The organism is Psychrobacter halodurans (assembly GCF_017498075.1).
In the GTDB taxonomy this organism is placed as follows: domain Bacteria; phylum Pseudomonadota; class Gammaproteobacteria; order Pseudomonadales; family Moraxellaceae; genus Psychrobacter; species Psychrobacter celer.
The window spans coordinates 57,672-115,342 of record NZ_JAGBKN010000003.1 but is presented as its reverse complement, the minus strand read 5'-3'; the positions used below and the strand labels follow the sequence as shown (position 1 = coordinate 115,342).

The window sequence follows — 57,671 nt, the reverse complement described above, 5'->3', positions numbered from 1 at the left end:
GCGATTGCTGAGTAAGCAAGGCGTATTTTGTGTGACTATACAACATATATCTTTCTGTCTACAAAAAAGTGAGATTATGACCATGTCCATCGTCGTTTCGCTATTTATCTGATTATCATTTATAATAGCGCGCTCAGGTTCCCTCTACCCTGCTGTAAAAAAAGGCCGCTTTATGACTATTAGTACTGTTTTGACAGCCCCGATCGAACCCATTCGCTATCGCCGCGCGCTATTTTGGCTGGTCAGCCTGCATATCTTTATCATCGCCAGTAGTAACTACTTAGTGCAGATACCTGTCGAGCTGTTTGGCTTTATCACTACATGGGGCGCTGTTACCTTTCCCTTTATATTCTTGATTACCGACTTGACCGTACGTATCTTTGGTCAGCATTTAGCCAGACGTATTATCTTTTTTGCTATGATGCCTGCGCTGGTGATTTCTTATTATTTTTCTGTGGTGTTTTCAAATGGTCAATTTATTGGTCATGAGCATCTGCTGGATTTTAATTTATTTGTCTTTCGCATTGTGTTGGCCAGTTTTAGCGCTTATGTGGTCGGACAGCTGCTAGATATCCAAGTATTCAATAAACTGCGCCGCTTGAGTATCTGGTGGGTTGCACCGCTCGCATCGACGTTTATTGGCAATTTGGTCGATAGCTTTTGCTTTTTTGCCATCGCTTTTTATAAAAGCCCAGACCCTTTTATGGCGTCGCACTGGATTGAGATTGGTGCGATGGACTATCTGTTTAAGATAGTGATGGGCGTGTGTATTTTTTTACCGCTCTATGGCGTGGTGTTGGCAAAACTTCAGAAGATGCTGGCAGGGAAGTAAACATCATCAGAGATCGTGAGCACCTTAATGCCAGTAGGACGGTACTGGTTTTAAAATAGATTAACGATATAGTCGATTCTCAACAAAACAGATACATTATATGTCAACGTGGAACTGGTATAAATTTTCCTTGCGTGCTGTGCCTGCGCCGACAGAGGCTGCGTAAAAATTATTCCAGTCCCACTGTATCGTTTTTATACTGAACTCACTATATAAGGTTGGATATCACGCTAGATAATGAGCGAAGTCTACAATCGCACATAAAAAAACAGGTTATACCAATTGCTTGATATAACCTGTCATTTGATCACTTAATGAAATCGAATGCTGACACTAAACACGGCTGCGTTATTCAAGTGCTTGGCGTTTACGGTAGTTAAGTGATGCCACAAACGCCCAACCAATAAAGGCGATACCGATAAGACCAGTGATCAGCTCTGGCACGTGGAATTTCACCGACAATAGCATGATGATGGCCAAAGCACCGATGGCATAATGCGCGCCGTGCTCTAGATAGACAAACTCATCGAGCGTGCCTTTATCGACTAAGAAGATAGTCATCGAACGGACAAACATCGCACCGATGGCAAGACCAAGCATAATCACAATCACGTCATTGGTAATGGCAAAGGCACCAATCACACCATCAAAACTAAACGACGCATCAAGGACTTCTAGGTATAAGAAACCGATGATACCGCCTTTCATGATGGCGCTGGTGGCCTCAGATCCTGAGGTGCCGCCTTCGTGCTCTAGCTCTTCTTCCAAATCGCCCTCGAGCATACCTGATACCACTTGGACACCAAGATAGACAAGAATACCCCAGACGCCTGCGATTAATACCGCCGCTGATTGCTCAGCGCTGGCCCACGATACCGCAACCATCAAAACGATCAGCGCCACAAACACGCTCATGGCATCGACTTTGCCCAGCTTTACCAAACGGCTCTCTAACCACTCAAACCAATGCACTTCTTTATCATCAAAGATAAAGTTTAAGAACACCAGCAATAAGAAAATACCACCAAAGGCAGAGATCTCTGCATGGTGTGCCATGAGTCTGGCAGAGTATTCTTCTGGGTTATACAACGCCAGATTGATCACTTCCATCATACCAAGGTCAGCAGTGACGGCGACGATGACGATTGGGAATACCAAACGCATACCAAATACGGCGATTAAAATACCAACGGTTAAAAAGATTTTTTTCCAAAATTCGTCCCAGCCTTTGAGGACTGAAGCGTTGACCACCGCATTATCAAACGATAATGAAATCTCCATGACGGCCAAAATAGCAGTAATAGATAGGGTGGTTATCATACCGCCCATACCGCCGTGTGAATATCCCCACCATGCCGCGATTGCAAGGGCAATAATGGTAAAGATAAAGTCTAAATAAAAATGTCTCATGACACATCCTGTCTGGTTGCGTAAAGCTAAGGTCGGCCTATTATAGGCACAAACTGCAAAAAAGTGGTTATCGCTAACCACTTTTTATGGATAATTTTAAACGAAACCTAAAGTATTGCTAGTCGTTTGCCGATGAAAAATTGTGACTGTTTTGCAACCAAAATTTGTGCGTATCATCGTGTCTGACAGTGCGCTATGACTGTCTGATCGCTAGGGTAGAGGGTTATACTCAAAATTAGATATCGACGCCATATTGATGACACATCGCCTGCAAGCCGCCTGAGTAGCCCTGACCGACAGCGCGGAATTTCCATTCGCCATTATGGCGATATACTTCGCCAAACACCATGGCGGTCTCGACCGAGTAGTCTTCTGCTAAGTCAAAACGCACCACTTCTGTGCCAGTTTCTTCATTAACGACGCGGATAAAGGCGTTGGCCACTTGACCAAAGTTTTGATTGCGCGCTGCCGCATCATGAATGGTGACCGTGACCACGACTTTGTCGATATCGGCTGGGACTTGGGTGAGGTTTACTTTGATGACTTCATCATCACCGTCGCCTTCGCCTGTACGGTTGTCGCCAGTATGCTCCACTGCGCCATTATCAGATCTGAGCTGATTGTAGAAAATAAAATCATGATCGCCGCGTACTTTGCCCGCGGTATTTAATAAAAACACACTGGCGTCCAGATCAAACTCAGCGCCAGAGGTAGCGCGCTCGTCCCAGCCAAGACCGATGAGCAGTTTGGTTAGGTTTGGGTCGGTTTTGGTGAGCGATAAGTTACCGCCTTTGTTCAGTGATAAAGCCATGGGATTGTCCTTATTATTAGGGGAGGGAGGCGCAGGATAAAAGCGCGGGCCATGTCATGGCACATCTGAGTAGATTAAGCCGAGCAAAACCTATGATGGGATTGGTGTCTGGACAGCCTGCGCTTTTTCGCCGCGTAGTAGTGCTCTATCATAACAACAAAAAATGGCCCAATCAAAGCCGATTGGGCCATTGTGATATTTGCTACAAAACACTACGAAAGCTGGGCAAGCAAGGCGGGTATAGGTCTTTTTTATGCCTTAACGATGACGAATCTCAAAGCTTTGGTGGATGGGTTTTTTGATATTAAAATCAAAGCCGATGGTCTTTGGCGTGATATTGACAATATCGTAGCGCTCGCTTAGCTGCTCGTCCAACTCAAAACGGGTGAAGTTATTAGAAAAATACAACACGCCGTCCGAGGTTAAGCGGTTCATGGCGCGATTGATAAGGGCGGCATGGTCGCGCTGCACATCAAAGGTGCCTTGGAATTTTTTTGAGTTGGAAAAAGTCGGCGGATCGATAAAGATAATATCAAACTGCTCAGTATTGTCCTTGATCCACTCAAAAATATCGGCGGCGATAAACTGATACTTGCTCCTACTGACATCCAGACCATTTAAGGCAAAGTTTTGCTTGCCCCAGTCGAGATAGTTTTGTGACAGATCCACACTAGTGACTTTTTTGGCGCCAGCGAGTGCTGCGTGTATACTGGCCGTACAGGTATAAGCAAATAAGTTAAGTACTGACTTGTCGCGACTGTTGGCTTTGATACGGGCGCGCATGTTGCGATGGTCGATAAACAGGCCGGTATCGAGATAGTCGGTAAAGTTGACATAAAAGTAAGCGCCATCTTCGCGTGCGATATAAAACTTACCGCGCTTTTCGCTACTGCCTTGCTTGCTGTATTGCTCATTACCTGATTGACGGGCGCGGGTTTTGATAAAGACCTGCTCGCGGTTGATATCAAACACCTCACGGATACCCATCAAGGCGAGGTTAAAGCGTTTTTTTGCGGTCTCAGGCGGGATGGTTTTGGGCGGTGCGTATTCTTGCACGTGCGCATAATCACCATATAGGTCGATGGCCACTTTAAAGTCGGGCAAATCAGCGTCATAGACACGAATATTACTGACATTGTCTTTTTTGGCGAGCTTTTTGAGCTTGGCGAGGTTTTTTTGTAGACGGTTGATAAAGTCTTGCCCGCCCTCTACCGTGATGTCGCGCTTCTCAAAACGACTGACCAGATGGCCTATTTGTCCAGAGATAAGGGTCCCATAACGAAAATAAACCGTAATGGCACCGTTGTGACAGCGTAGGGTTTTTGGTTCTTTGATTGGTAAGATATCGACCTGCTCGACATTGGCGGCCAAGATGCCAAGCATTGGATTAATGCCACTGCCTGCAAAGCTGTCTTGCAAAATAAGCCCGATTGACTGGTATAAAGGTTTGATAATGTCTTCATCGCCCAAACGCTCGCCATAAGGTGGGTTGGTAATGACAAGCGGATTGCTCAAGCGGCCATCGTCGACCAGCGGCTTTAGCACACCGCCTAGCTGGTTGAGCGCGCGCGTCTCGATATCAAGCAGCGGCAACAGTTCTTGCAGCCCTGCAGCGATTAGGTTTTTTTCTGTGGCGAGTATCGCACCGCTATCAGCATCAAAACCCAAAATCAGCGGCAAGGTGTCTGGCTGCTCTTGAGCAATGGCGAGCGCCTCGCGAAAACGGTTTTGGGCATCCTCAATCATCTGCTGCCAGAGCGCATCATCATGATGTTGCCATTCATAAAATCCGAATTGATTGGCCGCTTTATCGATACCGACAGCATAATCACAATGCATCAAGAGCGCTTCGATAATAAATGTACCAGAGCCGCACATAGGATCGATAAGAGCGTTATAAAAAGGCGCGTTGCCTGCGTCGTTTTTCTTATGCCAACCTGCGCTATAGAGTAGTGCTGCCGCTAGGTTTTCTTTTAAAGGCGCGTCGGTCATGGCCACACGATAGCCACGGCGATGCAAGCTGGTACCAGATAGGTCTAGATACAGCTCGGCTTGCTTGTCATTGACAGTAGCAAACACAGAAAAATCTGGGTTTTTGCTGTCGACGTTGGGGCGGCTGTCATATACTTCATTGAAGGTATCGGCGATGGCATCTTTGATACGCAGCATTGCAAACTGCTGACTGACCGCCACGCGCTTATCGACAGACAGACGGATGGCAAAGGTTTGCTCTAAGTCAAACTGCTCAGTCCAGTTGACAGATTTTGCCAAACCATAGAGCTGCTCGGCCACATCATATTCGGTATTGATGTTTTTGCGTTTGATTGGCAGCAGTACCCGTGAGGCCACGCGTGACCAAAGACAGATGGTATACAGATCACGCAAGCCGCCAGTGACGGTCAGACGACCGGTGCTTTTGATATCGCTTTGAATACCAAAGCTGGTCAGCTCAGTCTGTAGCGGCGCTTCGAGCCCATCGGCACAGGTAACGATAAGCTCAAGCGACAACGCTGGCGAAGATGCTGTGGAAGATGCTGGCGAAGTGGTTTCGGTCATACGGATACCTGTGGTCTAAAAGGGTAAATGAGGCACATCAACAATGGCGATGTTTAACCCGTGATTTTATCATATTTCCAGGTAGGATGGTTTAAAGTGATGGGTATTGAGCAAGATAGTCGCGTCTTTACTGCTCATTTTTTGTCAGGGGTAGCGGCTCTGATGACTGTGATACTACCTGCGTGGTGGTGGCAAAGGGCTTGGTGGCGATAGGATAGTCGACGTCCTTTGGCATCAGCAAACGCATATGCGGATAAGGGGTAGAGATGTTGGCAGCATCGAACGCGCGTTTGATGTCCTCTTTGAGACCTTCTTTGATTTTTGGCATACGGGCGACGGCAGCAGGTTTTACCCAAAAACGCACGATAAAGAAAACCCCGTATTCACCAATTTCATCGACTGTGGCTGAGGGCTCTGGACGACTGAGCACCACATCGGTGTCACTGAGGACTTGTAGGATCTCTTTGCGAGCGGTATCGATATCGTCTTCAAAGGCGATACGCACACGAATATCAAACCGTATGAAGTTTTTGGAGGTTAAATTGGTCACCTCAGAGGAGGCAACATTGGAGTTTGGGATAATGACGGTGATGTTGTCCCGCGTCAAGATATGCGTGGTACGCAGGGCGATGAGTACCACCCGGCCTTCATTTTCATTGATATGAATCCAGTCACCCACTTGAAACGATTGCTCAAGCAAGATGGTAATGCCAGCGATGAAGTTGGCAAGGGTGGACTGAGCGGCAAAGCCTACCGCCAGACCGACGATACCGAGACCGGCGACCAGTGAGACGATATCAAAGCCAAACTGCGCCATGACACTGGCCAGACCTAGCACCAGTAGCAGCACAGACAAGATGTTTTTTAGTAGCTGCTCTATCGAGGCATTCAGACCATAATGCTGCAAGACTTTGTGAATGATCTGTCCAGATGAGGTCCAAAGCACATAATAAATACCTGCCCATGTGCTGGCCTTGGCAGTGGCCTTGATGGTTTCAGGCTCAAAGTATATCTGACTCATAATGGCAATCAAACTTGCCACAATCCAGATATAGCGCAGTACCGAACGGACAATCTTGGTGCGCCGCTCATTCAAGTGCAGCTTTGTTTTGCTCTGCTTGAGAATATAAATCGCCAACCAATAAAAAGCCCCAAGTACCGCAAGCAAGATCAAGATTTTGATGGCAGTACTGGCCAAATCGACCACCTGTGAGGACCAGTCGATTGACTCTTCATCAGCAGAGCCGCCAAGCGCCAGATAAAGACTAGTATGCAGATCACGAATGATCTCTTGAAAAAAATCGGTAATACTAGCGATTGGCATTTTTTGGTCCATGCAGTGATGAGTACATGTAAAGGTATTAAGTTACCTGAAATTAGGGAGGCAAGCAAACACAAGATACGCCCTGATCGCCTGCAATGCTACCTTTTTTATCAGGTTTTTTATGAGGGCGTGTCCTTCCTGTAAAACAGTCCAAATCCTTAAAAACTGTCTTCTTGCGTATCGTGGTACTGATAAGGGATTTCCATCTTGTGCTGTACATCGCGCAACGCTGTCCGTAGTCCTTCTAATATTGTAGGGTGATAAAATGGCGTGTCGAGCATGTCTTTGATGTTTAAGTCATTGGTAATGGCTGTCGCCAAAATGTGACCGATATACTCAGCATCAGGGCCAATCATGCTGGCGCCCAGTATTCTGTCGGTTTTTTTGCAGCCGTAGATATGGAGCAAGCCACAGTTGACTCCCATCACTCGACTACGACCTTGATTGTCAAAACTGACGCGGCCGATGACGTACTCTAACTCTGGGTCTTGTTGGATTTCAGGAAGCGACATGCCAACGTTGACGATCTGCGGTGAGCAAAACACGATAGAAAAAGGCAGGGCAGGCGGACGTATATAGGCGTCTTTTTCATTGCCGCAGATCATGTTGCCTGCGCTGTAGCCTTCATCACTAGCAACGTGTAACAAAGGTATGTGTGCATTGGCATCACCCACGATATAGACGTTTAAGTCGCCAATTTGGCCGGTTTTTATACTGAGGTTTTTTGGTCGGTTTTTATCATCAAGCTCGACGCCCAAGTTTTCAATGCCCAGTTGTTTGATGGTATTGCGTCGACCGGTGGCGACCAGCACGTATTCGCCTTGCCACTGGCGCGCTTCGCCGGCACTGTCTTCATAGTTGATAAATGCGGTTTGTTCTGGATGGTCTTGCGTATCGGTATGTCGTGTACCGACGTCTTTGATATCGCTACCTAGGTGCATGGTCAGCTCATGACTCAAGCAATCAATGGCTTTATTATTGATGTCGTCGTCTTTGAGACCGGCCACGCGCTTGACACGATTAAATAGTGTGACCTCGACGCCCAGTCGAGTAAAGGCTTGCGCAAGCTCAAGACCGATGGCACCTGCACCGACGACGGCCAATGATTTGGGTAAGTCATTGAGCTCAAAGACGGTATCAGAGGTGAGCAAGGTCGCACCCAGCTTATCTGCCCAGCCGTCTGGGATAAACGTCGAGCTGCCAGTGGCGACGATGATTTTTTTGGCGTCGATTAGCTCGTTATTGACTTCGATCAGGCCTTGTTGGTTGATATAAGCGCGACCATCGATTTTTTTGTCCTCAGGCCAGCTCTCGACTTGCTTTTTGATATAGCTGGCAAAGTGGCTACGCTCCTCACGGACGCGCTCCATGACCCGTTTGCCATCGATTTGAGTGGTGGCATGCACCCCAAAGTCTGCAGAGTGATTGGCCTCATGGGCGCGGTCTGCAGCAGCAATCAATAGCTTGCTTGGCATACAGCCGACTTGGATACAGGTGGTGGTCCAAAACCCTTCATTGATAATGACGATGTCATCACGGGTTTTGCTGGCTTGCCGAAAGGCATTTTGACCAGCTGTGCCCGCGCCAATCACGGCCACTGATACGGTGCGGGTGATTTTTTGCTCGGCACTATCAGTATTAGACGGTTTATTCATAGTATTCTCAAGTGTTAAGAAATGATTATTTAACCTAGGTATCACAGATGATGTTAGTGATTATTATCTTGTCAGCTGGTTAAGGCGTTAATGTTGCTAGCAGACGATCGGTATAGCCTTTAGCACGCAGGTTGCGCTGTGCATGGGTAAGGGTGCCGTTTTTGTCAAACACAAAGGCAGAGCGTACCAGCCCCAAGGTGATTTTGCCGTACATGTTTTTTTCTTTGATTACATCAAAATATTGGCAAAGCCTTTCGTCAGTATCGCTAATGAGCGGGATGTGTAAGTCATGCTTGGTGATGAATTTTTGATGAGAGTCGATGCTATCGCGTGAGACGCCAACGATATCATAGCCCAAGTCATCAAACTCGTGGAGGCGCGCGGTAAATTCGGTCGCTTGTGTGGTGCAGCCAGGCGTATTGTCTTTTGGATAAAAGTATAATATTAGGCCTTTGTCGGTATGGGCGACCATTTCTTTTAGGCTAATGTCATCATGGATGAAGTGGCCGTCTAGCGCTCTGACGATGGTAACAGGAAAATCAGGTAACTTGATGCTTTCTGTGGTGGGCTTTGCCATGTTAATGTCCTTATGGTGTTATAGATGGTTTGTATAGTATGTATGTCGCAAGTATAGCGAGCTTTATCAGCGTTATCGTATTCTTATTATAAGCAGATTAGCAAAAATGAATAATCAGTTTTACACTTTGTCTGTTTATCCTCAACAAAAAAGACTGGCAATAGCCAGTCTTTTGTACATCGTGCACCCGTTATCTTAAGCAGGTTTTTGTGGCTGCTTAAGGTCTAGACCAACTGTGCATTGCTGTAAGTCTTTTTGCATTTTTTTGACATATGGCAGATTGGAGGGGTCTTTTTTGTTTTGTGCGTAGCTTTCGATTTCCCACATTTGACCGATGGTCATGTTGCTACGGACGCCGATGGTGCAATTGCATAGCTTGGTGGCGGTACTTTTGTCAGCGACTTTATATTTGACCGCGCCATTGACACAGGTATTGATATTGTCTTGCTTGATATCAGCCGCGTTTGCTTGGGGCAACGCAAAGATGGCAGCTAGGGCTAGGGGTAATACTGGCAACAACTTCATAAATATCCTCTTACAGATGGCGTCTGTTTTATAAATTTGGTGTGCGTCGCTGCTATCAAGGTACAGCGATACGCAGATGATATCGTCACTTAGGTTTTGTAACTAATGTCTTGCAATCAATGCAATCGCACATACCATAGCAAGGATAGGGCGCAAAATACAATGATGACATGCTGTGTTAATGCAAGCGAATGTTTCGCAAATGTTGATTGTTGGGCTGCGCGCCTACAAAAACTGCGCTATCTGCGCTTAGGCCTGATAGCGGGTAGGGTCGACGACGCCTGCTTGGGCAAACCCTTGGCGGCGCAGCGCGCAGCTATCACACGTACCGCAAGCCAAGCCATTGGCATCTGCGCGGTAGCAAGAAATCGTCTGAGCATAATCGACACCCAATGATAGACCAAGCTCGATGGTTTTGGCTTTAGACAGCTGCTGCAGCGGTGTCTGAATCGACAAATGATGACCGGTCACGCCCGCTTTGGTCGCGAGGTTGGCCATGTGTTCAAAGGCCGCGATATACTCAGGGCGACAATCTGGATACCCAGAGTAATCGACGGAGCTGACGCCAATGACGATATGATTGGCATCGGTCACCTCGGCCACGGCCAGCGCATAGGACAAAAAAATCGTATTGCGTGCGGGCACATAAGTATTGGGAATGGCGTCATTATCGACCTCAGCGTGCTGCTGATTGGGAAATGTGTCGGTAGCGCCATCAGGGATCGTCATACTGTGATCAGTCAAAGACGAGCCACCCAACTGCGCGATATCGATATCAATGATACGGTGGCTGACCTTGGCGGTTTTGGCGATGGCTTTTGCAGCGACAAGCTCACTGTTGTGGCGTTGTCCGTAGTTAAAGCTGACCGCTGTCACCGAGGCGTAGCGCGCCTTGGCCCAATACAAGCAGGTTACCGAATCAAGTCCGCCTGATAGTAGTACGACGGCGTTTTGCTGATGCACATCTGTGACCGGCTCGTCAGCAGCTTGAGAAGAGGAGGCGGGCGGCAAGGTAGCGTGAGTCATAGTGGCGTCTGTTATTGGTTGAGAAATAGTGAGTAGCTTAATAGTGATGGAGGCTATCTGGCTATTTTAGCAAAAACACCTGCCTGACAGAACCTTATGGCGTCTTTTTAATGGTGCGTGCCTAAAGCTAGCCACCGCTCGTGCCTGTGACAAGTTGCGCGGATAAATTAACGTCATCTTTTCAATCTGTTAGCAAACTTTGATATAATCGCAGCCGTCAGGGCACCTAGGGCATCCAAAATATCCAAAGTTTCCAAGATATCTATGTCAGCGCAGGCTTTAACGGATTGCCGATGAATAGGTTGCCCTTCATGATAGCCATATAATTTTAGTAAAGATATTGAGTAACTTATGACCGCAGCGACCATATTCACGCCAAACGCCATGCCAGAGCTTGTTGATACAGCGGCCAATGCAGGCTTGGGCAATGATAATTTGTACCCTGAGCACGATAGCATAGAAGATGCTGCTGACAATAGCGCGGATGATGACGGTAGCACGTTGGAGCCTACGCAAACAGCGGCGTTTCGCAAACTACAAAAAAAGCTGCGCCGCCAAGTGTCGTGGGCGATTCGTGACTTTAATATGATCGAAGATGGCGATGTGGTGATGGTATGTGTCTCAGGCGGTAAAGACAGCTACACCCTGCTAGACATCTTGCTGCTACTTAAGCGTATCGCGCCGATTCACTTTGACATCGTGGCGGTCAATCTGGACCAAAAGCAGCCAGGCTATCCTGAGGATATTTTGCCCGCTTATCTGAACGAGCAGGGCATCGCTCATTATATCTTAGAAAAAGATACCTATAGTATCGTCAAAAGCGTGGTACCAGAAGGCAAGACTTATTGTTCGGCCTGTTCGCGTTTACGTCGCGGCTCGCTATATGGTTTTGCCAAGCAAATAGGCGCGACCAAAATCGCATTAGGCCATCATCGCGATGATATGCTTGCGACGTTCTTTTTAAACCTCTTTCATGGCGGCGCGCTCAAATCAATGCCGCCAAAACTGCTCAGTGATGACAAGCAAAACTTGCTCATTCGTCCGCTGGCCTATGTCGAAGAAAAAGACATCATTGAGTATGCCAAACTCAAAGCGTTTCCGATCATTCCTTGCAACTTATGCGGCAGTCAAACCAATCTACAGCGTGCCATCATCAATGACATGCTACGTGAGTGGGACGATGCCCATCCGCAGCGTTTGGCGTCTATCTTTAAGGCCATACAAAACGTCGCACCATCACAACTCGCCGACCGTGAGTTGTTTGACTTTGAGACCTTGAGCCTCGATCGTGATAATGAGGAGCGTCTGTTTGAGGGAGATAATATTCAAGCAGGGCAGACTCAGAGCTTGGCCGATATTGGTCTGCCTATCGCGCCTGAGACCCAAACGTTTAATCCTAAGTTTGCCAGCAAACCGCCAGCAGAGAAACCCACAGACAGTCGCTCTACCGCACAGAAGATTCCAACGATTAATCCTGTGATTTAAAGAGAGCCGATTCACTCACACCCGTGTCAGAAAAAAACCAGCGCATTATTGATTAATGGCTGGTTTTTTTGGTTTTGGCGTAAGTTAAGAGCCAACCCTGTGGTTAGCTTTCTGAAAAGACGGGTAGCGGCTCAAAGCTTACCTCGGAGCGCGGTAGCCGTGCCACATCTTGCATACGCCAGTCATCCTTACCATCATTACTCACTTGTAGATAGTATTTGGCTTTTACAGGATCGATATCGACATGAGCACGGTATTTATTGCCTTCTTCGTGCTGGAGCACCACATCGCGATCTTTTTTGATATCGGTGGCATGAGAGATAGACAGCGCCAGCGTCTCAGGATAGGTGAGAGGTGTGCCGTTTAGGAGCTTGCCCGTCTGTAAGCTTTGTTCAGGATAGTTTAAATAAAACACAATATCGCCATTATCAGCAAACTGCATTTTGCCATGCAAGTCCAAATCATGCGTGAGCTTATCACGAGAGATATCATGATAGAGGGTCTTGCCATCCATATACCAGTCGTCACGTACCACACTGTCACGGATTTGGTAGGAGTAATACACAAACCAGATGCATGCGATCACGACCAGCGCTGGCATGCCAATCACAAAGATGACGACCATGTAGTTTTTATACCATGGCTGCGTATCTTGATGCTTAAAGTTTGGTGCTGGAGTAGACATAAAATACCTATTAATCAGATAACGGTTTAGCAGATATCATATCACTAGATACCGTAAACGCTATCACTGGATAATCTAATGGCACACTGCTGCCAAGTGATAAATGAGTCATCCGCCAATCGCTAACCAAACCAATTGTGAGCGACTAACGGATGAGCGTTATAAAAATAGCCGGACCAAACACGGCATCTTGGTACTTTTGAGCACCGAGCCTTGACTCTCAGTGCTTTGCAACATAAAAGCTTTTAAACCTAAACACTTTTAAATGTAAGTGCTTTTAAGCGTCAGCGCTTTCAAATATAAGTGCTTTGAAAAACCAAAGCCTTTAAAGCCAGTATTTACTGACCTTGAGTGGTAAAGATGTTTTGTTTGCTTACCTGATATTTGCCATCTTCGCTGGTCACGGTCAACGTCACTGGTGTTTGACCAAATTCGATCACATCTGGATCGCCATAGATGCTCAGTGGCATATCAAAGCTTTCGCCTGCTTCTAAAGGCACATCGTTAAATCGTAGCGCTAAGCTCAGTCCTTCTTGTGGCACCAAGGCGATCTTATAAGTGTGCGGCTCTTGGGTCTTATTGGTCAGTTTGATGATATAGCTGTTTTCGATCATACCCTGACTATTGATAGAGGACAGCTGGTTGCGGTCACGGCGAATATCAAGCTCTAATGGCACGCGGCCTGTGAGCGCATATAGCACACCGCCGCACAGTATCGTCAGCAATGCCAGATAAGCAAATAGGCGCGGGCGCAGTACACGGCTTGGCTCTTTTTCGGCCAATTGACGCTCGGTCGTATAGCGAATCAAGCCACGTGGGTAGCCCACTTTGTCCATGATCTCATTACAGGCATCGACACAAGCGGCGCACTGAATACAAGCGACTTGCAAACCATCACGAATATCGATACCGGTTGGGCACACCTGCACACACATTTGACACTCAATACAGTCGCCCAAGTCATCAGGGTTGGTGCCTTTTTTGCGAGGGCCACGCGGCTCACCGCGCTCATAATCGTAGGAAACAATGAGCGTGTCTTTATCAAACATCACACTTTGAAAGCGGCCGTAAGGGCATATCTGGATACACATCTGCTCACGCATATAACCGGCATTGGCATAAGTGGCAAAGGTAAAGATAAACATCGAAATCCATACCCACGTTGGCCAATCAGGCACAGGGACAATCCCTATCATCTGCCAGCTTTGATATAGATAATCAGTACCCGCGACATAACTGACAAAGGTCGCCGCTGTAATCACAGAAAACACAAACCAAATAAAATAAACCAACGCTCGCTTAAATGCTTTTTTTGCGCTCATCGGTTCTTTATCAAACTTGATGCGTTTATTACGATCGCCGATCACCCATTTCTCGACATACTGATAAAGGTGTGTCCAAATCGTTTGCGGGCAGGCATAACCACACCAGACGCGGCCCGCATAGACGGTCACCATAAAGAGGGTAAAGGCGGCGATGATGGCGAATGCTGCCACAAAATAAAAATCTTGGGTCAAAAACGTCATGCCAAAGATATAATAGTGCTGTGAGGGGACATCAAACCATATCGCCTGCCTACCGTTGTATCGCAGCCATGGCAATAACAAAAACGCCGCCAGTAGTGCATACATCGTGATGACACGAATATTTTGGTAAAAACCTGTGACAAACCTAGGATGGACGCGATGCTTGGTGGCGTCGAGGTCTACTTGTTGTACAGGGATCTTATTGGGTTGTTGTGCTGACATAAACGTGCCTCTTTAAAAAAAGAATCAGTCTGCTGGCATGATGAACAAACACCTTGGATAATAAGATGTATGAGTGTGCGATGTTATCAATGTCAGTGGGTAGAGGGCAAGACAATCACCTAATCGATGCCAAGCCAACTACCAAATGATCGATGGTCAATAGCTAAGAGTCGATAGGCAATACGGCATTCGGGCAAGTCATCAATATCTCTGCCTATCAAATATATATTTTAGCATTCTCCCTACTATAAATGGGGTGATAATCCTAAAAAGCAATCTACTGATACCTAATATAGGTGTCTATATATAAAATATATATAAAAAAGGGAGAACTGCAATGACAGTCCTCCCTTTCTGGTAAATCCATTAAACAGTCTCAGCAATTGGCTGATTCATAACGATTAAAATCAGTTAGCAGTAGCTTCTGCTGGCGCTTCAGTCGTCGCAGTTGCTGTAGCAGCTTTGGCTGAATTAACAGGCTTGTCTGATAAAGAGTAGACATACGCGGCAAGCAGCATGATACGCTCATTACCCAATTTTGTCTGCCACTCAGGCATCACACCAGCACGGCCATAACGTAAGGTCTCGCGGATGCTTTCACGATCGCCGCCATAGAGCCAAATATCGTCTGTCAGGTTTGGCGCACCAGTAGAAATCATACCTTTAGCGTCGTCACCATGACAAAGCACACAGTTAGTCGGCTCGTTAAAGATAACCTCACCTTGTGCCACTTTAGTCTGATCTAGATCATAACCTTGTTGGTTACCAGAGATCGATAGGACATACTCAGAGACTGCACGTACGCCATCTTCACCGATCTGATCACGCCATGCTGCCATGCCACCAACCCGACCATTATGCAGGGTCGTTAGGATGTTTTCAGGCGCACCACCATATAACCAATCGTTATCGGTGAGGTTTGGATAGCCCAAAGCGCCCTTGGCATTAGAGCCGTGACAAACCGCACAGTTTTGTAAAAACAAACGGCTACCCACTTTCAATGCATTTGGGTTTTCAGACAGCTTTTCGACATATGGCGCCAGCTCTGCAACTTTTTGATCGATCTGAGTTTGCAGGTCAGCTGGCGGGTTGTCGCTACGACGCATGGTCGCTTGCATATCAGCCAATGTCGCTAGCGTCGCTGTTGCACCGCTGGCATCTGCTTTTGCCAAGATGTTTTTTTCAAAGTTGTCTGTAAATACTTTGTTGTTGCTCTCAAGCTCACTATATAGCTCGTTTTTAGAGGTCCAAGGCACAGTTTCGCCATCGACTTCTACCGTAGCAAGACCATCCCATTTCGATGGGAAAATCGCTGGAAAAAATATCCAATAAGCAATTGCCCATACGATTGAACCAAAGAATATGACCAACCACCATTTAGGTAAGGGCTTGTCGTATTCTTTAATACCGTCATATGCGTGGCCTGTCGTACCATCGTCTTCTAGTTCTGGCTTGTACTTCAATACCATTAGCAAGACACCGAGGATAGCAGCCCAACACATGATACTTAGTATGGTAATCCAAGAACTCCAAAAAAATGTCATCGTTTATCCTTATTGCGCTGCTCTTCAGACAGAGACTTTACATCCTCGTCATCAAGCGCAAGTTGTGCATCTTCTTCGAAGCGTTTTTTGTTTTTTGGCGAATACGCCCACCATGCAACACCTACGAAGGCAACAAAGGCAGAAACGGTCGCAATTGTTTGTAATTCACCAATACCCATTAGCGCTGTCCTTCCATCGCGGTGCCTAGTTGTTGTAAGTAGGCAACCAAAGCATCAAGCTCAGTGGCACCAAGAACAGCATCTGGCGCGCCTTCGATGTCTTCTTCAGTGTAAGGCACACCGAAGCGATCGCGGAATAAACGCATTTTAGCTTGAACATTTGCACCGTTTACTTCATTGGTTGCAAGCCATGGGAAACCAGGCATGACTGACTCTGGTACCAATGAGCGCGGTGCGATTAAGTGCTGTTTTTGCCAGTCTTCAGAGTAGCGTCCACCAACACGTGCCAAATCAGGTCCAGTACGTTTTGAACCCCATAAGAATGGATGGTCCCACGTTGACTCAGCAGCGCGTGAATACGGTCCATAACGCTCAACCTCGGCACGTAGTGGGCGCACCATTTGGGTATGACAGACGTGACAGCCTTCACGGATATAGATATCGCGACCTTCAAACTCTAGTGCCGTCCACGGCTCCATAGCGGGAAGGGGAGCGTTAACCCCACCTTCCTCAGGACCCTTGTTATCATAAATCAGTGGTACGATTTCAACTAGCGTTGCAAAGCTAATAGCAATAACGATACCGATGACCAACAAGCCTGTATTTTTTTCGATAATTTCATGCGGTGTACCAGCCATGATCGCTCCTTATACGTTAGCTGTCGATGGTTTTTCGACACTAGGTTCATGATCCGTTGGATCCGCGACATCTACAGGCTTACCTTCTGGCATCTTGAGTGTTTTATAGCAGTTATATGCCATAACAAACATACCCGATACATATAAGAAGCCACCAAAAGCACGACCGATATACGGGAAGTGTGAGAACTCAACCGTATCAACGAAACTATATACCAAAGTACCGTCAGGGTTGGTCGCCAGCCACATCATGCCTTGGCCAATACCTGAGATCCACATAGATACGATGTAGAAGATTGTTCCAGCAGTTGCCAGCCAAAAGTGCGTGGTAATTAAGCTGATAGAGTACATTTTTGGTTTGTTATAGATACGTGGTAACAGTACATATAGCGAACCAATGGTAATCATACCAACCCAGCCAAGCGCGCCTGAGTGTACGTGGCCGACTGTCCAGTCAGTGTTGTGTGATAGTGCGTTCACCGTCTTAATAGACATCATTGGGCCTTCGAACGTCGACATCGCGTAGAACGACAATGCCACAATCATAAAGCGAATGATCGGGTCGGTACGCAGCTTATCCCAACTACCTGATAGCGTGAGTACACCGTTAATCATACCACCCCAAGATGGCGCAAATAGGATGATAGAGAACACCATAGCAAGAGACTGCGTCCAATCAGGAAGCGCTGAATAATGCAAATGGTGACCACCAGCCCACATGTATGACGCAATCAATGCCCAAAAGTGAACGATAGACAAACGGTAAGAATAAATAGGACGACCAATCTGTACCGGAACGAAATAATACATCATCCCAAGGAACGCTGCCGTTAGGTAAAACCCTACCGCGTTGTGTCCGTACCACCACTGCACCATGGCATCGGTTGCACCGCCAAATAGCGAGTAAGACTTAAACGCACTAACAGGAATCGCCATACTGTTTACGAGATGCAGTAAAGCAATCGTAATAATGAAAGCACCGAAAAACCAGTTAGCCACATAGATATGTGAGGTTTTGCGTTTGATTAGCGTACCAAAGAACACAATGGCATAAGATATCCATACCAAAGCGATCAAAATATCGATAGGCCACTCAAGTTCTGCGTACTCTTTAGTAGAGGTCAAACCTAATGGTAGGGTAATAACCGCTGAGACGATAACCGCTTGCCAACCCCAAAAGGTAAACCACGCTAAATAAGGCGCAAATAGTCTCGTCTTACAGGTACGCTGCACCACATAATAAGAAGTTGCGAACAGGGCAGAGCCACCGAACGCAAAAATGACCGCGTTAGTATGTAGCGGTCTTAAACGACTAAACGTCAGCCATGGAATGTCAAAGTTGAGTGCTGGCCATGCTAACTGTGAAGCAATGAACACACCAATACTCATGCCGACGATGCCCCATATCACGGCCATTATCGTAAAGAATCTTACGATAGTAATTTCGTACTCACGGTCCACTGGGGCGACTGCTGTGTTTTGTAAACTCATTGGATGATTCCTTTACAGCCCGAATTATCAACAGAATTAACTAACGCTCCGCACCATCTAGAGCTATCTCTTAGATGATCTTAGCGGTACATGCTGTTTTTGGTCTGCCTATTATCCTTAGATTATCACCTATCTGTCTAAGCTTGCGCTTAATAGCAGCGGGTGTTAAAGACCAAAGCGTATTGACGCCAAAGGTATGTAGCTGCTCGATAGTAGGATTGTCAACAATCTGTCAAAATGAATAAGCAGATGCGCCGTTTTGAGCATCAAACATCTAATGAGGCAAAGTATTTATCTTAATTATTACTAAAAACGCTGTACCAATGAAGATAGATACCAATATCCATAAGGTCCTAAAACCTACTGACCGTAGATGTATGCTAGCGGCGGCTGACAAAAAAACATGTTTAGGTAATGTTTAGTTAAAACTCCCGACTCTGTTTAAGGGTATTGTAACGCAATCCTAATCAAATATCATCACACTCATGCGCCAAAATACAAACTCTTTGGTAAAAATCTGAGCAAACAGCGGAAAATCACTGTGTCATTTGTGCATTTTATACCCAGTTTTACGACGATTCTAGAGAGCGTCTGCGACAAAAAATGCGGTGAATGACAGGAAAAAAACATCAACGATATCGCCGCAATTATCTTGTATCAAACCCACGATAGTTGCGACCATGCGATTTGAAGTGGGCAATATTTTTGTAACAATCTCGTCATATGCTGTCTAAATAGGTTTTACTTATCCGCCGCTCGGCCCTTATAATGTGGCTGAACACAATCGATAACCGCGCACCTTTGGTCGCCTAATCTAAGGTGTGCCCTCGTTATTGGTACGAGGCGCGTCTTAATAACAATTAAGGATAATAATATGGCAGTTTTTTTGACAGATAAATGGTTTGAGCAAGTAGAGCAAATGAGCAACGACGCGGGTGAGTTAAATCTGCCGCCTGCCTTGGCAAATATGGTGGTCAATCTAAAAGTGTCTGATGCTGAGCAAGATATCGAGGCCAATTTTGCCAATGGCCTACTGCACCGCGGCCTAAATGAGTCGGCGACAACGACCTTGCTGTTGGATCGTGATATTTTACAATCTATCATCACCGATTTTAATACCAATGAAATCATGGGGGCGTTTATGGCAGGCAAGATTCGTGTCGAAGGCGATATGTCACAGCTGATGGCTGTGCAGACCGCGCGTCCAAGTGCTGAGCAAAAAGAGCTGTATAATCGTATCAAGTCTATGACGACGATGGCGTAGATCTTATATTGAGTGGTTTGTACTCAAGCCATTGATATACAATTCACTCAGATATACAAAAGCCCCTAATTATAGGGGCTTTTTATTTGCTCAAACATTCAACTGTCATAACAGCGGGACAATCATCTGTTTATCGGACTACTGTCTTGTTTCATTAGGTTGTATCAATTTTATCAGCTGGCTTTAGACTGCGCCGACGCTTGCTGGTTTTCTTTATAGATGGCGGCTTGGAGCCAAACGTTTGCTTGCACATAGTCGTGAACAGCGATCGTGGCAGTCTCAGGGGTGTTGAGGGCAGCGATACGCACGACGAATGGGTCGGCATCTTGCTCACGCAGTATCACTACATCAAACAACAAAATGGATTTATCATTAAAAGTCGTTTCTTGCTTGCCGAGCACTTGACCTTGGCACCATGCCTCGTCCTCTTGGCCTAAGGTATCGCCAAATAAATACGCGCACATATGACCGAGGTTGATTTCGACAGGCGCCATCTGCTCTTTGGTCTCAGGTTGCCAGTTGCTGATTTGCTCTTGTAGGTCATCTGGGATTTGGCCGTCATTGGCAGCGACAATGTCATTAAAAGCACGGTGATAACGAATCGATTCTTGATCCTCTACCATCACCACTTCGTTTTGTTCGCTTAGCTGGATTTCGTGCGCCCATGCGCTAAAATTGACAAAATAACTGGTGTCTTGCTGATATAAATGGCGATTGGTGGTATAAAGTTGGTCAAAGGCATAAATGATACTGCCATCAGCCGTGCGTAAGCGCAAAACGGCGTCGTGCGAGTGATCGTTGGCAATGATACGCTCGATTTTACAATGCAGCCCGTATGGGCTATCGACGCAGGGGTAGGCGTTGATAAAGCATTCAGGCTTGCCATCTTTCATGGCCAGTACTTGATTGATGTGGCAAGGCTGGTCTTCTGAGAGCAGCAGACAGCTGTCTTTGGCGCTGATGTTGTTGTTTAGGCCTTTGGGCATCGCCGCATGTTCGATCATCTTCTGTAGCCACTCTGGGACGTCGTTGCTCATATCGTCTGTCAGAATACGCCAATGATCGGCATGGCCGGCTGATTGCTCGTCGCTCAAAGCGACTTTGGTGGGGGACTGGATGTTTTTATATTGGTAGTTGATGGTCATGAGATACTCAAAATTAAGTCAGCGTGGGGTTTGGACCTAAAGTGACGGGCTTATATACCAATGTATCATATCAAAATTGGGTGATGATAAGCTGCGACGTTTTAGCGAGAGGTCAACAAACCGCAATGAATGAGGGGTTAATGACAATTGTCTTTGGCATATAATATATAGGTATTGCCGCAAGCAATAGCAAGCCCCTCATAAAAAATAATAACAAAAGTGAGTTTTTTCGCAAAAAAAATGGGCAGTTTGTGCGAATGACTGGCACATATAAGACAAATTGTGTCAAACTAGCTCCCTTTTGACGGCTGCGTTTGGCTCGTCTGAAACCCTATTTTTGTGTTTGATTTATATGTGGGTATGGTCAGTGTTCTTAGAGAATAGAGCGCTGCGCCGCCACTTGTTTTTATAACATATATAGAGTCGCACGTAGATAAGATAAAGAGTTTGAATATGTTTCGTCCTTTAGCGTTATTTATCGGCTTACGTTACACCCGCGCAGAGCGTAGTAATCGCTTCATCTCCTTTATATCGCTGATATCCATGATTGGTTTGACGCTTGGCGTTGCGGTATTGATCACAGTGCTTTCGGTGATGAATGGCTTTGATCGTGAGCTCAAGACCCGTATTTTGGGTATGGTGCCGCAAGCCACGGTGGTGTCATCAGAGATTATTAGTGACTGGCAGGATCTGGCTTCTCAGATCAAAGAAGACCCTGAGGTCGCAGCAGTTGCGCCATTTATCCAGCTACAGGGGATGCTGACCTCAAACGGCCAAGTCGCGGGTATCATGGTTACAGGTGTCGAGCCTGAATACGAAAAAGACGTCTCTATCATCAATGAGCATATGGTTGAAGGCAGTATTGACACCTTACAAAGCGGCGAGTTTAATATCGTGTTGGGTGAGGAGATGGTGCAATCGCTCGGGCTGCAGCTGGGTGATAAAGTCACGCTGGTCTTGCCAGAAGCCTCTCCGTCGCCTGCTGGCGTGATTCCGCGGTTTAAGCGCTTTACCTTGACGGGGATATTTACCATCAGTCCAGAGGTCGACAGTCTGATGGCGTTTATCCCAATGGGCGATGGCGCCAAGCTGCTGCGTCTGCCAGAGGGCGCGCAGGGCGTGCGCATGAAGCTCGATGACATCTTTGCTGCCCCAATGGTAGCAGAAAAAGCGGCGGCTATCGCTCCTGAAAGGCTCTATCCCAGTGACTGGACACAGACGCATGGCAATTTGTTTGGTGCCATCCAGATGGAAAAAGCCATGGTCGGTTTGCTGCTGTTTTTGATCATCTTGGTCGCCGCGTTTAATATCGTCTCAAGCCTTGTGATGCTCGTCACTGACAAAAAAGCCGACATCGCGATTTTAAAGACTTTTGGCGCGTCACCACGTCTGATTACGCAGGTCTTTATGGTACAAGGTGTGGTGATCGGCTTTATCGGCACCATTGCTGGGACGGTATTGGGTATTATATTTGCCTTGACGGTCAGTGATATCTTGGGCTTTATCAATCAAAGCTTTGGGCTAAATCTATTTGATGCCTACTTTATCAATTATTTACCATCGCAGCTGCGTTTGACGGATGTGCTATTGATTACTACGGCCTCGTTTGTACTGAGCTTTTTGGCCACTATTTATCCAGCACGCCGTGCCGCTAAGATACAACCAGCGCAAACGCTGCGTTATGAGTGATAAACTTACCCAACTGTGCACGATATAAAATCAATAGCGATAGCAATAAAATAAAGGAAATACCATGTCTGCCATCTTAGAGGCAAAAAACATCAATAAAATATATGATGAAGGGGCGGTCAGTACCCAGGTATTGACAGGTCTGGATTTGACCGTCAATGCAGGCGAGCGTATCGCCATCGTTGGCACCAGTGGCTCAGGAAAAAGCACGTTGCTTCACTTACTGGGCGGTCTTGATACACCAACCAGTGGTGAGGTTTGGCTACATGGTAAGTTGCTCAATAGCATGAATGAGACTGAGCGCGGGGCGATGCGTAATGAGTACTTGGGATTTATTTACCAGTTTCATCACTTGTTAGCAGAGTTTACCGCGGTCGAAAACGTCGCTATGCCGCTGCTAATGCGCCCAAAAGTATCGACGACTGATGCTCGAGATCAAGCCATTGCGATACTAAAGAGTGTCGGTTTGGAGCACCGTTTGACGCACAGACCAGGTGAGCTATCAGGCGGTGAGCGTCAGCGAGTGGCGATTGCGCGTGCGCTGGTCACCAAGCCCTCACTGATCTTAGCCGATGAGCCAACGGGTAACTTGGACTATGACAACGCTCAGAGTATATTTGGGTTGTTATCAGAGTTACAAAACACCATGCAAACGGCACTACTAATGGTGACTCATGATCGCAGCCTAGCGGCACTGGCAGATCGTCAACTGCTACTACGTAACGGTCATTGGGAAGCCTACTAACGCCCTAGACAAGCTGATACAAAACCCCAATCACAAGCTGATCACTGACAGCGTTGCTTATAGTTAAAAAGGTGACTATGATGAATAAAGATGACGACCCAATCGCCGCGTTTGGTAGTGCCGAAGAAGGCAATGAGCCGTTGCAGCCGTATATTGATCCGGCGCTGTTTGATACCTTAGACAGACGAGCGCAAATAGAGATACTCACACCAATATTTGATGCGATTACCATCGCAGGCGTGGACTACGACCTAAAGGTACAAGACAGCGCCACAGGCAAGCGCTATGTACTGCTCAATGATGACAAAGTGATTGAGGTCTTTGTCATGGACAGTAATCTGACCGACAAGGTCAAAAACGCCATCGATGCGCACAAAGCGCGTGAAGGCGAGCTATAGCGCGACGGGCTTGCGAATGGGCTTGTTTTCGCGGTATTAGTAATAATAGAAGGACGGCATGACAGAGGCCGTATTAGGGTTTGTCATAAGGCGATTGGTCTGAGGCGTCTTGTTGCCGCTTTTGCCAACTAACGACGGTTTTGTAGCGCCAAATAGCCTTGAACGCCAGACCGCAAATAAGACTACTAACCACGGCCAATATCGTCAGGCCAAGACAAAAAGCGGTCAGTGATACCGTGCCTTTATAAGTGATAAAGGGGTTGGCACCGTCTGATAATGCCCATAAACTAAAATCAGCAATCATCCGACCGATCAGTCGCAGGCTGATCATGGGCACATCGATGATTTTGGCACCGATATAGTAGCCTGCATAAAATATCGGTAGGCTGGTCACAGGGTTGGTAATCCAAGTCAGGCCAAGCGCCATAGGGACGTTGGCACGAAAAATAAGCGAGCCGAGCAAGGCCAGCAGCATTTGCCCTGGCAAGGGAAAAAATGCACTGAGTACACCGATATAGACCGCCTTGTTTAAGCTATGGCGGTTAAAATGCCATAGACGTGCGTCAGCCAGCTGCGGGGCAAACAGTTTTAAGGTACGGCTTTCTAGAATTTTTTCTGGTGTAGGGAGCAGGTCTTTGAGACGTTTTTGGGGCACAGGATCGCCTTTCATCGTTAACGACAGTCCGCTCAAGCGCATTGATGGACTGAGATAAAGTAGTATTAATAATAAAAATCAGGCTAAAAGTTTTATTAGAATATAAAGGCTAACAATGTGAGATCATCCTTAGCGCAATATAGTCAATTAGTATAGGGTAATAGTCGTATAAATGCTATTGCATGACGTGTCAGTCGTGATGGGTTTATGATCAAATCCTCGAGCAAGGAGTGCTGGTGTATTGGTTGGTAGGTGGTTTGATTATCGTCGTGATGATGGGGGTGCTGGCTGTTGCAGATAGTATGCCAAGCGTCTCATCACTGGTTGATGCCATTAATCCTTCAGTATTAGCCCTCATACTAGTGGTAATGAGCCTTACGCTTATTATGCTCTCTCGCCTTTATACACCTGCCACTCCAGCCGCGCAATCAACGCCATTTTCTTCTCAGACCTCCTTGCAGTCACCTGTTATTGAGTTATCCATTACCAAACGCCTTTTGCTCATTGCCCGTCATATAGCGGTCGTGATACTGGCAGCGGGGCTAATAGGGGGCAGCGCGTTACAAGCACTAGTCAGTCATCAGCAAGCGGAGTCGAGCAAAATCACTGAGCCACTACGCGTGCAAGCATTGGTGACAATCGAAGGTATCAGCGATAGTGTTTTGGATGCAGCTGCAGACACTGGCTATCGGCAGATGGCAATCATCATCCACCTCTCGCCTTTGGTCTCTGAGCTGACACCGCAAGATTTGGATAATATCACCGCCAGCCAATTAGCAGGTATACAATCACATAACAATGAAAATAGCCTAAGTATTAACAGCAATTCAATCAATCTTGATACGCTGCACACTGATAGGCATCGCATATTGCTCAGTGCTTATCCTCGATCTTCGCGTCAGCCTGAGGCGGCCAAGCAGTTTGCCAATCTCTCTCAGCTAAAACCAGGGGAGACGCGGTGGATGAGCTTGGCGCTGTCTCCATTGGCGACAGCCGAGCAGGCAACCAGTAGTCCCTCTGGCTTTGACAGCTATCGCTGGTTGCGCGGTCGTCATATCGATGGAGTGGCGCGTGTCTTGGCGACAGCGACGCAGCCTGTCAGTACTGCTGATGATACAGAGCGGCTTGTAGCATCATCTTCTCTCTCTCATCTGTCGCGCGTGCGTACGTATATCGATCGCGGGCGTTGGCAGCTGCGCCAGCATTTTTATCAAGGCTGGCATGTGCTTACTGGCGATGAGCAACAAGCAAAGGCGGTTACGCTCAGCTTGCTGACAGGGGATAGGAGTCTTATCAATCGCGAGACCAAAGAGCTATACCAGCTGGCGGGCATCTCGCATTTACTGGCGATATCAGGCACCCACGTTTTGTTTTTGGCCATTGTGTTGGCAGGTGCAGCGGTGATGATGGTCAATCAGTTATATCCCGCCTTGTATCGTTACGTACCGCGCTGGCAAGTGCGCTGGTGGGTAATGATTGGCGCGGCTTTTGTTTATGCGCTATTTACTGGGTTTGATGTGCCTGCTGGTCGTACCGCCTGGATGCTATTTGCTATAGGGCTGATGCGCCTGAGCTTATTGCCTGTTAGTACCATGCGGGTATTACTGGCGCTGGCTGTTCTTATGGCGTGGTGCGATCCTTATGTATTATGGCAGGCAGGCTATTGGTTATCCTTTGTCGCAGTCGCGCTATTACTTAAGTATGAAGACAGATCACATCACCATCATACATTGGCCAGCACGCAGACAAACATACCATCGTCGCATCAGGATAAGGCTGGCGGCAGGCTATGGCTGCGGCAAGGATGGGGCGTAGCCAAACGCGTCTTTAAGTTACAGTTTTGGTTGTTTATTGCTTTATTGCCCATCACATTGCTACTCTTTGGCAAGGCCTCATTATGGGGTCTTATCATCAATATATTTGCCATCGGTTTATTCGGCTGGGTTATTGTACCGCTGAATTTGTTGGCAGGCTCGATTTATCTGCTATCACCGACGCTGGCAGATGGTCTATGGACGTTTGTCACCGCCATTATCCTGAGCTTGCATCAGCTAATCGGTTGGTTGACGACATTGCCTGCATTGTCTGCCGCGTGGTTGTACACACCCATCAACATGGCTATCGTGCTAATGATGGTATTGGTGATATTGCCTTGGCTGTTGCCACGAGGGTTCATCAGTCGCGGGTTAGCATTGCCGCCTTTGGTGCTGCTCATGATGACGGTTTATGCCAATCAGCAATCATTAATGGCTGTGCCGACTCTTTACTTATTGCCGACTGGCGATCAGTATATAAGCGCCAGCGTGCTGCAATACCCCATGACGGATGACAGTGGGGAGAGTGGTGAAGATGAAGTCAGTTGGTTGTTTTTGGCAGATCACAGACCAAGTGATGCACCGACCATGCCAAGTAGGCTTACCGCAGAAGCATTGTCTGCCACTGTGGCGCAGCAGCTGGGTAGCTTATCAATAAAGCACTTGCACGGTGTCGTGGTACAAAGTAGCAGCGCCGCTTTGGGTCAAAGACAAATCAATGATGATCCGCCAAAGGCCTTGCAGGCTTCTGCCTCTGAGTTGTTGCCTCTGACAGTGCTGCAGCTATCGCAGCATTTACCGACTTATCAGTACTGGCAAGCAGGGCGCATCGATCGATGGCCAGCCTTGCAAGCCGCTTATCAAGTCACTCATCCCACCGCGGCAAAGTCTTCTATCAGTGCGCAGCGCTGTGAGGAGGGCAAAACATGGCAATCGGCCAACAAGGAGCTGTCCATCACCGCGATGACAGGTTGGCGTCAGATAGAGGACGCTAGCGTGTGGGACTGTACGATAGCGATAGATCTTAGCGGTATAAAGAGTAGCCGTATGCCAATACAAGTGCTTAGGTATAACGCGGCTGCACCGCTCAAATCTTCTGCCGCTAGCGTGCAAGCATTTCTTGATCGATTAGCGGCTCAGCCATCTGACTCATCACCGCCGCAGCGCCATACACCGCCTGAACGCATCATCTTAAATGCCGATAGCCATGCACGAGTCTGGCAGTTATGGTCGCTGATGTGTACAGATGAGCGCGCAATGTCGGCACAGAGTAGGTGGCTCGGTCACAGCACGTCGTCTGTCACCGCCGATGTACTAGAGCGCCAGCGTGTCGGGGTAGTTATCACGCATGATGATAAAATATTGCCAGCCGCACTGCCCTTAGAGACAAGAGATACAAGTATGGCGTCACCCTAATAAAGATACCGCCATAAAAACAAGGTTTGGCTGATCAGTGTTACAATATGGTGATATTTCACCGTTATACTATATTTCACCGTTATACTATATTTCACAGTTATGCTATTGAACCATGCTAAAAATAGCACCATACTTAGCAGCACTATTCACAGCTAATATCAATGGATGACATCATGGGCAAAGTATCGCGGCCCATGTGTGCTTATATGCTGTTTTTTATCGTTTTAGATTGTTTCTGACTTAGGAAGTTATATGCCCAATTGGCCACCAGACCCTAACAAACGTCCTGATAATACCCCAAATCAGCCAACGCCAATACAGCAGCCAAGCCAACCAAGCGGGCAAGAATGGCGACTACTAGAAAATACTTTGTTGGCCAGTGTGGTCGAGCAGCGCCGCGCCCGTCGTTGGGGGATTTTCTTCAAGCTATTAACCTTTGGCTATATTTTACTGATATTTTTGACCTTGGGTCGTGGTTGCAGCAGCAAAACGCCAACGGGGCTCGAAGGTGTCGATACCAGTAAGCCGCATCTGGCTGTGGTCGAGCTACAAGGGGTCATTAGTAGTGGCGATGTGGCCAACGCGTATGACGTCAATGAAGCCCTGACCCGCGCCTTTGAAAACAGCAATGCCAAGGCGGTCGCCTTAGACATCAACTCGCCTGGTGGATCGCCCGTACAGTCTGATGAGATTTGGCAGACGATGATGAACTTGCGTCAAGAATATCCAGACAAAAAACTCTATGCCGTCATCGGTGATGTCGGTGCCTCAGGCGCTTATTATATCGCGTCTGCTGCTGATGAGATTTATGTCAATCCGTCAAGCCTCGTCGGCTCTATCGGGGTGATTATGCCAAGCTATAATATCGAAGGCTTGATGGATAAGTTTGGTGTCGAAGACCGTACCATCACCGCAGGCGAGTACAAAGATATTTTAAGCTTGTCACGCCCACTGACCGACTATGAAGAAAATCATGTCGAAAAAGTACTGGCCAACACTCATAAGCACTTTATCAACGCTGTAAAAGAAGGCCGCGGTGACCGTCTAAAAAACCCTGAACAAAACAAGCTGTTTTCAGGTCTTTTTTGGACAGGTGAGCAGTCCATTGAGTTGGGTTTGGCAGATAAAAAAGGCAGCATCGCCAGCTTAGAGAAGCAGTTAGAGCTAGATAATGTCGTCAACTATAGCCCAACCGATCCGTTCCAGCTATTTATGGACCGCTTTGCTGTTAAGTTGGGCGCTGGCGTGGGTTCGAGCATCGGCCTTGATGTGTTGCCACAATCAGAGGGTAACGCGCAGATGCGCTAAGTACTGTATGTTTCCATACGATTGTGTATGATGGGTGAGGCTGGGCGTATGCTCAGCCTCATTGGTATGTCACATTCATTATCTGTTGTACCAATGATAAGTCACATAAACCATATAAATAATATAAACCACATTGTCACATTTGATCAGGATCTGATGAGAGCTTGTTATGAATGATGAAATCAAATTGCAGACCTTTAGCGCCGCATTGCCCATCTCAAAAATAACTCAGAAGCCAGTGCTGCATTTTGCCCATGCCAATGGTATGCCAAGCGCGGTTTATCAGCCGTTTTTTGAGCATTTATCTGAGTTTTTTACCATTGAGTATATCGCCAGACTGGGCGATACTCCTGGCTATCCGGTGGATAATCATTGGCGCAGCCTGACGCAGCAGGTTATTGATAGCGTAAAAAATGCATGTGACAAGCATGGCGTAACTCAAGTGGTGGCAGTGGGTCACTCGCTTGGCGCGATGTGTACCTTGCAGGCGCTGTACCGTGCCCCTGAGTACTTCGCCCAAGCGGTGCTGATGGATCCGCCATGGATTTATGGCAAAACCAGTCTACTTTGGCATATGGCCAAAACAATAGACAGACTGCCGCTTATGAATAACCGCCTAATGGACGCATTGTCGCCTTCTGGAATATCGAAACGTCGCCGTGATGTTTGGGACAGCCGAGAGGAAGCCTACGAAAAAATGCGTCATAAAGGTTTTTTTAAGAATTTTGATGAGCGCAGCTTTCAGGGCTATATCGAGCATGGTTTGCACGAGCGCGCCGATGGCAAGGTGACACTGGCCATCCCCAAAGCCAGTGAGGTGGCGGTGTTTCGCACCAATCCTTCTTGGTATTGGCTGACGCCCAATCGTGGCCCTAAGGTACCTGTGACGTTGATTATCGGCGAGGATAGCTTGTTTTTAAAGCGCCGCTTTCCGCAGCAGGTTCAATCGCGGCTAGGCATTGCGTACCAGACCCATGCAGGCGGCCATATGTTCCCACTTGAGTACCCAGAGGCGGTCGCGCAGCACGTACTATCATTAATTGAGCAGCAATTAAAACCTAGCGGCGAAAATTAACCACCTACACCGCCCACGGCGGCAGATACAGGCTATAGTCGGTTCTCAATAAAACAGATACATTGTATGTCAACGTGGCACTGGTCTAAATTTTCCTTGGGAGCTGTGCCTGCGCTGCTCGATACTGCATAAAATTTATCTCAGTCCCACTGTATCGTTTTTATACTGAACTCACTATAGAAGCTCTAAATAGTTAGGCAGCTTGCTACTTTAAGTGACGATTTATGCAAAAAAACACGACCAGCGCCCATCAAACCTCTATCACAAAACACCCGCCGCTGTTTTCGCGTTTGGGCGCGTTTGTGCTGACGATAGGGATGGTGATGGCATTTTTTATCAGTCAGCTGTTAGGGGTTTATATCGCTGGTAAGTTGGTATTGCCTACTGGTAAAAGCGCCAGCATAGCCGATATTTTTTATTTTGGCAGTAATGATGGCACGGTCGTCAGCCTCTCTATCCTCATAGGCTGTGTCTTGCTAGTCGCTATGAGCGGTTTGCTGATTGGTATCAGGGGCGGCAACGTACGTCAGTATCTGGCACTAACACCGTTTTCACTCGCAGTCGGCATGGGTATGCTTGGGGTGTTATTGCTGTTTATGGTTGGCAGTCAGGCCTTGACGTATGTGTTGGGTGAGACGCCGCTGGTGTTTGTCGATCCGCTGTATCAGTCTGTCAGCTCGGTGTGGCTATTGGTGTTTGCGATGGTGATCGTCGCGCCTTTTTATGAGGAGCTGATATTTCGCGGGCTCCTGTGGTCGGCAATCGTTGAGCAGTTTACAGATACAGATAATTTATCACATTCATCGCCGCGCGGTGCAGTCGTTGCAAGCATCGTGACCAGTTTGATATTTGCGGTCATTCATGTGCAGTACGGCGTCTATGAGATCAGTACCATTGTGGTATTGGCATTGATATTTTGTTATGCGCGTTTTAAGTCAGGCTCGCTGCTGCTGCCGATACTACTACATATCATCAATAATGGCGCTGCTATGTGGCAGTATCTGGCGCAAGTGGCTTAAGTAGTAAATTATTAATTGCTAATTACTGCGCGAAACACCACATTACTTAAGTTCATGTGGTGTCAATCCATGTGGTCTTAATCAGTACGGCTATACATCAGGGTTGAGCACCAACACCTCATCAGCTGCCCGCTTGACATCGTCGAGCGTTAGCTGCGGCTTGCCGCTTAAGGCTTGTCGCCATTTACGCGCGCCCATTAGCCCTTGAAATAAACCCAGATAATGCCGCGTCATCGTAGGCAGGGCTTCGCCTTTAGCGATTTGTGTTTCTAGATAGGGGAGGAGCTGCGCCAAAATCTCTGAGCGCTTGGGCGTAGGCGCACCCCACAGACGATTGGCCTCTGCCAGCAGATAAGGGCTGTGATAAAACGCCCGCCCAATCATCACCCCATCGACGTGCTGCAAATGCGCCTCGATATCTTTGATGGTGTTGATACCACCATTGATCTCGATATCGAGCGTAGGGAAGTCTTGTTTGAGGCGGTACACATCGTCATAGCGCAGGGGCGGTATTTCACGGTTTTGTTTGGGGCTCAAGCCTTGTAGCCAAGCGGTACGTGCATGGACAATAAAGCGCGTACAACCAGCCGCTGCTACTGTCTCGACAAAGTTTACCATAAACTCATAACTGTCAAAATCATCAATACCGATACGGTGCTTGACGGTCACAGGAATATCAACCGCAGCCTGCATATGCTTGACCAAGTCAGCAACCGTCTTAGGCTCCGCCATCAGACAAGCGCCTATTTTATTGTGCTGCACACGATCGGATGGGCAGCCCACATTGATATTGACCTCATCATAGCCATACTGCTGGGCAAACTCAGCACACTGCGTCATCTCGCTATTGTCGGCGCCGCCCAGTTGCAACACCAACGGATGCTCAAGCGCATCAAAGCGCAGATGCCGATCGCGATTGCCATGGATTAATGCACCCGTGCTGATCATCTCAGTATAAAGATAAACATGCGGATTAAACAACCGCGCAAAGTAACGATAATCTGTCGTTGTCCAATCAATCATAGGGGCAACAGAGAGTCGTTTATTGCTCATATCAACCATAGGGGTGGGGCCTTAATAAAGAGTCGTTAAATGTGTAGGAGTGGCTAAATGTCTAAGCGTGGCTTGGTTTATGGGGGCTTAAGCACATAAAAAAAGTGTCATGCAGCTACCATGACACCGTATGTATCATCCATCATCTATAAAGCTAAGATATGACCGAGGCTGCGACCCATTAGGTCGAGATTAGATTACATGCTCAATCTTTTTAAACTCGGGCAAGTTGTAAAAATAAAGGCCCATGATGATACCGATAAAACCGATAAATGCAACGTAGAGAGCCGGAGAGAAACTCACTAGAGTCGTGGCATAGCCGAGCCCAAAAGGAATCGAGATACCGACGATGCCGTACGTGACATTATAACAAAGTGCCATACCAGTTAGGCGTACATTGGTCGGAAACAGCTGTACCAAGATAGCTGGCATCATGCCAATAATGCCTGAGCAAAAGCCTAAGAGGGCGTACATGATCAAGATATAATCGCCACCAGCGTCTAAATGATAAAAGAAAGCAAGAATCACGGCGATAAGTAGCGCGGAGCCTGCGGCAAGAATTTTACCAAAGTTTTGGTAGTTCGATAAAATCCCATAAAAAACACAGCCAAAAATCATAAACACAATGCCCAGACTGTGTGAAAACCCAAACAAATCCGCATCTAGGTTAAAGCGCAGCTTGATCAAGTCGGGCAGCAAAATGACAACGACGGTGGTGATGCTGGAGATGATTAAGGTCAAAATCATCCCAATAAAGACAGAGTGCTTGCAGTGCTTAGACAGCAGCGTCAAGGGTTTGGCGACATAGTTTGGTGGTTTTGATGCTAGCATGGCCGTAAAAAACGGCGTTTCACTGACCAAACGCCAGGCCAATAGCGGCAAAAAGCTCAGTATGGCTGCCACAAAAAACGGCAGTCGCCAGCCATAGTCGACCAATTGCTCAGTGGTCATAACGTTCGACAACCACATAAAAAACGCATTTGAAAACAACACACCCACAAAAAAACTGGCCGTGACATAACTACAAGCAACCGACAAATACTGACGGGGCACGTGCTCGGCCACAAATACCCAAGCCAAGGGCACATATAGGCCAAAAGCCATTCCTTGTATGAGCCGCAGCAGGATAAACAAAGCAGGTGATATCAGTCCCCACTGTGCATAGGTCGGCAAACAAGCCATGACTAGCAAACTGATGGCACTGACGAGCATACTGACGAGCAAAGTAAACTTACGCCCTTTGATATCTCCATAGCGTCCCAGCAAAACACCGCCGAATGGACGAGCAAGATAACCGACGGCAAACAGTCCTAACCCTTGTAGCCGAGCAACATTGGGATTGCTATTGACGGGGAACAGCGCCGACGCCACGATATCTGAGATATATAAATAAATCAAAAAATCAAAAAACGCGACGGCGCTACTAAAGCAAATAAACAATACCATGTTTCTATCTTTAGTAGACATCAGGGCATATTGAGAACGAGTAGGCATAGTAAATCACGCATCCACACCACAAGCTAATGTGGTCGTTAAGCCGATTATCCTCTAGATAATCCGCATGATAAAAACTGACACTTCCCGATAAAAAAGGGAAACGTCAAGACAGTCATATTCAGAGTGTTTCGCTTAAGTGTTTCGCTATTTTTGGCCCATTGAAATAATTATCGAGTGTATAAAAGCCCCGCCCGAGTACTACAATAACCAATCAATCGGCAACCAAGACATGATGGTCAGCCAGATATGGTCGCTCATGTCGACTCGCGGCTCTGAGTCGTACACTACCTTTTCGCCGTTTTCCATGGTGTGCCACTGCAGGCGACCGTTATCTAACAGCTTTACCTCATAAGCTTGATTGAGCAGGTCATCACTGAGCGCGCCATGCAGCTGTCTTGCCAGCTCGTCGTCGTTGATGATCACGCCCATCTCGGTATTGATATTGGCAGAGCGTGGGTCGACGTTATATGAGCCGATAAACACTTGATAGTCATCAACGGCAAAGGTTTTGGCATGGAGGCTGGTTGAGGATTGACTGCGGGCTTTCCATAGCTTGTTTTCACGCTTTTCTTCACCAGCGGTGGATTTGAGCTCATAGATTTTTACGCCTGAGCGCAGCAGCGCTGGCCGCCACTGGCTGTAGCCTGAGTGCACAGCGGTGACATCCGTTGCATCAAAAGAGTTGGTCAAGATTTTGATATCGATACCAGCATTGGCCAGCTGTACTAAGGTGTTGACGCCGTCTTTGGTCGGGACAAAATAAGATGAGATGATGGTCAGCTTTTTGGTCGGGCTGCCGAGCAGGGTACGCAGTTGATGCACCAAATTGGTATCGGCAGGGACGGCCTTGCTCAGCTTGCCGACATCATCACTCAAAAACTGCATGTCTGTCCAACGAAACGGCACCCGCTTGCTCACTAAGTCCTCATCTATGGTCGACTCTTCAATCGCTGCTTTATAGACGGTCAAGCTGCTATTGGCATGGTCTTTTTCATCTTGACCAATCTTGTCCAGCGCTGCCAAAAAATCAGTGGCTGCGCCATCGCCAAGGGTCGCGAGCGTTTCGATGTCAAACGACAGCGGCGACGACCAATAGCTGGCAAAACTATTATCAATATCGGCCACGACTTTGCCGATGAGCAAGACATCCAGATCAGCAAACTGGCTATTTTGATCGTTACTTAGGTATTCATTGCCGATATTACGTCCACCGATGATGGTAATCTGCTTATCAAAGGTCATACTCTTATTGTGCATGCGCCGATTGATTCTAGGCAGGCCTGTGACGTAGTTTAGGGTTTGAAACTTACGGTGCATCAAGGGGTTGATGATGCGTACCGCGATATTTGGATGACTGGCAAAGCGCAATAAATGCTGATCAAATTCAGCATCGTTATTAAAATCATCAAGTAGCAAGCGCACGATTACCCCGCGCTCAGCCGCTTCCCACAAGTCTTTGAGCATTAGCTGGCCGGCTTGGTCATTGTGCCAGATATAATACTGGGCATCGATGTTGCGGGTGGCCATACCCGTCAAGATGCTGCGAGAGGCAAAGGCATTGGCTCCAGTGACAATCGGGTGATAGCCTGATAAGTCTGGGTGGATATCGTTTTGTTCGCTGATGGCGGCGACCAAATCTGTTTGCTTGGCATTAGATGATAGTGTTTGCTCGGAGGGTTTGCTGTTTTTTGCTTGATACAGTGCATGGATGCGTGCAGACAGCGCTTGGCTTTCGGGCAGGTGCGGCTGCTTGGGTAGGCTCTGACAGGCGCTCAGTCCCAATGTCAGTCCGAGGGTTAGGCTCAGTGAGAAGTTGGCTGGATCTATACTAAACATCGACATGACGGATTTACCTTAATGAGCCTGTATTTACGGATTAAGTCGTTTGCTGGGTGTGGTCGGACAGCGACCTTATCGTTACGCTGTCTATGACCACAAAAAATAGAGGTTTTGAAATAATAGCATTGATTAGCAAATCGATAATAGTACTGCGTCAGGTAAAATCTGAGCTTAACTCGAAATCGACGCTAAGCTTAGCAGTTGTTGCTATATCTGCCTATTATAAATACGTTATTTTTGTTAAATGGCTCAGCGTGTTGTAGCGTCTCTCCAAGGTGATAGTGGGTCTGCTACGCGCTCGTATGCCGCTGGACTGAGTATGCAAAAATACGATTTAGCTGACCTTTGAAACCAGATGTTTGGAATAAGTTGACATGCTATGATAAGGCGGATAGGTAAGTTCGACAAAGATATGCCGTCACTTTACCAATCACCCCTTATTAATTTAAGGCGTGCCCTCATCAGCCCGTGCAGATGATAATCGACTGAGTGGAGGACACGCCCCAGTACTCACCAAGGCAATGGAAGATATATGAGTCAGTCGCACACGCAGGATGATAAAAAATTAAATACACTGGATCCAAACTGGCGCAGCGATGCGCTCGATTTAGGCCTTGATTATGGTATGCAAACCATCGCAGTACGAGCTGGGCACCATCGTACCGATGAAGGCGAGCATTCAGAGGCTATTTTTACCACCAGCTCCTATGTTTATGCGTCGGCCGTCGATGCTGCTGCGCACTTTAACGGTAGCAAAACAGGTAACGTGTACTCACGTCATACCAATCCCAGCGTGCGTACGTTTGAGCGGCGTTTGGCTGCGCTTGAGAATGGCGAGCGCGCGGTAGCCACCGCTTCAGGCATGGGCGCGATTTTGACCATGTGTTTGGCCTACCTAAAAGCAGGCGACCATCTGCTGGCGGCCAATCAGCTATTTGGCTCATCGATTGGATTGTTTAATAATTACATGACAAAGTTTGGGATCGAGGTCAGCTATGTCGATTGCTTCGATAATGACGCGTGGGCAAAAGCGGTGCAGCCAAACACCAAAGTGATATATTGCGAAAGCCCAAGTAATCCACTCGCGCAAATTTGTGATATTGGCTATTTAAGCGAGCTGTGTAAAGCCAATGGTATATTACTTGTCGTTGATAATTGCTTTGCGACGCCGGCGCTGCAGCGGCCATTAGATTTGGGCGCGGATGTAGTGATTCACTCGGCGACCAAGTATCTAGACGGTCAGGGCCGAGTGTTGGGCGGCGCGCTGGTCGGTAGTGATAAGCTGATGCAAGATGCCTTTACCGTGGTGCGCTCAGGCGGTATCAGTATGAGCCCGTTCAACGCGTGGGTCTTTACCAAAGGGCTTGAGACACTAAAGCTGCGTATGCAGGCGCACTGCCAAAACGCCAATCAAGTGGCAGAGTTTTTGGCCAATCATCCCAATGTTAGCACCGTGCATTTTTCAGGCTTAAGCGATCATCCCGCTCATGCGCTTGCCACGCAGCAACATCATATGCAAGGTGGCTACGGCGCTATTATGGGGTTTGAGGTGCAGCCGCAAGCCCGCTCTGATGCGGGTATCAGGGATGCAAAAGCAGCTGCTTGGCATGTGATAGACGCCACTCAAATGCTCTCTATCACCAATAATCTGGGCGATGCCAAAACCACCATCACTCATCCTGCCACCACCACCCATTTTCGCCTGAGCGCTGAGGCGCGCGCAGAAGCGGGTGTCAAAGACAGTCTCATTCGTTTGTCGGTTGGGCTGGAGGACGTGGCAGATATCATCAAAGATTTGGCGCGCGGCTTAGACAGTTTGTAAAGATAACGGTATAATCACCGTCAACGCATAAACGTGACGTGATGAAAACCGACGCATTACGTTACGTATTTCCATAAAATACCAAGAGGCGATTATGAATATTCAAGCATTGATGCAACAAGCACAAACGATGCAAAAGAAAGTCGAAGCAAACGTTGAAAACGCCAAAAAAGAGCTGGCTAACAAAGAAGTACAAGCAGAAGCGGGCAGTGGTCTGGTCAAAGTCACCATGACTGGTCGTCACGTGGTCAAGCGTTTGACCATCGATCCTAGCTTATTAGAAGACGAGCCAGATATGATCGAAGACCTCATCGCTGCTGCGATCAATGATGCAGTACGTCAAGCCGACGAGCTATATGAGCAAACCATGGCGAGCGCGACCTCAGGCATGGGTCTACCACCAGGTATGCAAGGCTTGTTTTAAACAGCTCAAGGGCAGGCTAAGCAAAGCAAGTATCTGGCATGGTTTTAAAAAAACATGTGAAATATAAAGCCTTTAGCCGCCAAAAACAGCACGCTGAACACAAAAATGGGGTTGTTATCGACACGATACGACCCCATTTTTATAGCTACGATTTATACATGAAGTTAAAAAAGGAAGACACTTTGCTGACAGCCAAATTCGATCAGCTGGTCAAACAGCTGCGTATCTTGCCAGGCGTGGGACAAAAAAGCGCCCAACGTATGGCGCTCCATTTGCTGACCAAAAAACGCCCGCAAGGCATGGCGCTCGCGCAAGCCCTGGATGAAGCAATGCGAGATATCGTTGAGTGCCAGCGCTGCCATAGCTTCAGTGATGAGGCGATTTGTCCATTATGCCAAGATCCGAGGCGTGATGATGGGCTGTTATGCGTGGTCGAAACCGCCGCCGATGTGATGGCGATAGAGCAAACGGCAGGTTACCGTGGTCGTTATTTTGTCTTAGGTGGCCATCTGTCACCACTAGACGGCATCAGTGCTGATGATTTAAACATCGATCAGCTGGTGTGGCGGGTCAAGCAGGAGCCAGTGGCAGAGCTGATACTGGCGACGGGTACCACGGTCGAAGGCCAGACCACCGCGCACTTTATCAGTGAGGCGGTCAACCGTCATGTCAGTAAAATCACCCGTTTGGCGCAAGGCGTACCGATGGGCGGCGAGCTTGAGTACCTCGATAGTATGACCCTCGGGCAAGCCATGCAAAACCGCTCGTTTTTATAGTTTTTTTGTCACTGCGGTGCCATTCAGGCTTTTTTTGTGAGACAGAACGCGGCTTGTGCCCATTTTAGGGTATGAAGTTGTTATAATTACAGGCTGGCAAGTTTTATTATTGTGCTTACTTTTCACTATCGTAAAACGCACTTGGCGTTTTATTCTCTCTTATCTATGCAGGTATCTGCCCGTGTCCAACCATATCTCAACCGCTGTTACTCCATCCAATCATTCAAAGCCTGCGGCTACCGCTGACGAGCCGGCGATGCCAGTCAATACCGGCGCAGGGTCAGTAGATCTGCCGCCTGAGCCTGACATCGATGCTTTATTAGACATCGCTGAAGACGCCGATGTGACATGGGTACGTGAGCAAGAGGGTTTGGCTGAAGTGATAGAGGCATTGGCGACGTGCGGGCGCGTGGCGTTAGATACCGAGTTTATCAAGCGTGATACCTACTATCCGCGTTTGGCTTTGGTGCAGCTCAACACAGGCGATCATATCTATCTATTAGACGCACCGCGACTACAATTGGACGAGTTTTGGCAAGCGCTGATGAAAGTGGATGTGGCGATTTGGCATGCCTGCGGCGAAGATTTGGGTATTTTTTATCTGTTGTCTGGCTGTCCGCCTCTCACCAATATCTTTGATACGCAAATTGCGCTGTCATATTTGACGGGTCAATTACAAATGGGTTATCAGCAAGCGCTTGATGACCAGTTAGACATGCATATCGATAAAGAACAAAGCCAGTCTGACTGGCTGCAGCGTCCGCTATCAGATGAGCAAGAGCAGTATGCGATTGATGACGTACGGTTTTTGCCCGCGCTTTATCTAAGTCTTGAATACGAGCTAAAAAAGCAAGGTCTCTTTGACTATGTATGGGAGGATTGTCAGCTTTATGCCAGTGACTTGTATGACGCGCAGCATGTGGCCGACGATGAGATGTATCTAACGATGGCGGATTATCGTTATACCTCTGAGCAAATGGCGATACTACAGGCGGTGGCGACATGGCGCGAGGAGCTGGCGCGGGCGACCAATCAGCCGCGTACCTTTGTGATAAAAAAACAAGCGGTGCGTGAAATCATTACCGAAAAGCCCAGCAGCATGCGCGAGCTTGCGCACAAAACCACCATGCACCGCAGTATGCTACGGCTCTATGGTGAAGAGCTGCTCAAGGTAATTAAGGAAGCCAAAAACCTGCATCCTGCTGAGCATCCTGCCTGCTTGCTACCGCCATATCGCTCTAAAAACAAAGTCCTATCAAAAGCGGTGCAGCAAGCGATCGATACGCACGCAGAAAAAATCGGTGTGCCTGCCAATGTCTTGATGCGCAAAAAATGGCTGGCGCAGCTCTATGAAATCATTGCCTTTGATAAAGACCTTACCGAGCTGCCAGAAGGCTTAAAAGGCTGGCGCAATGAGTGGGTGATGCAAACCTTGATACCGGTGATTAAAGGGCATAAAACCGAGCTACAGCAGGGTATGGGTATAAAAGCTTAAGATAATCTCATCTATGAGGTTTGGTTAGGCTTAGTGTTTTTAATGTCGAGCATTTTTAGCGTTTAAACTGTCCATGTCGTAAAAAATATTGGGTCTGCTCGGCGACCGCTTTGTCGACCAGCATCCCTGTGTGCGAGACGGGAAGGACGATGTGGTCAGTTGCGGCCTCTATTTTAGTTTCTTCTATATATACCGTGCCATCGTGTAGCAGATATTCTGCTGATGGTATGTTATCTGCCTGCCGAAGTTTGCGATTATGATACTGCAAAAATAACTGCCCTAAGCCATAAGGACGATTACCGGCAATCACGCCTAAGGTAATATGCTCCGGTAACGGTGCGACGGTTCCATCTAGTGCATCGATGTAAGAGCGTCCCACCACAGCTGGGGTTAGGCGCCAAATATAATCTGCACAAACACTACCTAAATGCGGTGTCCCGAGCGTTATGCAACGCCCAATTTGCCATTGTGGATATTCAGCGACAAAATCACGAATAATCAAACCACCCAAACTATGACCGACCAAATCGATTGGCTCGTCAGGATAATGATGGTTTTCTAGCCAGTCATTTAATCGGGCACTATGAGTTTTGATGCCATCACGCATACTGCGATAGCCAAATTGATAAGTATCAAATCCTGCTACTTGTAAGCGTTTGGCCAATGGTCGCATAATCCAAGCGGTTTGGTGCAGACCATGGATGAGAATAACTCGGTTTTTTTGTGGCATGCTGACTTCCATTAAAAATGATATCTATTAAAAACGTACGGTTAACAACTTGATGATATGAATAGTATAGCGCTAAATATCTCAAGCCAAATAAAAACCTCCAAATCAGCTACTGACTTGGAGGTTTGTTTTTATATCAACTGTTTATAGTTGTTTGCAAACTACATATAGTTTTCGATGCTTGGGCAAGAGCACATAAGGTTTTTATCGCCATAGGCGTCATCGACACGTGCCACACTTGGCCAGAACTTATGAGCGCGGATGTACGGCAGTGGGAATGCAGCGGTATCACGGCTATATGGATGCGTCCATTCTTCACTGGTAATCATCGCGGCAGTGTGCGGCGCATTGACCAATGGATTGTCTTCTAATGTCCAACCATCTTCGCCAGCTTTGGCCTTCATAGCCTCAGCTTTGATAGATTTAAGTGCACTGATGAAGCGGTCCAGTTCCTCGACAGACTCAGACTCAGTTGGCTCAATCATCAACGTACCCGCAACTGGGAAACTCATCGTTGGTGAATGGAAGCCATAATCCATCAAACGCTTGGCGATATCGCTCTCAGTGATGCCAGTTTCTTCCTTCAATGGGCGAATATCGATGATACACTCGTGCGCAACGCGGCCGTTTTTGCCCGTATACAGAACAGGGTAGTGGTCTTGTAGCTGAGTGGCGACATAGTTGGCGTTTAAGAGCGCAAGCTCCGTGGCTTTTAGCAGACCATCGCGGCCCATCATGGTGATATACATCCAAGAGATGGGTAAGATACTCGCTGAGCCATAAGGCGCTGCCGATACCGCTGAGCAGTCTTTTTGTGCGTTGTGTACAGGGCTTAGCGTATGGTTGGCCATAAAGGGGGCTAAGTGCGCCTTCATGCCGATAGGGCCCATGCCAGGACCGCCGCCGCCATGCGGGATACAGAAAGTTTTGTGCAGGTTCATATGTAGTACGTCAGCACCGACATCAGCAGGCTGCATCATGCCGACCTGTGCGTTCATGTTGGCGCCATCCATATAGACCTGACCGCCATGCTTATGAATCAAGTCACAGATATGGCGGATGCCTTCTTCAAACACCCCGTGCGTCGATGGATAAGTAATCATCAACGCGCCTAGGCTTGCGCTATGCTCTTCACATTTTGCCGTCAAGTCCTCAATGTCTACGTTACCGTTTTCGTCAGTTTTGACGACGACGACTTTCATACCCATCATCATGGCCGTTGCAGGGTTGGTGCCGTGTGCCGACTGCGGGATCAGACACACATTACGCTCTGTTTCGCCCAATGATTCATGATAGCGGCGAATGGCAAGTAGGCCTGCGTATTCACCAGAAGCGCCTGAGTTTGGTTGCATCGATACATCGTCAAAGCCGGTGATGGCTTTTAGCTGATCTTGTAAGCTATCGATCATGGCGATATAGCCGGTGACTTGGCTGCGCGGTGCAAAGGGGTGCACGTTGGCAAATTCAGGCCAAGTAATCGGTAGCATCTCACTGGTGGCGTTTAGCTTCATGGTACAGCTGCCAAGTGAAATCATACTGCGGTTCATCGCCAAATCTTTGTCTTCTAGCGACTTTAGGTAGCGCAGCATTTCGTGCTCGGTGTGGTGCGAGTTAAACACCGGATGGGTCAGGATGTCATCGGTACGCAAGTGCGCGCTATCGAGTGACACGCGAGCTTCTGCTGGCAAGTCATGCGCTTTACTGACAAACAACTGCGTTAGCGCCTTAAAGTCTTGCGCGTCGCTGGTTTCACTAAAGGCCACGCTCAGCTTGGTCGTACCTAGACGCCATAAGTTGTAGCCGATGTTTTCTGCGTTTTCAAAGATTTGGGTGGCCAGATTTTCTGAGCCGCAATCGATGACCACGGTGTCAAAGAACTGCTCATGCACTACGGTTAGCTTGCTGTCAGCCGCGGATTTGATCACATCAGCAAAGGCAGTTGCAAACGCATGGATGCGAGTGGCGATACGTTTGACGCCGCCTGGACCATGATAAACCGCGTACATGCCCGCGAGGTTGGCGAGTAATACTTGTGAGGTACAGATGTTTGAGTTGGCTTTTTCGCGGCGGATGTGCTGCTCACGTGTCTGCAGTGCCATACGTAGCGCGGTATTGCCTTGCGAGTCTTTTGACACACCAATGATACGGCCAGGTGCTGAGCGCTTGGCTTTGTCAGAGAAAGCAAAATAGGCGGCGTGTGGACCACCAAAGCCCATTGGAATACCAAAGCGCTGGGTGCTACCAAGTGCCACATCTGCACCCATATCGGCTGGTGACTTTAACAACACCAAGCTCATGATGTCGCTGACGACGCTGACGTAGGTTTTGTTTTTCTTGACCGCGGCGATGACGTCGGTTAAGTCTTTTACATCGCCTTCAACACCGACGTATTGGAAAATCGCGCCAAAGTAGTCGCCTGATTTGGCGGTTTCAAAATCACCGACGATGACCTCCCAACCAAAGTACTTGGCACGAGTGTTGATGACATCTAGGGTCTGCGGATAGATGCGCTCATCCACAAAAAACTGGTTTGATTTGCTTTTGCTCACGCGCTTTGACATCGCCATCGCTTCTGCTGCGGCCGTCGCTTCATCAAGTAATGACGCGCCTGCCATCTCTAACCCTGTCAAGTCGATACATACTTGCTGGAAGTTAAGCAATGCTTCTAGGCGACCTTGAGCGATTTCTGCTTGATAAGGCGTATAAGCGGTGTACCAGCCTGGGTTTTCTAGCACGTTACGCTGAATGACTGCAGGCATACGTACTGGCGAGTAGCCTTGACCGATGTAGCTTTTGTTTACCGTAATGTCGTCTGCCATGGTGCGTAGCTTGGCAAGTGCAGCATGCTCACTCATCGCGACTGGTAGATCAAGCGCTTTGTGCAAGCGCACAGGCTCAGGCACGGTGTCGTTGATAAAGCTTGCCATATCTTGATAACCAACGGCGCTGAGCAAGTCAGCTTGTTTGGCATCGTTTGAGCCTAAATGACGATAGACAAATTCAGCTTCGTTAAATAATCCTTGGAAGGTATCAAACGTTGGGTTTTGAGAGATAGTCATGACATTCCTTGGTTAAGGGAGTGGTAAAGGAGATGGCTAAAATAACGGATATTAATAGCTAATATTAATAACTAATGACGGGTTTAGACGTAATGAACAAATTGAGCTTGATCAAAGCGAAACTGGGTGTTGTAAATACCATTGTCAGCGCGCTCGCCTGCGCCAATCATCATGACGATATGGTGGTCGTCGCTTAAACCTAATAGTCGCTTCATCGCAGGTTCATCAAAGCCGCCCATTGGACAGCTGTCAAAGCCATGTGCACGTAAAGCTAGCATCAGATTTTGGGCGGCAAGAGCGGTATTGTTGGTGGCCCAGTTTTTGGTGTCTTCAAAGGTATAGTAAGGCGACTTAATTGGCCCTTTGAGGCGTCTTGCGACCTGAGTTGCACCCCATTTGGCTACAGAGACGATGTTGGCAGGGCCACGCAAAAAGTCTAAAGTGACGATTTTGTTGTAGTAGTCTTTTACCTTTTTTGGGACAGGTTTATCAGGGTATTCACGCAATATCTGCTGGGCGTGGTCTTGCCATACGTCAGTACGCGCCACCACTGCAATGAGACGCGCTGAGGTTTTTGCCGCGTTTTGGTTCATGCAGTTTTTTATCGCACGTTTGCGTGTGTCTGCATCATCGATGACATAAAACTCCCACGGCTGCAGATTGCTTGAGTTGGGTGCCAGCATGGCCAGACGCAGACAGTCTGCCAGTACGGCATCTGGTATCGGTGTGTCAGTGAAACGACGCACCGAACGACGAGACTCTACGACGTCACAAAACGCCTGTAGCGTCGCTGTGCGATCGAGTGTGGCAATGCTGGTTTTTTTGTCATTGTCAGGGGTCATAAGAGAGTCCATGCTGAGGATTGAGTGACCCACTTGCGCATCATCAAAGCGGGGCTGGGGCTATAATTGCGAATCGCGTCCGCATCTAACAAGTAAATCGTCGCGATAAATCAGATTATTACCAATCAGAACCTATCAGATTGTTTAGCAGTCGTGTTTTTGCCGCTGTGTTTTTCAAAGCGGCTTAAAAACGGTCTAACAGTAGGATAAACAGATACCAGCTGCCGCCAGTATCCGCCGTGTTGCTTATATAAATTTAAACAAAGACTGAGTAGAAAGATATAAATCTGAGTAGATTACAGCTCGTTTTCGTACTCTTCAGCAGTCATCAATGCTTCGTAATCGGCGATGTTGTCCGGTTTGATTTTAAAGAACCAGCCTTCACCGTACGGGTCAGAGTTGATGATTTCTGGATCATCTTCTAGTGCTTCGTTGATCGCAACCACTTCACCTGAGATAGGCGCATAGACGTCAGAGGCTGCTTTTACAGACTCGACCACAGAGATTTCGTCGTCGACGGCGAGGATGTCGCCTACGTCTGGCAATTCGACAAATACCACGTCGCCGAGTAGGTCTTGAGCATGGTCAGTGATACCAACAGTGATCGTACCGTCTTCTTCTAAACGCAGCCACTCGTGACTGGCGATGTATTTTAGTTCTGCTGGGATGTTGCTCATGGGGTCTCTCCTAAGTGAGGATGGTGAATAAAATAATGGACGTTAATGATAAAATTTATCAGCGATATCAGTCAAACTGCTGTTTGCCGTTACGGACAAAAGGGAGTTTTACGACGCGCACATCGACGAACTTGCCTTTGCCGCGCAGGTCGACCTGTACGCTATCTTCATCTGATAAACTGGCAGGCACGCGTGCAATTGCGATCGAGTTTTTTAGGCTAGGGGAGAAGGTACCGCTGGTGATGATACCGGTTTGCTCATTGTCTGTGCCTTGGTTGATGGTCACGGTCATGCCCTCACGCAAGACGCCGCGGGTGGTCAGTAGTAAGCCGACTTGTTTCATGGCGGTGTTGTCATCTTTTGCTTGTTGACGCTTACTGACTAAGGCATCACGACCGATAAAGTCGCGCTCATCTTTTAGCGCCAGCGTCCAGCCCATGTTGCACTCATACGGGCTGGTTTCTTCGTCCATGTCGTGACCGTAAAGGTTCATGCCCGCTTCCATACGCAAGGTATCACGCGCGCCAAGGCCAGCAGGTTTAACGCCATTAGCTTTTAATTGCTCAAAGAATGCTGGCGCATCATCACCATGCATGATGACCTCGACGCCATCCTCGCCTGTATAACCGGTACGAGCGACAAACCAATCTGCGCCTTCGATATCGGTCAAATCAGCGCCGACAAAAGGCTTTAGGCCTGCTAACACATCAGCCCAGCCTGGTTTTGCTTGTGTAAGTTTTTCGACCGCATTGGGGCCTTGTACGGCAATCATGGCCAGCTCTGGGCGCTCGGTGATGCTGATGTCAAAACCTGCTGCGACTTTGTGAAACTGTGCCATGTCTTTATCACGGGTGGCCGCGTTTGAGACGATGCGATATTCGGTCGCGTCTTCATTCATTAGGTAGACGATTAGGTCGTCGATGATGCCGCCTTGCTCATTGAGCATGCCTGAATACAGCGCTTTGCCGACGGTTTTTAGTTTGGCGACATCATTGGCCAGTAGCTTTTGTAGCCATGCTTTGGCATCTACGCCTTTGATATCGGCGACGACCATGTGCGATACGTCAAACATACCGGCATCGGTACGTACCGCTTCGTGCTCTTCGATTTGTGAGCCATAATGGATGGGCAGCTCCCAACCAGAAAAATCCACCAGCTTGCCATCGCTATCGACGTGAGACTGATAAAGGGGCGTGCGTTTGGGGGCTGCGGTGTTTGTGTTTGGAGTGCTGGTATTGTGAGTATCGGTCATAACAAATCCTTATGGAGCATCAGCCGCATTTGATAATCAGTCGTAACTTATCAAAGTAGCAGGGCAGAGGTGCATTATCATAGTGAGTAGCAATCTTGCAGGGCGCAAGTATCGCAACCAAGGGTGGTACAAAAAATAGAGCAATCAGCCAAACAGACGCCAAACGTCGGTTTAAGCAAAAGCCCTATCTGTCCTGTCACCTGAGATTTTCAATACGGCACATCGTCGTGGTCTCTAAAGCCTTTGCTTTACTCTTGCCATCGCGATGCTGTCGCATTTTCTCCCCTTCGGTGGGTAAGGCGTCGTCCGTCCTTACCGCTCTCCAGATTTGTTATGCCTTATGTTTGTAGGCCACGCGTTAGGTGTCGCCGCAAAACAATCATGACATGTGTTTTTCAGTCCTTTTACCTGAGCGATTGGCAGGGTAGATGCGCCTTCGGTGGTCTGTGGATAATGCTCAATAGGACATTACCATGATGGGCGGATACGTATCGTTGCCGGTCTTTTATTTCAATGACCTGATAGTAGATAGGTATGCCTGCAGACTCTCTCCTGAAAAACGCTTTTATTATGAAAGGTTCACCGCCCTTTTACAAGTCATCTGCGCCATTAAAGTCGATAATTTTGGCAAAAAGTCTTTTTTGCCGCAGCGATTGTCAGTAGTAAGGCATGATGACAGCGCTATATCGGTGTTTGTCCTCTTGAGTGCGTCGTCAGTTTTTAGCCGGTTTACCATAGCAGAACGTAAAGCGACTACTGATGTTTGCCCGAAATATGCTAACCTATGGCGATAGATTCTGATAGGTTGTTTTTATGCATTGCGATATTTATAAATTTCCCAAACATGATGATATGTACATCTACATTGCGCGTCCTGATTATCCAGATGATACTGATGAGATTAAAGACTGGCTGGGGGTATTGCCCAAGGAGTTTCGTGCGGGGCTAGGGCGCAGTCAGTTTGTCATGCATCTGGATTTGGCCGCCACCCCGAAGCTGGCTCGCGTCGATAAAGAAGAGGTGCTGGCAAAGCTCCAAGCACAAGGGTACTTTGTACAATTGCCGCCGCAAGATGTCATGCGCCGCCAAGCAGAGCTACGCGCCCGCGAAGCACAAGATAGTATTTATGACTGATGGCATTCAAAGCTAATGGCACTTAAGGCTAAAGGCATGCAAGACTCAGACGCGTGTCTTTGCCTTTATCGTGTCGATTGAGGACACATCCTAGGAAGTCGTGATAAACTGATCTTCTGTTAAGTGCACATGTCTATTATATATTTTGTCATATTGAGGACACGCCCTAGTACGGCAAAACTTACCCAATACCACTAGACGCTGCTGGCGCTACTGGTGATAAACGCAGGTAATAAAACACGCATGGACTGGTTAAAAAACATATTGCATCGCTTACCGCTTGAGAGTATCAGTGATATCTTAGGAGAGATTGCTATTTGGTGGGGACAGCTGGTAAAAGATGTCCCACCCGCCGATCTGCCCATGTATGCCTATCTTGGGGGAACGGTGATCGTGCTGGTATTATGGCTGCTGGTGGCGCGCATGTTGCCGCGTCCACTCGGCGGTATGAGCTGGATGGTATTGTTTGCCGTATTGCTCGCGCCCGGTACCGCGCTCGATGATCCTAGTGAGATTGCCCCTGCTAGCATCAGTGTGGTGTATGCGGTGATGATGAAAGACTACGCAGGTGCCATTGCCAATATGTTGCCCATTATGGTGGTGCTGGTGGTGGGCTTGTTTGTTGGGTTTGTCTGGCAGCTGATACGCGGTGCTTTTGAGTCGAGCCTAGACAAAGCACGGAGCCGCACCGCAGCCGATACGCAGGCGACCATGCAGCTGACCGCAGGCAATTATCTGGCCGAAAACGCTGAGGTAACTGAGCATGCGAAGGCTCATGATCACGCACCAGTAACTGAGACTGACAAAACGCTGGATCTCAAAAAGCGCGGTGCCAAAAATGAGGGCATACTGTCTAAACAGGCCAATCCCAACGATACGATAGACAAAGGGTAAGAAGCTGGGCGTCAATAGCGGCGTGGTTTAATTTGCTCGATAACTATAAGCTCGATAACTATAAACTTAATGACTGTAAAAAAGACACCATGTGTGTCTTTTTTTTATGGCTAATCATTATGCGCCATATTTAGGGCGTAAGAAGCCCTGATCGGAAGGATGACGAACGCATGAGTATTTTGGCAATCCATCAGCCTATGCTACTCTAATTTGTGAGTGCTATTTTATAAAATGCTTTATTGATAACGATAACTGAGACTTTACTATGACGACCAAGATGGACAAGACCAACCATACCTTTACCGGCACGCAAAGCTATATCGCCACCGATGATTTACAACTGGCAGTCAATGCAGCGATGACACTACAAAAACCGCTACTGATCAAAGGTGAGCCTGGCACTGGTAAAACACTGCTGGCCGAAGAGGTGGCGCAGAGTTTGGGGATGCCGCTGATTACTTGGCATATCAAGTCAACCACCAAAGCTGAGCAAGGGCTGTATGAGTATGATGCGGTGTCACGCTTGCGCGACTCGCAGCTCGGTGACGACAAGGTGTATGAGATTGGCAATTATATCAAACCCGGTAAGCTTTGGGAGGCTTTTACCAGTCAAGAGCGCAGTGTTCTATTGATTGATGAGATCGACAAAGCCGATATCGAGTTCCCCAATGACTTGCTGCATGAGCTTGATAAAATGTCGTTTTATGTTTATGAGACAGGCGAGACCATCACCGCCGAGCAGCGCCCAGTGGTGATCATCACCTCAAACAACGAAAAAGAGCTGCCCGATGCATTTTTGCGCCGCTGCTTTTTTCACTACATCGACTTCCCTGATGAGCATACCATGCGTCAAATCATTGAGGTGCATTTCCCCAATATCCAAGAAAAACTGGTCAATGATGCGCTGGATATCTTTTATAAGCTGCGCAATATCCAAGGCCTTAAAAAACCACCATCAACGTCGGAATTGGTCGATTGGCTTACCTTATTGCTTGCCGATGATATGGCACAACAAGAGCTAGAAGAAAACTTGCGCGGTGAAAAATCGATCCCGCCGCTATACGGCGCGCTACTCAAAAACGAAGCGGATGTGAGCTTGTTGCAGCGTTTTGCCAACATGATGCGTCGTTAGGCGTATCGACTGACAGCGTTGTCTGGTGTCATATCGCTGTCAGCATGATGGTGCCAATCAAACCTTATCAGCCAATAAGTGATGCGTATTTTATGTTTATCAAATTATTCTACACCCTGCGGACTTACGGCGTGCCAGTCAGCACGCGCGAGCTGCTCGATCTAAACGCTGCGCTCGAGCAGGGGCTGATGATGCAGCCACATCCTGAAAACCCAGCACTGTCTACCTTTGCCAGTCGCGAGGATATGTACCGACTGATTCGCCTCTGTATGGTCAAAGATGAGCGTCATTTTGATAAATTTGACCGCGCCATGGCCGATTATTTTGAGGGTATCGACAGCTTAGATATCGATGAGCTGATGAACAAGCTGACAGATATCCCAAAAGAGTGGCTCGATCTCAAGCTAGATCCCAAAAATTTGACCGAAGCGCAGCGGCGTTTGCTCAAAAAATACGGCTCGCTTGAGGAGTTGATGAAGGCGCTTGAGGAGCGTCTAAAGGAGCAAAAAGAGCGTCATCAGGGCGGAAGCAAATGGGTCGGTACTGGCGGCACCTCACCGTTTGGCGCTTATGGTGATCATCCTGAAGGGGTGCGCGTCGGCGGTGAGTCGCGTAAACGCAGTGCGGTCAAAGTCTGGGAGCAGCGCAAATATCGTAACCTCGATGATGACAATCAGCTGGGCACGCGCCAGATTCAGATGGCGCTACGCAACCTGCGCCAGTTTGCCCGTACTGGTAGCGCCGATGAGCTCGATATCCATGAGACCATCAAGCGCACGGCCAAAAAAGGCGTGCTCGATATTCATATGCAAGCTGAACGCCGCAATCGCGTTAAAGTATTGATGCTGTTCGATGTCGGCGGTAGTATGGACGTCCATGTCGAGGCGCTAGAAAAACTGTTTTCGGCAGCAAAAAATGAATTTAAGACCTTAGAGTTTTTTTATTTTCATAACTGTCTGTATGACTACGTCTGGAAGGACAATAACCGTCGGCACAGTGCCCCGATGCCGACTTTTGAGCTGCTCAATACCTATGGCCGTGAGTATCGCGTCATCTTTGTCGGCGATGCGTCGATGTCACCCTATGAGCTGTTTTCGGTAGGCGGTAGCGTCGAGTATATGAATAACGAAGCGGGGGTGGTATGGCTAAAACGTGTACTTGAGCACTTTGATAAAGTGGCGTGGCTCAACCCAGAAAACCCCGCGTACTGGCAATATACTCAGACCATCGGTGAAATCAAAAAGCTATTTGAGCATAAAATGTATCCGATGACGCTGCATGGGGTTGAAGAAATGACCGACTATATGGCGCGTTAATTTTATAGTAGGGTGTTGATATATATGGTTTTTTCAAGATAGTGAGCGGCTTTCAATGCTGATATTTGTCTTTATAAATCATTAGTATAGCTGGAATTAGTGTTTTTTCATAAGCAGTCATTGATATCATCATGGCTGCTTTTTTTGCTTAAAAAACGGCTGAATAGCGATAGCGCATTGGTATACGTAATGAAATGTGTTAACATTCATTTAAAATGAATCTTATAAAGTGTGTCAGCTAACTATTTAAGTCAAGCAATTTAAGTCAAGCAATCTTTAATCACTTTATAAATACTTATGAAATGACTTATTTATCAGTAGCAACCTTTTTATATAGCAATCACTAAGAGAGTTATCATGGCTTCACCAAAAACCCTAGAAATCGTCACCGCCACCGTACCTGTACTCGAAGAGCACGGCACCGCCATCACCACGGTGTTTTATAAAAACATGTTTGCTGAGCATCCTGAGCTGCTGGATATCTTTAATGAGACCAATCAAAAGCTTGGGCGTCAGCAGACGGCGCTGGCGATGACGGTGCTGGCGGCAGCAAAGCATCTGGACAAGCTGGCAACGCTACTGCCGCAAGTCACCCAAATCAGCCATAAGCATCGCGCTCTGCAGATTTTACCTGAGCATTATCCTATCGTTGGCAAGCATCTCATCGGCGCGATAAAAGAAGTGCTGGGTGAGGCGGCAACAGATGAGATTATCCATGCTTGGACAGAGGCTTATGATGAGATTGCTTCGGTGTTTATCCAAATCGAGCAAGGCATGTATGAATCTGCGCTGTGGCAAGGCTTTGCGCCATTTACCGTAACACAAAAGACCGCGGTGGCGACGGATATTGCTGCCTTTACCGCGGTGCCCAGCAACGAGTATAAAGACGGCCATACGGCAAACCATCAAGCGATTGATTTGCATAAAATGCGTTTGAGTGCTGGACAATACATCACTGTAAACACAGACCCCAAAGACAGCAATCACACCGCTTTGCGTCACTATTCTCTGTACTCAGCAAATACCGAAGAGGGCATCAAGTTTGCGGTCAGACGCGACAATCGCAACGCGCATCATGGCTTGGTCTCAAACCATCTGCATGACCACATAAACGTCGGTGATACGATTTTGTTATCTGCCCCTGCTGGCGACTTTGTGCTGGAGCAACACCTGATGACCCAAAACGAGGTGCCACTGGTACTGATGAGCGCAGGCGTAGGGGTGACGCCTGTACTGGCTATGTTGGAGGCGCAGATTATGGCCAATCCAAAGCGGCCGATCATCTGGGTATATGCCTGTCAAAACAAAGCCCATCACGCCTTTGCAGACAAGGTCGAGGCACTGCTAGCAAAAGCTGAAACGGTAGAGAGGCATGTTTTTTACTTTGAGTCAGGACAGCTATTGGACGCTGCATGGCTTGCCAACCTACCTAAGCCTGCGGACATTTATGTCTGTGGCTCAATGCCATTTATGGAGAGTATGATCGATGGGCTCATGGCGCTCGATCATGGCGTGGATAGTGTACATTATGAGCCATTTGGCCCCAAAATGAGTTTGGGTAGCTAAGCTTGCATCGACTTTTCCCAGTGGCGGCTTGATCAATAAAATGTTAACGCCCAGCGCAGTCATGGGCGTGTCACATAAAAAAGCACCTAAATACTTTTATTATTTAGGTGCTTTTTTGCGGTTATATTTTAGGACGTGTCCTTATTTAGATGGCTAGCGATTGAATTGAGGACACGCCCTAATAGGGTCTAGTCAGAGCTGTCGACCAGTCCAATCATCACGCCCATCTGTTTTTTATCATGCCGATCGATGCTGGGCGCGTATAGGGCCGAGGCCACGCCGCCATCCAAAAACAAGGCATTCGGGCAGCCCAAGTATTCCTTAAATAAAGTCGCAAATTGATAAAAGGTCACAGGCTCGTCGCTATGGACAAACCGAATGCGACCATCATGACAAACGCCAGCCCCGTTTCTGATTTTAGCGGATTGGCTTTCGGGGTTAAACTTTGGGTGTATCTGATCATGAATCACCAGCATCGGCCCTGATTGAGTGGCATACCATGGCTGTACTTGCCCGCCGTTTAGCTGCTCGCTGAATGCTTGAGATTCTGTGATCTGCACCTTGCCGTCACGCTCCCACCACAGTACACCATTGGGCAATAAATGAAAATTGCCACCGCCTGACTTTAGGTTTAAAGCGCGCTTTTCTACCCCTTCGATGACAGTATAGCCAATAGGGGCAAAGCGCTCATTATACATGCCAGCATTCATGGCAAAGCTGAGAGTCTGGCCGGCTGGTAGCGCCGCCAACAACTCATCAAAGCTAAGTAAAGGCTGCGTACTATCAGGCTGTTGCCAAAATAACTGTAGCACCTGCCGCTTATCACCCAGCGCTGACGCCTCAATCGCACAGGCGCTATAAGCAAATGGCGCCTGCTGTATCTGACAGGCCCACTGCGATGAGTCGCTAGCAGCGTCAGTGGCCGTAGGGGAGCAGGCGCTGAGGCTCAGCGCGAGTAGGGCCACGCTTGCTAGCGTGGCGAGTGAGGTGGCGCTTGGCATCAGTCGGCGGCCTTTATTTGTGAGTACAGAACACCGCCGGTCAGCGATGATACGCGGCTAGTCATGATCAGGCGGTAAGTCGCGAAAGGTATTGTTGACATTACCGATGAGCATGCCGCCATCGATGATGTCCTCGGCGATAGCCGTGGTTTTTTCAGTTGGCGCATTGGTCTCTTTGCCTTTATCACGCGAGTCTTTGTTATAAGCGATAAGGGCATCGTTGTTGGCCAAGAAGCTATCAGGATTGGCCATCACCCACATCTGATTAAAGACATCGGCACGCGCACTTTGTTCTAGCAACGCGCCTTGGTCAGCAAAGTAAAAGAACTTTGAGAGAAGTTTGATTTGACCATCATCGAGGCGGCGCGCGATATGATACGGCTGCAATTGACTTGGGTGCTGCAGACCCACTGCGCCGACGATACTGGCTAGGGATTTGAGGGTGTTTTTATGGAAGTTTGCCACGCGCTCAGCTTTGCTCGGCACATCCAGCGCTTTTTGACGATAAGGGTCTTGCGTTGCCACGCCGACAGGGCAAGTATTGGTATGGCATGAGCGCGACTGAATACAGCCAACCGCAAACATAAAGCCACGGGCAGAGTTACACCAGTCAGCACCAAGGGCAATCATACGGGCAATATCAAATCCTGAGACGATCTTGCCACTGACACCGAGCTTGATTTTGTCACGGATGCCTGCACCGACCAAGGTATTATGCACCAACAAAAATCCTTCGACCATGGGCATGCCGACGTTGTCCATAAACTCAACAGGTGCGGCACCTGTCCCGCCTTCTGCGCCATCGATGACAATAAAATCAGGATAGTTGTCGGTTTCGATCATGGCTTTGACAATCGCCATAAACTGCCAAGGCTGACCCACGCAGAGCTTAAAGCCAACTGGCTTGCCGCCCGATAGCTCACGCAGCTGCTGCCAAAATGCGACCAGCTCACGCGGCGTGCTAAACGCGCTATGTGATGAAGGCGATACGCAGTCTTGACCCATGGGTACTTGGCGGGTTTGGGCTATCTCTGCGGTGATTTTTTCGCTTGGTAAGACGCCGCCTTTACCCGGCTTGGCACCTTGTGAGAGTTTAATTTCGATCATTTTTACTTGGGGATCGACGGCTTTTTCGGCAAAAGACTGTGGGTCAAAGTTGCCATGGTCATCACGGCAGCCAAAATACCCCGTGCCAATCTCCCAAATCAAGTCGCCGCCAAACTTACGGTGATAAGGGCTGATGGCACCTTCTCCAGTATCATGGGTAAACCCGCCCATCTTGGCACCTTGGTTAAGTGCCATGGTGGCGTTGGCAGACAAGCTACCAAAACTCATCGCCGAGATATTAAATACCGACATATCGTGTGGCTGCTGACAGCGCTCGCCGCCCACGATGATACGGAAGTCTTTGTTTTCTAAAGGTTGGCTGACCGCTGATTGCAAAAACCACTCTTTGCCTTGCGTATATAGATTGTCCAAAGTACCAAAAGCATTGGTATCGCTGACGTTTTTGGCGCGTTGATACACAAGGGCGCGCTGCTGACGCGAAAACGGCACTTGTTCTTTGTCGTCTTCTAACAAATACTGACGAATCTCAGGACGAAAATCCTCTAGCACATAGCGAACGTGACCTGCCACAGGGTAATTGCTCAAGATAGAGTGCTTGGACTGAATCAAATCATAAACGCCAAGTGCCACGCCAAAACCACCAAAAAATATGAGCCACCAGTTGACTAGTAATACCCCCGCCAAAAAAATCAAAATGGCAGCGCCAAAGGTGCTATAGCGCAGCAGCAAGCCCATCAAATAAGGTGAGCTGGTCTTGGGTTCTGGGTTCAAATTGGTACGAGATTGGGGCATAACGACACTCAACAGTGATACATAGATATTAAAAAAAGCGATAACAATTCACAGAGATGGCCGACAAAAAACCACTCTGTTATTATCATCGCTATTAGATGTAGATAAAGCGCTCAAACTGCTCGCTTATATTATGCGCCTATGATATCACTGCTGGGTGTTAATTGGGTAACAGAGTGCTAATAACTGGCAGTTAACTGGCAGTTTAATGCGTATCTTTTTTTGGGTGCGCATGTGAACCAATCCTTTGCGTCTCACTCGCCGCGGCCGATCTTGAGCGCCAGTGCTTGTAGTTTTGGTACGATCATCTTTGCATACTCATCAGCATCCCAGTTGGCTCTGGGTACGCTAGCATTTAGTGAATAAGCGTATCGCCCAGTAGCGACGTCAAATACCCCAACCGCGACCGCCAATATATCGGTAGAAAACTCTCCGTCAGATAATGTATAGCCGTGCGCATCATAATGTGCCACAGCGGCATCCAGCGCCGTTTGTGCGTGCTGATAGTCTGTGTCAGACAAATGCGCGTGTAGGTTGTCTTTGATGACAGCTTGCCGAGCTTTGGTGCTGACGGCATAAAACGCGCGTCCAATCGCCGTACGAGCCACAGGCACGGCAGAGCCGACTTGTAGATTGACAGACAGGCGGGCAGGGCTACGACAGCAAGCGTGATAGCGCATCTCCCCTTCGACTTCGGTGGCCAGATTCACCGATACTTCATTGCTACTGGCAAACTGTCGTAGCAGCGGCTCGGCGGTCGCCACCATATCGTGACGACTCCATGCCGTTGCACTCAGGCGCACGGCACTACTGCCTAGCTCATACTGTCCGTGCTCTGTCGTGCGCAAAAACCCAAGGGTGAGAAGCGTATGGATCAGGCGAGTCACCGTGGCTTTTGGTAGATGAGTCATCTGACAAATCTCCTGATGGCTCAGCTGCTCGTGCTGCTCAAATGCGGCCAGTAGTATCAGCCCGCGGCCAAGCGCGGTGACAAATTGACGGTCATTGTCGTCTTTGCTTTGGGTGAGAGCGTTACTCATACGCGTCAGTAAAGAGGGGGCGGCTGTTAAAGAATTAGACATTTTTGCCTCATTTTTTTGATAAAGGTTTACAGCGTGACAAAATTTTGCTTAAATAGTTTATATTATGAAACTAAGTTTCGCATAGCGGAATTGAAAAGTCAATAATTGGTTGAGTCCGGTTATCAGCGTTATTACCATCCATTTATTATTACTCATCGATCAGGACGATCGATATCAAGGAGACCCACATGGCAACATCTACGCGTCCAAGTTTTGATTGGCAAGATCCGTTTTTATTGCGTGACCAGCTCACTGACGAAGAACGTATGGTGACAGACAGTGCGCGTCAGTTTTTTCAAAAAGAGCTGATGCCAAATATCATCGACGCCAACCGCAATGAGCATTTTGACCGCAACATCATGCGCCAGATGGGCGAGATGGGGCTGCTAGGTGTCACCATCGAAGGCTATGGCTGTGCAGGTCTGTCGAGCGTCGCTTATGGTTTGATTGCCAAGGAAGTAGAGGCGGTGGACTCAGGCTACCGCTCGGCGATGAGTGTACAGTCAAGCCTTGTCATGCATCCTATCCATGCGTATGGCACAGAGGAGCAAAGAGAAAAATATCTACCAAAACTGGCAACGGGCGAGTATGTCGGCTGCTTTGGTTTGACCGAGCCGGATTCAGGCTCAGACCCTGCGTCTATGTCGACGCGAGCGCGTGCGGTTGAGGGCGGCTATGAGCTGACCGGCAATAAAATGTGGATCACCAACAGCCCCATTGCCGATGTGTTTGTCGTTTGGGCAAAAGACGATGCAGGCGATATTCGTGGCTTTATCTTAGACAAAGGCATGAAAGGCTTATCAGCACCAAAGATCGAAGGCAAGTTCTCACTACGTGCTTCAGTGACAGGCGAGATTGTCATGGATAAGGTGTTTGTCCCTGAAGCCAATGCTTTCCCAGATATCCGCGGACTCAAAGGGCCTTTCGGCTGCTTAAACAAAGCCCGTTATGGTATCGCATGGGGCTCGATGGGCGCAGCTGATTTTTGCTGGCAAGCGGCGCGTCAGTACACGCTAGATCGTAAGCAGTTTGGCCGTCCACTGGCCGCAACGCAGTTGGTGCAGCTCAAACTTGCCAATATGCAAACAGAGATCGCTCTTGGTTTGCAAGCGGCACTGCGCGTTGGCCGTTTGATGGATGAAGACAACGCTGCCCCTGAGATGATTTCACTGATCAAGCGCAATAACTGCGGTAAAGCGCTAG

Annotated in this window: 47 protein-coding genes and 2 riboswitches (1 of these 49 only partly in view); of the genes, 20 read left to right on the top strand and 27 right to left on the bottom strand. The window is 48.0% G+C overall.

What is annotated here, in order from left to right:
• Positions 1 to 172: 172 nt before the first annotated feature.
• Entirely contained in the window at positions 173 to 832 is a 660-nt protein-coding gene (locus tag J3491_RS02505; RefSeq protein WP_207969088.1) for a 7-cyano-7-deazaguanine/7-aminomethyl-7-deazaguanine transporter, read from the top strand.
• A 348-nt stretch (positions 833 to 1,180) separates the two neighbouring features.
• Here the strand turns inward: J3491_RS02505 and J3491_RS02500 are convergent, their stop codons facing one another.
• From J3491_RS02500 to queC, 8 genes are all read right to left on the bottom strand, one after another.
• Positions 1,181 to 2,242, bottom strand: coding sequence for a DUF475 domain-containing protein (locus J3491_RS02500; RefSeq protein WP_105245098.1), 1,062 nt, complete (start codon positions 2,240 to 2,242; stop codon positions 1,181 to 1,183).
• A gap of 235 nt (positions 2,243 to 2,477) precedes the next feature.
• On the bottom strand, positions 2,478 to 3,053 hold the full coding sequence (locus J3491_RS02495) for a TerD family protein (protein ID WP_105245099.1): 576 nt from the start codon (positions 3,051 to 3,053) through the stop codon (positions 2,478 to 2,480).
• Positions 3,054 to 3,311: 258 nt separating this feature from the next.
• Entirely contained in the window at positions 3,312 to 5,609 is a 2,298-nt protein-coding gene (gene rlmKL / locus J3491_RS02490) for a bifunctional 23S rRNA (guanine(2069)-N(7))-methyltransferase RlmK/23S rRNA (guanine(2445)-N(2))-methyltransferase RlmL (protein ID WP_207969087.1), read from the bottom strand.
• Between the two features lie 127 nt (positions 5,610 to 5,736).
• Complete coding sequence (locus J3491_RS02485; RefSeq protein ID WP_241900649.1) at positions 5,737 to 6,933, bottom strand: mechanosensitive ion channel family protein; 1,197 nt, start codon at positions 6,931 to 6,933, stop codon at positions 5,737 to 5,739.
• A 158-nt stretch (positions 6,934 to 7,091) separates the two neighbouring features.
• Positions 7,092 to 8,588, bottom strand: coding sequence for a dihydrolipoyl dehydrogenase (locus tag J3491_RS02480; RefSeq protein ID WP_100749223.1), 1,497 nt, complete (start codon positions 8,586 to 8,588; stop codon positions 7,092 to 7,094).
• Between the two features lie 79 nt (positions 8,589 to 8,667).
• On the bottom strand, positions 8,668 to 9,165 hold the full coding sequence (locus J3491_RS02475) for a peroxiredoxin (RefSeq protein ID WP_100749224.1): 498 nt from the start codon (positions 9,163 to 9,165) through the stop codon (positions 8,668 to 8,670).
• Between the two features lie 195 nt (positions 9,166 to 9,360).
• On the bottom strand, positions 9,361 to 9,690 hold the full coding sequence (locus J3491_RS02470; RefSeq protein WP_075101077.1) for a hypothetical protein: 330 nt from the start codon (positions 9,688 to 9,690) through the stop codon (positions 9,361 to 9,363).
• Positions 9,691 to 9,939: 249 nt separating this feature from the next.
• Positions 9,940 to 10,716 (bottom strand): 7-cyano-7-deazaguanine synthase QueC, encoded by a 777-nt coding sequence (gene queC / locus J3491_RS02465; RefSeq protein WP_100749225.1) that lies wholly within the window; start codon positions 10,714 to 10,716, stop codon positions 9,940 to 9,942.
• Positions 10,717 to 11,100: 384 nt separating this feature from the next.
• On the opposite strand from queC, the gene ttcA reads away from it, so the two are divergent.
• Positions 11,101 to 12,201: a tRNA 2-thiocytidine(32) synthetase TtcA gene (gene ttcA, locus J3491_RS02460; protein WP_424108339.1), complete on the top strand. Its 1,101-nt coding sequence runs from the start codon at positions 11,101 to 11,103 to the stop codon at positions 12,199 to 12,201.
• A gap of 103 nt (positions 12,202 to 12,304) precedes the next feature.
• Here ttcA and J3491_RS02455 read toward each other — a convergent pair whose 3' ends face one another.
• The 6 genes from J3491_RS02455 to ccoN all read right to left on the bottom strand — a co-directional run bounded on the left by J3491_RS02455 (position 12,305) and on the right by ccoN (position 18,486).
• The gene (locus J3491_RS02455; protein WP_075101081.1) at positions 12,305 to 12,886 is read right to left on the bottom strand and encodes a FixH family protein; all 582 of its coding nucleotides are present in this window, start codon (positions 12,884 to 12,886) and stop codon (positions 12,305 to 12,307) included.
• Positions 12,887 to 13,224: 338 nt separating this feature from the next.
• Positions 13,225 to 14,634, bottom strand: a complete 1,410-nt coding sequence (gene ccoG / locus J3491_RS02450; RefSeq protein ID WP_075101082.1) for a cytochrome c oxidase accessory protein CcoG — start codon at positions 14,632 to 14,634, stop codon at positions 13,225 to 13,227.
• A gap of 407 nt (positions 14,635 to 15,041) precedes the next feature.
• Positions 15,042 to 16,178, bottom strand: coding sequence for a cytochrome-c oxidase, cbb3-type subunit III (ccoP, locus tag J3491_RS02445; protein ID WP_075101083.1), 1,137 nt, complete (start codon positions 16,176 to 16,178; stop codon positions 15,042 to 15,044).
• A complete protein-coding gene (locus J3491_RS02440) occupies positions 16,175 to 16,357 on the bottom strand; it encodes a CcoQ/FixQ family Cbb3-type cytochrome c oxidase assembly chaperone (RefSeq protein ID WP_075101084.1) in 183 nt (60 codons plus the stop codon). The genes ccoP and J3491_RS02440 overlap by 4 nt, the downstream gene beginning before the upstream one ends.
• On the bottom strand, positions 16,357 to 16,995 hold the full coding sequence (gene ccoO / locus J3491_RS02435; RefSeq protein ID WP_075101085.1) for a cytochrome-c oxidase, cbb3-type subunit II: 639 nt from the start codon (positions 16,993 to 16,995) through the stop codon (positions 16,357 to 16,359). Before ccoO ends, J3491_RS02440 begins: the two co-directional genes overlap by 1 nt.
• 9 nt (positions 16,996 to 17,004) lie before the next feature.
• Positions 17,005 to 18,486 carry a cytochrome-c oxidase, cbb3-type subunit I gene (gene ccoN, locus J3491_RS02430; protein ID WP_075101086.1) on the bottom strand — a complete coding sequence of 494 codons (1,482 nt, stop codon included), beginning with the start codon at positions 18,484 to 18,486 and terminating at the stop codon, positions 17,005 to 17,007.
• Between the two features lie 874 nt (positions 18,487 to 19,360).
• Here ccoN and J3491_RS02425 point away from each other — a divergent pair.
• Positions 19,361 to 19,750, top strand: coding sequence for an SCP2 sterol-binding domain-containing protein (locus J3491_RS02425; RefSeq protein ID WP_100749228.1), 390 nt, complete (start codon positions 19,361 to 19,363; stop codon positions 19,748 to 19,750).
• 173 nt (positions 19,751 to 19,923) lie between these two features.
• On the opposite strand, the gene J3491_RS02420 is transcribed toward J3491_RS02425, so the two are convergent.
• On the bottom strand, positions 19,924 to 20,895 hold the full coding sequence (locus tag J3491_RS02420; RefSeq protein ID WP_075101088.1) for a hypothetical protein: 972 nt from the start codon (positions 20,893 to 20,895) through the stop codon (positions 19,924 to 19,926).
• A gap of 453 nt (positions 20,896 to 21,348) precedes the next feature.
• Between J3491_RS02420 and J3491_RS02415 the strand changes: the two genes are divergently transcribed.
• The 3 genes from J3491_RS02415 to J3491_RS02405 all read left to right on the top strand — a co-directional run bounded on the left by J3491_RS02415 (position 21,349) and on the right by J3491_RS02405 (position 23,727).
• Entirely contained in the window at positions 21,349 to 22,584 is a 1,236-nt protein-coding gene (locus J3491_RS02415; protein ID WP_207969086.1) for a lipoprotein-releasing ABC transporter permease subunit, read from the top strand.
• Between the two features lie 64 nt (positions 22,585 to 22,648).
• Complete coding sequence (gene lolD, locus J3491_RS02410) at positions 22,649 to 23,329, top strand: lipoprotein-releasing ABC transporter ATP-binding protein LolD (protein WP_075101090.1); 681 nt, start codon at positions 22,649 to 22,651, stop codon at positions 23,327 to 23,329.
• 77 nt (positions 23,330 to 23,406) lie between these two features.
• Complete coding sequence (locus tag J3491_RS02405) at positions 23,407 to 23,727, top strand: hypothetical protein (protein ID WP_243456049.1); 321 nt, start codon at positions 23,407 to 23,409, stop codon at positions 23,725 to 23,727.
• Between the two features lie 73 nt (positions 23,728 to 23,800).
• Here the strand turns inward: J3491_RS02405 and J3491_RS02400 are convergent, their stop codons facing one another.
• Positions 23,801 to 24,382, bottom strand: coding sequence for a DUF2062 domain-containing protein (locus tag J3491_RS02400; RefSeq protein ID WP_241900650.1), 582 nt, complete (start codon positions 24,380 to 24,382; stop codon positions 23,801 to 23,803).
• 236 nt (positions 24,383 to 24,618) lie between these two features.
• Here J3491_RS02400 and J3491_RS02395 point away from each other — a divergent pair, with 236 nt between their 5' ends.
• The 4 genes from J3491_RS02395 (at position 24,619) to J3491_RS02380 (ending at position 31,017) form a co-directional block, all read left to right on the top strand.
• Positions 24,619 to 27,612: a ComEC/Rec2 family competence protein gene (locus J3491_RS02395; protein ID WP_341534370.1), complete on the top strand. Its 2,994-nt coding sequence runs from the start codon at positions 24,619 to 24,621 to the stop codon at positions 27,610 to 27,612.
• A 255-nt stretch (positions 27,613 to 27,867) separates the two neighbouring features.
• Positions 27,868 to 28,923: a signal peptide peptidase SppA gene (gene sppA / locus J3491_RS02390; RefSeq protein ID WP_207969085.1), complete on the top strand. Its 1,056-nt coding sequence runs from the start codon at positions 27,868 to 27,870 to the stop codon at positions 28,921 to 28,923.
• 169 nt (positions 28,924 to 29,092) lie between these two features.
• Positions 29,093 to 29,998 (top strand): alpha/beta fold hydrolase, encoded by a 906-nt coding sequence (locus J3491_RS02385; RefSeq protein ID WP_207969084.1) that lies wholly within the window; start codon positions 29,093 to 29,095, stop codon positions 29,996 to 29,998.
• 224 nt (positions 29,999 to 30,222) lie between these two features.
• Positions 30,223 to 31,017 carry a CPBP family intramembrane glutamic endopeptidase gene (locus tag J3491_RS02380; protein ID WP_241900652.1) on the top strand — a complete coding sequence of 265 codons (795 nt, stop codon included), beginning with the start codon at positions 30,223 to 30,225 and terminating at the stop codon, positions 31,015 to 31,017.
• A gap of 90 nt (positions 31,018 to 31,107) precedes the next feature.
• Here J3491_RS02380 and dusA read toward each other — a convergent pair whose 3' ends face one another.
• From dusA to J3491_RS02365, 3 genes are all read right to left on the bottom strand, one after another.
• Positions 31,108 to 32,079 (bottom strand): tRNA dihydrouridine(20/20a) synthase DusA, encoded by a 972-nt coding sequence (dusA, locus tag J3491_RS02375; protein ID WP_207969083.1) that lies wholly within the window; start codon positions 32,077 to 32,079, stop codon positions 31,108 to 31,110.
• A 183-nt stretch (positions 32,080 to 32,262) separates the two neighbouring features.
• Positions 32,263 to 33,564, bottom strand: a complete 1,302-nt coding sequence (locus J3491_RS02370) for an MFS transporter (protein ID WP_207969082.1) — start codon at positions 33,562 to 33,564, stop codon at positions 32,263 to 32,265.
• 201 nt (positions 33,565 to 33,765) lie between these two features.
• Positions 33,766 to 35,409: a phospholipase D family protein gene (locus tag J3491_RS02365; RefSeq protein WP_207969081.1), complete on the bottom strand. Its 1,644-nt coding sequence runs from the start codon at positions 35,407 to 35,409 to the stop codon at positions 33,766 to 33,768.
• 529 nt (positions 35,410 to 35,938) lie between these two features.
• Between J3491_RS02365 and J3491_RS02360 the strand changes: the two genes are divergently transcribed.
• From J3491_RS02360 to J3491_RS02345, 4 genes are all read left to right on the top strand, one after another.
• Positions 35,939 to 37,228: an O-succinylhomoserine sulfhydrylase gene (locus tag J3491_RS02360; RefSeq protein WP_207969080.1), complete on the top strand. Its 1,290-nt coding sequence runs from the start codon at positions 35,939 to 35,941 to the stop codon at positions 37,226 to 37,228.
• Between the two features lie 94 nt (positions 37,229 to 37,322).
• Entirely contained in the window at positions 37,323 to 37,652 is a 330-nt protein-coding gene (locus J3491_RS02355) for a YbaB/EbfC family nucleoid-associated protein (RefSeq protein ID WP_075101100.1), read from the top strand.
• Positions 37,653 to 37,834: 182 nt separating this feature from the next.
• Positions 37,835 to 38,428, top strand: a complete 594-nt coding sequence (gene recR / locus J3491_RS02350; protein WP_075101236.1) for a recombination mediator RecR — start codon at positions 37,835 to 37,837, stop codon at positions 38,426 to 38,428.
• 181 nt (positions 38,429 to 38,609) lie between these two features.
• Entirely contained in the window at positions 38,610 to 39,923 is a 1,314-nt protein-coding gene (locus J3491_RS02345) for a ribonuclease D (protein WP_341534369.1), read from the top strand.
• 55 nt (positions 39,924 to 39,978) lie between these two features.
• Here J3491_RS02345 and J3491_RS02340 read toward each other — a convergent pair whose 3' ends face one another.
• From J3491_RS02340 to gcvT, 5 genes are all read right to left on the bottom strand, one after another.
• On the bottom strand, positions 39,979 to 40,653 hold the full coding sequence (locus tag J3491_RS02340; protein ID WP_207969079.1) for an esterase/lipase family protein: 675 nt from the start codon (positions 40,651 to 40,653) through the stop codon (positions 39,979 to 39,981).
• Positions 40,654 to 40,814: 161 nt separating this feature from the next.
• Positions 40,815 to 43,712 (bottom strand): aminomethyl-transferring glycine dehydrogenase, encoded by a 2,898-nt coding sequence (gene gcvP, locus J3491_RS02335; protein ID WP_207969078.1) that lies wholly within the window; start codon positions 43,710 to 43,712, stop codon positions 40,815 to 40,817.
• An 83-nt stretch (positions 43,713 to 43,795) separates the two neighbouring features.
• Entirely contained in the window at positions 43,796 to 44,554 is a 759-nt protein-coding gene (locus tag J3491_RS02330) for a nitroreductase family protein (RefSeq protein ID WP_100749236.1), read from the bottom strand.
• 296 nt (positions 44,555 to 44,850) lie between these two features.
• Positions 44,851 to 45,231, bottom strand: coding sequence for a glycine cleavage system protein GcvH (gene gcvH, locus J3491_RS02325; RefSeq protein ID WP_075101105.1), 381 nt, complete (start codon positions 45,229 to 45,231; stop codon positions 44,851 to 44,853).
• Positions 45,232 to 45,298: 67 nt separating this feature from the next.
• On the bottom strand, positions 45,299 to 46,483 hold the full coding sequence (gcvT, locus tag J3491_RS02320) for a glycine cleavage system aminomethyltransferase GcvT (protein WP_100749237.1): 1,185 nt from the start codon (positions 46,481 to 46,483) through the stop codon (positions 45,299 to 45,301).
• Positions 46,484 to 46,661: 178 nt separating this feature from the next.
• Positions 46,662 to 46,819, bottom strand: a riboswitch (glycine riboswitch).
• Between the two features lie 50 nt (positions 46,820 to 46,869).
• A riboswitch (glycine riboswitch) is annotated at positions 46,870 to 47,048 on the bottom strand.
• A gap of 248 nt (positions 47,049 to 47,296) precedes the next feature.
• On the opposite strand from gcvT, the gene J3491_RS02315 reads away from it, so the two are divergent.
• The 5 genes from J3491_RS02315 to J3491_RS02295 all read left to right on the top strand — a co-directional run bounded on the left by J3491_RS02315 (position 47,297) and on the right by J3491_RS02295 (position 52,525).
• On the top strand, positions 47,297 to 47,617 hold the full coding sequence (locus tag J3491_RS02315; RefSeq protein WP_075101107.1) for a YcgL domain-containing protein: 321 nt from the start codon (positions 47,297 to 47,299) through the stop codon (positions 47,615 to 47,617).
• A 243-nt stretch (positions 47,618 to 47,860) separates the two neighbouring features.
• Positions 47,861 to 48,511, top strand: a complete 651-nt coding sequence (locus tag J3491_RS02310) for a hypothetical protein (protein WP_075101108.1) — start codon at positions 47,861 to 47,863, stop codon at positions 48,509 to 48,511.
• A gap of 277 nt (positions 48,512 to 48,788) precedes the next feature.
• On the top strand, positions 48,789 to 49,643 hold the full coding sequence (locus tag J3491_RS02305) for an AAA family ATPase (protein ID WP_207969121.1): 855 nt from the start codon (positions 48,789 to 48,791) through the stop codon (positions 49,641 to 49,643).
• Between the two features lie 92 nt (positions 49,644 to 49,735).
• Positions 49,736 to 50,959, top strand: coding sequence for a vWA domain-containing protein (locus J3491_RS02300; protein ID WP_207969077.1), 1,224 nt, complete (start codon positions 49,736 to 49,738; stop codon positions 50,957 to 50,959).
• Between the two features lie 357 nt (positions 50,960 to 51,316).
• The gene (locus J3491_RS02295; RefSeq protein WP_207969076.1) at positions 51,317 to 52,525 is read left to right on the top strand and encodes a globin domain-containing protein; all 1,209 of its coding nucleotides are present in this window, start codon (positions 51,317 to 51,319) and stop codon (positions 52,523 to 52,525) included.
• Between the two features lie 188 nt (positions 52,526 to 52,713).
• Here the strand turns inward: J3491_RS02295 and J3491_RS02290 are convergent, their stop codons facing one another.
• From J3491_RS02290 to J3491_RS02280, 3 genes are all read right to left on the bottom strand, one after another.
• The gene (locus J3491_RS02290; protein WP_207969075.1) at positions 52,714 to 53,526 is read right to left on the bottom strand and encodes a phosphodiester glycosidase family protein; all 813 of its coding nucleotides are present in this window, start codon (positions 53,524 to 53,526) and stop codon (positions 52,714 to 52,716) included.
• Positions 53,527 to 53,583: 57 nt separating this feature from the next.
• On the bottom strand, positions 53,584 to 55,386 hold the full coding sequence (locus tag J3491_RS02285) for an FMN-binding glutamate synthase family protein (RefSeq protein WP_207969074.1): 1,803 nt from the start codon (positions 55,384 to 55,386) through the stop codon (positions 53,584 to 53,586).
• 254 nt (positions 55,387 to 55,640) lie between these two features.
• Positions 55,641 to 56,468: an IclR family transcriptional regulator gene (locus tag J3491_RS02280; protein ID WP_207969073.1), complete on the bottom strand. Its 828-nt coding sequence runs from the start codon at positions 56,466 to 56,468 to the stop codon at positions 55,641 to 55,643.
• 188 nt (positions 56,469 to 56,656) lie between these two features.
• Here J3491_RS02280 and J3491_RS02275 point away from each other — a divergent pair, with 188 nt between their 5' ends.
• On the top strand, positions 56,657 to 57,671 hold the 5' portion of the coding sequence (locus tag J3491_RS02275) for an acyl-CoA dehydrogenase (RefSeq protein WP_207969072.1). 170 nt of this gene lie beyond the right edge of the window; the window shows 1,015 of its 1,185 coding nt (coding positions 1–1,015); its start codon is at positions 56,657 to 56,659; its stop codon lies off the right edge, out of view.

What these genes read in the sequence shown, in the direction of transcription:
- J3491_RS02505 (WP_207969088.1), top strand. Translation starts at nt 173, where the DNA reads ATGACTATTAGTACTGTTTTGACAGCCCCGATCGAACCCATTCGCTAT.
- J3491_RS02500 (WP_105245098.1), bottom strand. Translation starts at nt 2,242, where the DNA reads ATGAGACATTTTTATTTAGACTTTATCTTTACCATTATTGCCCTTGCA.
- J3491_RS02495 (WP_105245099.1), bottom strand. Translation starts at nt 3,053, where the DNA reads ATGGCTTTATCACTGAACAAAGGCGGTAACTTATCGCTCACCAAAACC.
- rlmKL (WP_207969087.1), bottom strand. Translation starts at nt 5,609, where the DNA reads ATGACCGAAACCACTTCGCCAGCATCTTCCACAGCATCTTCGCCAGCG.
- J3491_RS02485 (WP_241900649.1), bottom strand. Translation starts at nt 6,933, where the DNA reads ATGCCAATCGCTAGTATTACCGATTTTTTTCAAGAGATCATTCGTGAT.
- J3491_RS02480 (WP_100749223.1), bottom strand. Translation starts at nt 8,588, where the DNA reads ATGAATAAACCGTCTAATACTGATAGTGCCGAGCAAAAAATCACCCGC.
- J3491_RS02475 (WP_100749224.1), bottom strand. Translation starts at nt 9,165, where the DNA reads ATGGCAAAGCCCACCACAGAAAGCATCAAGTTACCTGATTTTCCTGTT.
- J3491_RS02470 (WP_075101077.1), bottom strand. Translation starts at nt 9,690, where the DNA reads ATGAAGTTGTTGCCAGTATTACCCCTAGCCCTAGCTGCCATCTTTGCG.
- queC (WP_100749225.1), bottom strand. Translation starts at nt 10,716, where the DNA reads ATGACTCACGCTACCTTGCCGCCCGCCTCCTCTTCTCAAGCTGCTGAC.
- ttcA (WP_424108339.1), top strand. Translation starts at nt 11,101, where the DNA reads ATGCCAGAGCTTGTTGATACAGCGGCCAATGCAGGCTTGGGCAATGAT.
- J3491_RS02455 (WP_075101081.1), bottom strand. Translation starts at nt 12,886, where the DNA reads ATGTCTACTCCAGCACCAAACTTTAAGCATCAAGATACGCAGCCATGG.
- ccoG (WP_075101082.1), bottom strand. Translation starts at nt 14,634, where the DNA reads ATGTCAGCACAACAACCCAATAAGATCCCTGTACAACAAGTAGACCTC.
- ccoP (WP_075101083.1), bottom strand. Translation starts at nt 16,178, where the DNA reads ATGACATTTTTTTGGAGTTCTTGGATTACCATACTAAGTATCATGTGT.
- J3491_RS02440 (WP_075101084.1), bottom strand. Translation starts at nt 16,357, where the DNA reads ATGGGTATTGGTGAATTACAAACAATTGCGACCGTTTCTGCCTTTGTT.
- ccoO (WP_075101085.1), bottom strand. Translation starts at nt 16,995, where the DNA reads ATGGCTGGTACACCGCATGAAATTATCGAAAAAAATACAGGCTTGTTG.
- ccoN (WP_075101086.1), bottom strand. Translation starts at nt 18,486, where the DNA reads ATGAGTTTACAAAACACAGCAGTCGCCCCAGTGGACCGTGAGTACGAA.
- J3491_RS02425 (WP_100749228.1), top strand. Translation starts at nt 19,361, where the DNA reads ATGGCAGTTTTTTTGACAGATAAATGGTTTGAGCAAGTAGAGCAAATG.
- J3491_RS02420 (WP_075101088.1), bottom strand. Translation starts at nt 20,895, where the DNA reads ATGACCATCAACTACCAATATAAAAACATCCAGTCCCCCACCAAAGTC.
- J3491_RS02415 (WP_207969086.1), top strand. Translation starts at nt 21,349, where the DNA reads ATGTTTCGTCCTTTAGCGTTATTTATCGGCTTACGTTACACCCGCGCA.
- lolD (WP_075101090.1), top strand. Translation starts at nt 22,649, where the DNA reads ATGTCTGCCATCTTAGAGGCAAAAAACATCAATAAAATATATGATGAA.
- J3491_RS02405 (WP_243456049.1), top strand. Translation starts at nt 23,407, where the DNA reads ATGATGAATAAAGATGACGACCCAATCGCCGCGTTTGGTAGTGCCGAA.
- sppA (WP_207969085.1), top strand. Translation starts at nt 27,868, where the DNA reads ATGCCCAATTGGCCACCAGACCCTAACAAACGTCCTGATAATACCCCA.
- J3491_RS02385 (WP_207969084.1), top strand. Translation starts at nt 29,093, where the DNA reads ATGAATGATGAAATCAAATTGCAGACCTTTAGCGCCGCATTGCCCATC.
- J3491_RS02380 (WP_241900652.1), top strand. Translation starts at nt 30,223, where the DNA reads ATGCAAAAAAACACGACCAGCGCCCATCAAACCTCTATCACAAAACAC.
- dusA (WP_207969083.1), bottom strand. Translation starts at nt 32,079, where the DNA reads ATGGTTGATATGAGCAATAAACGACTCTCTGTTGCCCCTATGATTGAT.
- J3491_RS02370 (WP_207969082.1), bottom strand. Translation starts at nt 33,564, where the DNA reads ATGCCTACTCGTTCTCAATATGCCCTGATGTCTACTAAAGATAGAAAC.
- J3491_RS02365 (WP_207969081.1), bottom strand. Translation starts at nt 35,409, where the DNA reads ATGTCGATGTTTAGTATAGATCCAGCCAACTTCTCACTGAGCCTAACC.
- J3491_RS02360 (WP_207969080.1), top strand. Translation starts at nt 35,939, where the DNA reads ATGAGTCAGTCGCACACGCAGGATGATAAAAAATTAAATACACTGGAT.
- J3491_RS02355 (WP_075101100.1), top strand. Translation starts at nt 37,323, where the DNA reads ATGAATATTCAAGCATTGATGCAACAAGCACAAACGATGCAAAAGAAA.
- J3491_RS02340 (WP_207969079.1), bottom strand. Translation starts at nt 40,653, where the DNA reads ATGCCACAAAAAAACCGAGTTATTCTCATCCATGGTCTGCACCAAACC.
- gcvP (WP_207969078.1), bottom strand. Translation starts at nt 43,712, where the DNA reads ATGACTATCTCTCAAAACCCAACGTTTGATACCTTCCAAGGATTATTT.
- J3491_RS02330 (WP_100749236.1), bottom strand. Translation starts at nt 44,554, where the DNA reads ATGACCCCTGACAATGACAAAAAAACCAGCATTGCCACACTCGATCGC.
- gcvH (WP_075101105.1), bottom strand. Translation starts at nt 45,231, where the DNA reads ATGAGCAACATCCCAGCAGAACTAAAATACATCGCCAGTCACGAGTGG.
- gcvT (WP_100749237.1), bottom strand. Translation starts at nt 46,483, where the DNA reads ATGACCGATACTCACAATACCAGCACTCCAAACACAAACACCGCAGCC.
- J3491_RS02315 (WP_075101107.1), top strand. Translation starts at nt 47,297, where the DNA reads ATGCATTGCGATATTTATAAATTTCCCAAACATGATGATATGTACATC.
- J3491_RS02310 (WP_075101108.1), top strand. Translation starts at nt 47,861, where the DNA reads ATGGACTGGTTAAAAAACATATTGCATCGCTTACCGCTTGAGAGTATC.
- J3491_RS02305 (WP_207969121.1), top strand. Translation starts at nt 48,789, where the DNA reads ATGGACAAGACCAACCATACCTTTACCGGCACGCAAAGCTATATCGCC.
- J3491_RS02300 (WP_207969077.1), top strand. Translation starts at nt 49,736, where the DNA reads ATGTTTATCAAATTATTCTACACCCTGCGGACTTACGGCGTGCCAGTC.
- J3491_RS02295 (WP_207969076.1), top strand. Translation starts at nt 51,317, where the DNA reads ATGGCTTCACCAAAAACCCTAGAAATCGTCACCGCCACCGTACCTGTA.
- J3491_RS02290 (WP_207969075.1), bottom strand. Translation starts at nt 53,526, where the DNA reads ATGCCAAGCGCCACCTCACTCGCCACGCTAGCAAGCGTGGCCCTACTC.
- J3491_RS02285 (WP_207969074.1), bottom strand. Translation starts at nt 55,386, where the DNA reads ATGCCCCAATCTCGTACCAATTTGAACCCAGAACCCAAGACCAGCTCA.
- J3491_RS02280 (WP_207969073.1), bottom strand. Translation starts at nt 56,468, where the DNA reads ATGTCTAATTCTTTAACAGCCGCCCCCTCTTTACTGACGCGTATGAGT.